We start from the raw sequence: 51,731 nt of genomic DNA, 5'->3' as shown, positions 1-51,731 counted from the left end.
CTTCTCGGTGGAAATCTATGCCTTCTCCGGGTCAGCTCTCAGTGGAAATCAACAGTCCTTGGTCACTTCGACGAAGGGGTTGTGCGTCATGGTCGACCAGTCGAGCAGGCCCGGCACCTTCCAGCGCGTGTCGCCGGTGCCGTCGCCCGCGATCTTCATCACCGCATCGACCAGCTCGTGGTCCCAGATGCGGCCGTAATCAGGTCCGGTCACGGCGCGGAGCTCGATCCGGCCGTCGTCCGCCTCCAGCGTCTTCACCAGCTCGGCGCGGTGCGAGAGCAGGCCGTGCTGCAGGTTGATGCCGGCGAGTGGTGCCGGGAGTTGGCGCATGTAGCTGGCGGGTGCCCCCACCAAGCTGCAGAGCTGTCCGTACGACCAGTGGGTCGGCGCGACGGGTATGTCCTGGCCGGGCACAATCAGGGTGAGGCGCTCGGCATCATCGCGACTCGCCTCGACACGCAACGTCTTGGTCTCGACGGTGCGGGCGGTCGCGCGCTCGGCCCGGGCTCGCACCGCGGCGTGCAGCGCGCCGAGAGACAGGTAGCGCTCGTCGTCGGGGCGGCTGAACCATTCGGACGAGACCCGGCCGATCCGCTCGCCGCGGCTGATGTCGACTTTGTAGGCGCCGGTAGCCGGCGAAGCCGGACGAGCCGAATCGGTGCGCCGGGAAGGAAGGGTCTGAAGCATGGGAGGTCTCCGCGCGGGCGGCCGGGAGCCTCTCTCTCGACCCTCAACCCGTCACGGCGACAGCCGCAGCCCTCTTCCTCTCTTCCGCCTCCCCCCACCAAAAGGGCCCAGCACGATACCGTCGCCGCTGCGCGCGCGTAGCGCGCGCTCCCCCGGACGGGCCGGCCGGCCGAGACGAGGCTCGGCCGAGGAAAGGCTTTTCCCTGCACGTTCCGGTCCGCCTGAACTACCCTGTCCCGCAGAAGCGGAACTCGGGCTTGGCGGAACAATTGATGTGCAACGACTACGAACAGCACGCGAAGTGGCGCGAGTATCAAGACATGATGCAGGCGCTCGCCCTGGGCACACCTACAGACCAGTCCGAGCGCGACCTTCCGCAAGCCGACGATATAAGAATCAACGACGTCGGACCGGTCATGCGCGCGGCCGGGAACGGGATCGAGCTGGCACCCATGCGGTTCGGTTTCCCGCCATCAAGTCCGACGGGCGGTCCGGTCTTCAACTTCCGGTCCGAAGGGCGGCGGTTCGATAAGAGCCACCGCTGCCTGATCCCGGCATCGGCCTTCTTCGAGTTCACAGGCACGAAATATCCGAAGGCGAAGCACCGATTCACGCTGAACGACGCACCGTTCATGGCCATCGCGGGCCTGTGGCGCGAAAGCAACGGGACCGAGCCTGCCGCTTTCGCGATGCTGACGACGACCCCCGGGCCGGACGTGGCACCATATGACAATCGCCAGATCGTGGTGCTCCGTCCCGAGGATTGGTCCGCATGGATTGACCTCAGCCGCACCGAGTCAGAGCTGCTGCGCCCCCTTCCCGCCGGCGCGTTGAGCGTTGAGACGGTTCGGGCGGGCACGACGTGACGGATTATCCCCGCACGCCTGATGGTCGCTACTTCGTCGTCCGGGGACGCCTCTGGAGGACCAGCAATCCCCACCTTTCGGCAAGCGAGCGGGAACGGCTCGTCCGCGAGCTGATGGCAGCACGGCGAGCCGTGCGTGACGCCGGCGGCAGGCTTGCCGAAACTGCATCGGCGCGGACAGCCGTCGATGCAGTGAAGGTCGCGCTGGGCGAGAGAGGCCCCGTGTGGTGGGACGACGGCACGCCCGACTACAACCGGCACATAGCAAGAATGACGCCTTATGCGGATTGGGCTGCGGCGCTGGACCCGACGGACTAGGGCCGCCCTTTTGCACGCTAGCGTTTCCCGCTGCACTTCTACGATCACCTTGGCCTTCCCGGGACCAACGAGCTGCCGTTTGGTGGCGATAGCTCACGACGGAGGCTGAGATGATTGATCTACATAGCTTGCCTGTTGCGGCGGTGCCGGCGACACCGGGCGCATCGGCCAGCTACATGAAGCGCACCGTACGGCGGCCAGAACTTCGCCGCATCGTTCCGCTGGCCGACACGACGATCTACGAGATGGAGCAGCGAGGCGAGTTTCCCCGCAGATTTTACCTGACGCCACGCTGCGCTGCGTGGGACCTCGATGAGGTGGAGGCCTGGCTTGAGGCGCGTCGGCGGACCTCGGAAGTGCCGACCGGGCCAGACGTGAAGCTGCGTCGTTCCAGACCTATGCGGACGTCTCAGGGTTGAGCAGCTCCAGCGACGGCGGATAGAGCTTGGGCGTGTACGTCCGCCCATCCACCCACGCGTCGACGATGTTGGCCCACTCCTGAAGCATGTGCCGTCGCTGCGGCTCATACTCGGCCTTGTTGTAGACGCCGCGGGAGGATCTGGAGTCTTCGTGCGCGAGCGCCTTCTCGATCCAATCGCGGTTGAACCCGAGCTCGTTGAGCAGCGTCGATCCCGTCCGTCGTAGATCGTGGACCGTGAACGGCGCCAACGCCTGCCCATTAGTCTTTGCCGCATCGACGACGGAGTAGGTGACCCGGTTGAAGGTCGCGCGGGACATGGGAGCGTCCGCATCGTAGCGGGACGGCAGCAGGTAGCTCGAATTGCCGGCACAGGTCTTGAGCGCGATCATGATGTCGAGCGCCTGCTGGGACAGGTAGACGTTGTGGGCCTTCGAGCGCTTCATCCGCTCCTTCGGGATCGTCCAGACCGCTCGCTCGAAGTCGATCTCGTCCCATGTGGCATTCTGAAGCTCGCTCTTGCGAACCATCGTCAGCAGGAACAGCTTCAATCCCAGACGGATGGTCGGCAGCGTCGCGACTTTCTCGATCTGGGTCAGCAGGACGCAAATCTCCGCCGGCGACAGTGCCCGGTCCTTCGGCTCGAACGTGGCGATCGAGGCAGGGCCGACCTCGTCGGCCGGATTGGGCACCTTCTCGCCATGCAGGATTGCGAAGCCGAAGATCTGTTTGACGATGTCGCGCACGTGAATCGCGGTCGCCGGTGCGCCTCGTTCCTTCACCTTGCCGCAGAGCTGACGAAGGTCGTCGGGCGAAATCTCCGATAGCCGCCGGTTCTTCCAAGCCGGCTCGATATCCCGGTCAAAGATCGCCTTGCGCATGGACCGGGTGCTGTCGGCCATCCGCGCTTCCTTGAAGTAGCGAGCACCGACCTCGCCGAAACTGTGTTCTCCCGATACGCGCCGCTTCTCCCGCTGCTTTTCCAGCGCAGGCGACTTCCCTTCGGCGACGAGCTTGCGGGCTATCATGCAGCGTTCCCGCGCCTCTGCAAGGGACAGCCCGCCGGGGCCATATCTGCCGAAGGTCAGCGTTTCGCGCCGTCCGTGCAGCCGGTAGTCATAGCGGAAGGCAATCTGGCCTGTGGGCGAAACCGCCGCGTACATACCGTCACGGTCAGCGACCTTGTACGTTTTTTCCTGTGGTTTCAGCCGCTTGAGAGCGAGGTCGGTGAGCATGGATCGAAGCTCCTGACGGTAAGACAACGCCTCCGTAGACCTGAGCTTACCGTCAGAAATTATACCGTCAATCTATCCATTTTTGCTAGGTAACAGCAGGGGGATAGAGGCGGACTGGAAATCCGATTGACAATGTATTTTCCGGCCACCGGCATTCTAGGCTGATGAGCCCTAAAAAATACCGTCAGCTATACCGTCAGGTGGAGTCGCTTACCCGCAATTGCCGGCGATAGATGGCGACGTCTAAGTCGTTGACATCGAACGGAATATCGGGCACAAAGCGACTGCTGGCGATAGCTGCCGAACGACCTTGAATCATTCCCATTCGATTGTTCCCGGCGGTTTGGAGGTATAGTCGTACACCACCCGGTTGATCCCCCGCACCTCGTTGATCAGCCGCGTCGTCACGCGCGCGAGGAAGCCGCCGGGGAACTCGAACGCCTGCGCGGTCATGCCGTCGACGCTGGTGACCGCGCGCAGGCCCAATACGCGGTCGTAGGTGCGCCCGTCGCCCATCACCCCCACGCTGCGCACCGGCAACAGCACCGCGAACGCCTGCCAGATCGCATCGTACAGCCCGGCGTTCCTGATCTCTTCCAGATAGATGGCGTCCGCTCTTCGCAGGATGTCGCAGGCCTCCTTCGTCACCTCGCCCGGGATGCGGATCGCGAGGCCGGGGCCGGGGAACGGGTGGCGGCGCACGAACGCCTCGGGCAGGCCGAGCTCGCGGCCGAGCACGCGCACCTCGTCCTTGAACAATTCGCGCAGCGGCTCGACGAGCTGCATGTCCATCCGCTCCGGCAGCCCGCCGACATTATGGTGGCTCTTGATCGTGACCGACGGCCCGCCGGTGAAGCTAACGCTCTCGATCACGTCGGGGTAGAGCGTGCCCTGGGCGAGGAAGGCGGCACCACCTGTCCCGAGCGGCGTCGAGGGGCCCAGCTTTTTCGCTTCCGCTTCAAAGACATCGATGAAGGTCTTGCCGATGAACTTGCGCTTGGCCTCCGGGTCGGTGACGCCGGCGAGCCCCGCCAGGAACGCCGCTTCCGCGTTCACATGGACGAGCGGGATGTTGTAGTGGCCGCGGAACAGCCCGACGACCTCGTCCGCCTCGCCGCTACGCAACAGGCCGTGGTCGACGAACACGCAGGTCAGCTGCTCGCCAACGGCCTCGTGGATCAGCACCGCCGCCACCGCCGAATCGACCCCGCCCGACAGCCCGCACAGGACGCGGCCGGTGCCGACCTGCGCGCGGATCTCCGCGATCTTGGCGGCGCGGAACTCGGCCATCGTCCAGTCGCCGGCGAGGCCGCAGACGTGGCGCGCGAAATTGGCGATCAGCCGCGCGCCGTCGGGCGTGTGCGCCACCTCCGGGTGGAACTGGGTGGCGTAATAGCGCCGCGCATCGTCGGCGACGACCGCGATCGGCGAGCCGGGGCTGGTCGCCACCGGGCGGAAGCCGGGCGCGAGGCTGATCACCTTGTCGCCGTGGCTCATCCACACCTGGTGCCGCTCGCCGACCGCCCACAGCCCGTCGAACAGCACGCACTCGTCCGCGACCTCGACGAACGCCTCGCCGAACTCGCCCGCATCGCCGAGCGTCACCGCGCCGCCAAGCTGCTCCATCATCACCTGCTGGCCATAGCAGATGCCCAGCACCGGCACGCCCGACGCGAAGATCGCGTCCGGCACGCGCGGGCTGCCGTCGGTCAGCACGGAGGCGGGGCTGCCGGACAGGATCACGCCGCCCGGCGCCATCCGCCCGAACGCGGCGGCGGCGGCCGTGAACGGCACGATCTCGCTATACACCCCCGCCTCGCGCACCCGCCGCGCGATGAGCTGGGTGACCTGGCTGCCGAAATCGACGATGAGGATGGACTGGGGATGCTGCATGGGCGGCGCATAGCAGATCGGGCCGCCGGGAAAACCGCCCCTCTGGTCGACCGTCAGGCCGCGTGACGCGCGGCCGACGGCAATCCATCATGTTCCAGCGTCGACAGGTCGAACCGGCTGGCGCGACCGAGGTCGATGCCGACGACCGAGCCGTCCGCGGCGATGTCAGCCATCACACCGTCCGCGACCTCGCGGCTGTCCACGCCCGCCACCGCCTGCAACTCGATGTAGAGCGAGTCCGTCTCGGGGTAGTAATGGAGCTTCATGGCCGGCCCTCGCGATAGCCCTGACTCGTACCCGCTCGTCGGCATAGCGGGTCGCCTTCATCGCGGACAGCGGAAGAGCGGACAGCGGAAGACGCACACCTCGCGTAAGCGGACCGTTACAAACGCCCGCCGCGGCAAAGCCGCGTCGTCAGACGTCGCTGAAGCGACGCTGGCCGGGCTTGGCGATCATCTCGGGATCAGCGATGCTGATCCCGAACGCCAAGCTCAGGCCGCCTCGTCATACTCGTCGTCGTTCATCAGCGGGCCCGAGTCCTGGCCCTTCGCCGACACGTCGCGGTCGACGAACTCGATCACCGCCATCGGCGAGGCGTCCGATGCGCGGATGCCGGCCTTGATGACGCGAGTATAGCCGCCCTGCCGACTCGCGTAGCGAGAGGCCAGCACGTCGAACAGCTTGGCGAGCTGCGCCTCGTCGAGCAGCCGCGCATGCGCGAGCCGGCGGTTCGACAGCCCGCCCTTCTTGGCGAGCGTGACGAGCTTCTCGACGTAGGGGCGCACTTCCTTGGCCTTGGCGACCGTGGTGGTGATCTGCTCGTGCTTGATGAGCGCGGCGCTCATGTTGCGGAACAGCGCGATGCGATGGGCAGAAGTACGCTGCAGCTTGCGGCCGCCGACACGATGACGCATTGGGTTGGAGCCTTTCGGGTTCGTCCGGACGCCGTCGCGAGGGTCGCTGGGCACGTCCGGCCAGGCGGAAGGAGCCGCCCGATCGCGCGGTCACTACGCACACGGCTGCCAAAGTCAAGATCGGGTCGCCAGGGGGACGACGCGCGGCATCCACCGCCCCTTCAGCATCAGCGCCCACAACGCCCAGACCATCGCGTCAGCGCGGTCCGGCGACGCCTCGCCTACATAGCCGCCCGCGACGAAGCCGCCCAGTTCCGCCTCCAGCGCGGGGAAGGCGCCGGCGAACCCCGCCTCGCCGCGCTCGAACAGCGCCGCCACCGGCTCGGCGCGCGTGACCTTGGCCCGGCTCGCATGGACCAGCTCGATCGGCAGCCGGGCGCCCATGCCGCCGGGAGCGTGGCGCAGCACCTCGCGCACCATGTCGCCGCCCTGGTTCGCCTCCGCCACCACCCGGTCCGCGCCCCAGTCGTGCGCCGCCTGCGCCACCGCCCGCGCCCAGCCCTCGGGCGAGGGGCGCACCGCCGAGCGATCGTCGAGCACCCACGCCCGCTCCGCCCCCGTCCCCCCGTCCCGCGCCAGCCCTGCCACCACGATCCCGCACGTCCCCGCCGCCGTCGCCGGCGGATCGACCCCGACGACGATCCGCACGAACCCGTGCTCCGCGGGAGGAGTCGCCCGCCGACACCGCTCGATCAGCCACGCCGGCCACAGGCTCCCCTCGCGATCGCCCAGCAGCTCGCCCTCGATCTCCTGCCGCCCCAGCCGCGTGCCGCCATAGGCCGCGTCGATCGCCGCCAGGAACGCCGCCGGCAGGTGGCGGTTGGCGCGGCTCGTGCCGCCGGTGCGCACCGTGTCCGCGGCCGCGAGCAGCCGCGCGAGCGCCGGCTCGGGCGAGGGCGTGGTGGTGACGATCGCGCGCGGCCGCGCGCCGCGGCGCAGCCCGAGCTGCAGCATGTCCCACGTCGCCTGCGCATACCGCCACTTGCCGAGCTCGTCGCACCAGGCGAGATCATGCTCCGGCCCGCGCAGCCGCTGCGGACTGCGCCCGGAGAAGAGCGCGGCCTCCGCGCCGTTTGTCCACTCCAGCGTCCGGTCGGCCGCCCGCCAGCGCGCGATCTCGCCGGGCTTGGCGAGCGTGAGCAGGCCGCTCGGGCCATCGATCATGACGGCGCGCGCGTCGTCGATCGTCGCACCGACGAGCGCGACGCGAAGCCGCTTCGGGTCCGGTGCTGCCCGCACCTGCGCCAACACCCACTCCGCCCCCGCCCGCGTCTTCCCGAACCCGCGCCCGCCCATGATGACCCACGTCCGCCAGTCCCCCGCCGGCGCCGACTGCCCGTCATGCGCCCACTCCCCGAAATCCCACGCCCAGCGGCGCAGCGACGCATCGGGCAGCGAACGGATGACCACCGCCTGCTTCTCTGGGGAGAGGCCGGCGAGGGCGGCGAGCAGCGGGGACATGGGGGGCACTCCTGTGACCGACGTCGGCTTGTTCGTGGGAACCCGATCTTTCCGCACCGGAACCGGGCCAAACAATGCCCCACCACCCCGTCACCCCGGCCGCAGAGCCGGGGTCCCGCTTCTGCTTCGAAGTGCTCTCGTAACGTTAAAGGTCCAGCGCCGCCTGGTTGCCCGCGTCGCCCAGCGCCGCGGCCGCCTTCACCGCATCGGCGCGCGCCATCGGCAGGTCGAGCCGCCGGTTGAACGGTGCGAAAAGCTCAGCCACCGTCACCACCTGCAATCGGTCGTCCTCGCGTTCGAGGAGCTGGTTCTTGTACTTGCCCGCCGCCGCGATCTCGTCCCGCATCGGCTTGGTCGGCATGCCGGTGCAGATCAGGAAGCCGAACTCCGCCTTCTCGCGCTGCCGATCTCTGTTGAGCGTGGCGAGATCGCCGCGATTGCCGGGACGCGACTTGACCTGGAAGATCGCCTTGCCGTTCTCGTTCCTGTCTTTCAGGAAATAGGCAATCCCGTCGACACCGCCGTCCGCGCCCTTCTTCTCGTTGATCCGCGCCTGGTTGCGCGAGTAGGTGAGCACCGCCCACTTCTCGAACTCCTTGCGCGTCTTGTCATCCTTGCGGTTGGCGAGCGCCATGGCTGAGTCATAGTCGCGTGGTACGCCGTCGAGCAGGATGTTCGCTTCCACCGCCGGCCACGTGCCGTTCTTCTCGTAGGTCTTTTCAAAGCGATCGAGGATCAGCGCGATCGATTGATAGGTGACGTCGATGCCGATCCATTTGCGGTTCAGCCGTTGCGCCACCGCGACCGTGGTGCCGCAGCCGCAATAGGCGTCGAGGACCGTGTCGCCTTCGTTGGAGGACGCGTTGATGATGCGTTCGAGGAGGGCTTCGGGTTTTTGGGTGGGGTAGCCAAGGCGTTCGCGGTCGCGAGGAGATAGCCATCTCACGTCAGCGTCAATGCCCCCTTTTCGGCCAAAAACGGTGCCTTCCGAGTACGGTTGAAACGACCAAATGTCAGATGCAGGAGTACCGTCCGCGGGAGTGATGGTGCGCTCGTACATGGGCCATGCCTGACCCTCTATAATTTGGATAAATCCCTTTTCGTAGAGTAGGTCTAGCTTCTCGTGCTGACTAAGACCGGTCGGGTCGATACCAACCTCTTCCCATATTTTACCCGGTACGGCCCAGTGCCGATTTTTTGCAGTGGGATTAAAACCACGCCACGTCTGGCCCGACTCGCCATTACGCACCTCGGACCCAGTAAGGACGTTTCCATAATACGCAGTCTTCCAACTACCATCGCTTTGCTGCGCAAAGTGCTCTTTTACGTGACCAACCATGTATGGAGTCTTTATCTGGTGCCATACATAATCGCCTGATTTAGTGTAATAGAAGATCACGTCGTGAATAGGTGCCCAGCGCCCGGCCTTGTTGTGAGAGCCGGTTCGGCGCCAAATTACTTCATTACGGAAGTCACCCCCCTGCCCGCAGAACACCGCATCCAGCACCAACTTCAGGTAATGCGAGGCGGTCGGATCACAGTGGAGGTAGAAGCTGCCCGTCGGCTTGAGCACGCGATGGATCTCCACGATCCGCAGCGTCATGTGAACGAGGTACGCCAGCAGCGCGCCGTGCCCCAGTACCTTCTCCAGCCCGCGGATCAGCTCGACAGTTTGGGGTGTCCAGTGAACACCTACCCCCCCCCCGCTAAGTCGTTCAATATCAACGATATATTCTAGTCCGTCGGCCGCGTCGTCGCCCCAGCTCCACGTGTCGACGAATGCCTGCGCCTGCGCGCGGTCCTCACCGCCCTGATTGTTGTATATCTGGAAGTAGTTACGCTTGGAGTTGAACGGCGGATCGATGTAGCAAAGGTCCACGCTGCCGCTGGCGATCTTGCGACGAAGAACGTCGAGGTTGTCGCCGTAATAAAGCCGGTTGGTCATCGATGCTCCGTCGCGGGTAGAAGCTGGCGCTTGGTCGCACGTCCGTGCAGCATCCGTAAACCCGGTTCCCGGCGTACTTCGCCAGGTACGAACACCTGCACACCGTTCGTGTCGAGCGCAGTCGAGACACCATGGGCCGGTTTGGGACCATGTCCCTCGACACGCTCGGGACGAACGGACGGTGGGTGCCGGTGCACAGCCGCAATTACCTCACCCACCCAGCGCCCGCACCCGCCGCAGCACCTCCTCGCGCACCTCGTCCATCGACGGTTCCGCGCGCCGCCGGGCCGCGCCGGCATTGCGGGCGTCGAGTTCGCCCTTCGCTTCCGCGCGGTGGGCCTTCCAGAGGATCAGCGCCTGATCGATCGTCATCGCGGCCGCGTCGCGGAACAGCGCTCGGTCGGGAGCGGCCGGGCCCGCGATCGGCGGCGCGGTGTCGGGCGGGTCGAGCGTGTCGGCGGCGGCGCGCAGCAGGCCCTCCTCCAGCCGCTCCCACCCCTCACGCAAGGCCGCGCGCCAGCGATCGGCGAAACCCGGCCACTTCGCCTTGCGGGCGTAGAGCGCGGTCGTCGACATGCCCACCGCCGCCGCCGCGCCGCGGACGTTGCCGGTGGCGGCGAGCTCCTGAAGGAACAGCTGCTCCTTGCCCGCCGACCAGCGGCCATGCCCCGCCGGCTGGATGCGGGACCGTCCGTCGCGGCGCGCGCACACCACCTCGTCTGGCTGGAGCACGGGCTCGGCCCGGCTCAGGCGCACGACGCCCCGGTCGCGCGCGCGGACCCAGGCGGCGGCGAAGGCCGGATCGCGCCTGCGGGCAGCGTGCACGCTCGACGCACTGATGCCCGCCTCGCGCGCAGCATTCGCGATGCAAAGCCCCCTGGCGAGCGCGCGCAGGAAGGCAACCCGCCAGGTGGCAGGGGCTCGTGGTCTCATGATCTGGGAACTCCCGGTCGCTGAGGCGGTTGTCGGATGTTCTTGTTTTGTACCGATAGAGCGTGACGCTGTCAAGGCCGAGCCGCACGAGGCTAAGCACAGCTTAGCCACGAGACGGCGACAGCCCGGCCAGCGGGCGGGGAGGCGGCGCAAGCCGCGGCACCGACCCGTCTGACGTGTTGGTGCGGCTTCGCCGCGCCAGCCTTCTTCGTCGCGGCGGAGCCGCGTCGTCCCACGGGTGGACTTGGGGCCACGGCAAAAGGCCAGAAGGCAGGCAAGAAGAAACCCCGCCGCTTTCGCGACGGGGTCGTCGGACGGGTCGGGGTTGCGGCTTTGCCGCTCCACCGCCCGCCGGCCGTGATAGTCGCCGAGGCGCGGATTAGCTGCGCTAATCCGCTGCGACTATCCCATAATCTCCTGCTCCAGCCTTTTCGCCATCTCCTCGATGTTCTCCGGCGGCCAGCCCGGGATCTCCATCCCCAACCTGAGCCCCATCGACGACAGCACCTCCTTGATCTCGTTCAGCGACTTGCGGCCGAAGTTCGGCGTCCGCAGCATCTCCGCCTCCGTCTTGCCGACCAGGTCGCCGATGTAGATGATGTTGTCGTTCTTCAGGCAATTGGCGCTGCGCACCGACAGTTCGAGCTCGTCCACCTTCTTGAGCAGGTACCGGTTGATCTGCTGCGTGTCGCCGGTGATCTCGCCCACCGGCTGCGCCGCCGCGGGCTGGCCCACCGGCGCGCTGCGCGGCATCGAGGCGTCGTCGAACTGCACGAACAGCGCGAGTTGGTCCTGCAGGATGCGGCCGGCATAGCCCACCGCATCGTCCGGGCTGATCGTCCCGTCCGTCTCGACCGTCAGCGTCAGCCGGTCGTAGTCGAGGTCCTGGCCCACGCGCGTCGGATCGACCTTGTAGCTCACCTGGCGCACCGGCGAATACAGCGCGTCCACCGGGATCAGCCCAATCGGCGCATCCGCCGGCCGGTTGGCGACCGCCGCGACATAGCCCTTCCCGATGTCGGCGGTCAGCTCCATGTTGAGCGTCGCGCCCTCGTCGAGGTGGCAGATCACCAGATCCTTGTTCATCACCTCGATGTCGCCCGACACCGCGATGTCGCCCGCCTTCACCGTCGTCGGACCGGTCGCCGACAGCTGCAGCCGCTTGGGGCCCTCGCCCTGCATCCGCAGCGCGATCTGCTTCACGTTCAGGACGATGTCGGTCACGTCCTCGCGAACGCCCGCCAGCGAGCTGAACTCGTGCAGCACGTTCTCGATCTTGATCGACGTGACCGCCGCGCCCTGCAGCGACGACAGCAGCACGCGCCGCAGCGCGTTGCCCAGCGTCAGGCCGAAGCCCCGCTCCAGGGGCTCGGCGACGAAGGTCGCACGCCGCCTGGGATCGCCGCCGGGCTTGCGCTCCAGGCCGCTCGGCTTCTTCAGTTCCTGCCAGTTTTTTGCGTTGACGGACAAGCTCATGTCCCCTGCGTTGGGCCTGCCCCGCGGGTGCGGAAGGAGGCCGGGATAGGAAGGCGCGCCGGCTCGTCAGCCGGCCCGGTAGGCGTGGGTGCGGGTTAAACGCGACGCCGCTTGGACGGGCGGACGCCGTTGTGCGGGATGCTCGTCACGTCGCGGATCGAGGTGATCTGGAAGCCGACCGACTGGAGCGCGCGAAGCGCCGATTCGCGGCCGGAGCCCGGGCCCTTGACCTCGACCTCCAGCGTGCGGACGCCGTGCTCCGACGCCTTCTTGCCCGCGTCCTCAGCCGCGACCTGCGCGGCGTACGGCGTCGACTTGCGCGAGCCCTTGAACCCCATCGTGCCGGCGGACGACCAGCTGATCGTGTTCCCCTGCGCGTCGGTGATGGTAATCATCGTGTTGTTGAAGCTGGCGTTGACATGAGCGACGCCCGAAGTGATGTTCTTGCGCTCGCGGCGGCGAATACGCTGTGGTGCTTGTGCCATGATAGTCCTGACCTGTACTTAGCTGAGCCGGGCGACATTGCTGCCGCGATTTGCGAGAAGTAAGCTGCCCTTGCGGAGAGCTTACTTCTTCTTGCCGGCGATCGGCTTGGCCTTGCCCTTGCGGGTGCGTGCGTTGGTGTGCGTGCGCTGGCCGCGGACCGGCAGGCCACGACGATGGCGCAGGCCGCGATAGCAGGCGAGGTCCATCAGCCGCTTGATGTTCATCGCCGTCTCGCGACGCAGATCGCCCTCGACCGTGTGGTCGGCGTCGATCGTCTCGCGGATCTGGAGGACCTCCTGATCGGTCAGATCCTGCACCCGTCGCTCGGGCGCGATGTTCAGCTTGGTGGTGATGGCCTTGGCCTTCGTCGCGCCAATGCCATGGATGTAGGTCAGCGCAATGATGACGCGCTTGTTGGTCGGGATATTAACGCCCGCGATTCGTGCCATAAATGTATCTCCCAGCTCCACAGGCGCGGCATGGCAGCCAGCCCATCTCTTCGCGTAAGACCCGACCAGACCAGCTCCTCACACATGCATCACGCACAAATGCGGCGAACGCCATGAAGCGTCACCGGAAGCCGGTTGTTAGGACGACGGCCGAGTAGATGCGGACAGGGGCCGTGTCAAGCAACCGGTGTTCGCGTTTGAGATGTGAGCCACCACCGCCGTGCGGCAACGGCCGTCCATATCGTCTCGACGACTCCAAAGGGCCAAGCTCCCTGAAGGAAGCCGTACAAGGCGCTCATCACGCATCCGACTGCAAACCCCAGAGTCCACGCAGGCGCGCGCCTCTCCAGCATGTAACACAACAGCGTGAAGCTGACCGCGAAGAGCCCAAACAACGATAAGATCGACATATGGCCTACCTGCCCAATCGCGCGTCAGCCCGCCAGCACGATCCGCGCGACCAGGCCCGGTGCATTGTCCGCCAGCTCGAACCGTCCGCCATGCAATCGCGCCACTGCTTCGATCAATGCCATGCCGAGCCCAGCCCCAGGGGTCGACCGCGCCGCGTCCAGACGTCCGAACCGACGCCGCGCCTGGGCGCGGTCGGCAGCCGCGATGCCAGGCCCGCGGTCCTCCACCTGCACCATCACCTCACCGTCGTGCTGCGCCTCGGCGAGTCTTAGCATTACTTCGCCACCGGTCGCTCCATGATAGATAGCGTTATCTAGAAGGTTGGTGATCGCCTGGCTCACGAGCTCGCGGTGCATCGATAGCGGCGCTGGTCGTGAATCGATTGCGACCCGAAAGCGCAGGCCTGCGTCCTCGACGACAGGCGCATACAGTTCGCCCAACTCTTCTACCAGTGCCGCCGTGTCGACGCGAATGAACCGATCCCGCGTTGATGCCTCCGAACGGCTGATCTCGATGAGCGTCGAGAGCATGCGCAACACCAAATCCGTCTCTCCCAACAGCCCGGCTAATGCTGCCTCGCGTTGCGCGGGATCGTTGGTGAGTAACGCCGTTTCCGTCTTTGTACGCAACCGTGCGAGCGGCGACCGCAGATCGTGTGCCAGCCCATCGGTAACAACGCGCAACTCACCCATCACCTGTTCCAGCTTAGCGAGCATCGCGTTCAGCCTTCCCGCCAGACGGTCGAACGCATCGCCACCGCCGGCTACCAGCGCGACGCGGCGCGACAAATCGCCCTGCCCGGCGTGGTCCACCACTGCCGCGATCCGGTCGAGCCGCTTGCCGACATATCGTGCCACCACCAGTCCGGCGGCGATCCCAAGCAAAGGAGCGAGCAGCATCGACAACAGCAACGCGCGTTCCAACGCGCGATCCTCCTCCACCACCAGATCAAGCGTGCGGCTGACCAGGAGCCAGCTGCCGTCGATCCTGCGCACGATATAGCCCGCATCCCTTGTCGCCCACCAACTGTCACGGGCAATATGCGCGATGTGGAACCCGGTTTGCCGGACCGGCGAGATGGTAAGCTGCGTTGGGCCGAAGCCGCCTATCCGTTTACCTGCACCATCGAACAGCAGCACGGCGAGCGAAGGATCGTTTGCCGCGTCCGCATCAGCCATCGCGGCCCGAAGGGCGACGATCCCGCCCGAGCGGTAACCAGCGATCAACGTGTCCGCTTGCTCGATCAACTCGCGCCGTACGGCGGCGACGGCTTCCTCATGCGTCTGCCGGGACACGAAGAGGAGTAGAACAACGCTGGTCACAAGCGCCAGCGCAATCGACAATAGCGCGATCCGGGTGGTGATCGACAGCCGCACCGGCGAGTTCAGGCCTCGACGGACAACCGGTAACCGGCGCCTCGCACCGTGTGCAGGATCGGCGTCGGGAACCCGTCCTCAAGTTTGCGACGAAGGCGGCCGATGTGGACGTCGACAACGTTCGATCCGGGGTCGAAATGGTAGTTCCAGATTTTCTCCAGCATCATTGTGCGCGTCACAACTTCACCTGCGTGACGAGCGAGATACTCAAGGATATTGAACTCTCGTGCGCCGAGTGCGATGCTCCGGCCTGCCCGATGGACGCTTCGCGCCAGCAGGTCGATCTCCAAATCGCCCACCGCCAATCGCGTGCGCGGTGCTTCACCGCCCAGGCGATCGGATCGACGCACCAGCGCCTCGATCCGTGCGGACAACTCGGCAAAGGAGAAAGGCTTGCACAGGTAATCATCTGCGCCGGCTTTCAAGCCATCAACGCGGTCATCGACCGTCGTCAGCGCCGAGAGCATCAGTACCGGCACCGAAATGCCGGCTCCGCGGATCGCGCTGACCATCGCGATACCGTCGAGCCCGGGCAACATCCGGTCCGCTACCACCAGATCAAAGATGCCCTCGCTGGCAAGGAACAAGCCATCGCGCCCGTCGCGGCATGCTTCCACAGCATATCCGGCTTCTCCGAGCCCCTTCTGTAGGTAGCTGGTGGTGACAGGGTCGTCCTCAACGATCAGGATCTTGCGGCTCATAGAGACAGGCCTTCCAGGTGGGGCTGAGGCCCTTCGAAAATCATGCAGCCCGCAACCGGCGGGATCCTCTGCCGACCACGAAGCTTCCGGTAACAAGAGAACTAAACAACGATCAACTGACGGTCAGGTTACTCACCGAGCCTTAGATGACCGGTAGTCCGATGGACTGCATTGCTCTGTGACGCGTCAATGACGACCGTGTCATCCCGAGTTGTACGGGACAAAATGCTAATTAGTGAGCCAAACGGTCGTCTAGGATAGCGCCAATAGCCCGCGCGACATCGTCAATGTGCGCCATACCATCCACGCGACGAACCAACTTCCGTGCTTCGTAGATCGGCAAGATCGGCGCCGTTTTCGCGCGATATTCCGCCATCCGGATTGCTACCGTGTCCGCGTTGTCGTCCGGACGTCGCCTGAAGTCGGTCGACGCGCAAACATCACATACCCCAGGAACGACGGGCTTCTTGAACGCATCGTGGTAACCCTCGCCGCAATGTCCACAAGTGAAGCGACCCACGACTCTCTCGGTCAGCGCCGCCTCGTCGACATCGAGCTCGATCACATAGTCAAGTGCCCTCCCGCGCTCCTCTAGCAACAGGTCAAGCGCAGCCGCCTGCTGGGCGGTCCGGGGGAAGCCGTCGAAGATCACGCCGGCATCCGTATCGCCCAGATCGAGCCGCTCGCCGATCAGAGCCGAGACGATCGCGTCGGATACCAACTCGCCCGCCGCCATCACTGCCTTGGCCTTCAGCCCGACCGGCGAACCCGATCGCACAGCAGCGCGCAGCATGTCGCCGGTCGACAATTGCACCATGCCGCGCTCGGTCACCAACCGCCCGGCCTGTGTTCCCTTGCCCGCGCCTGGCGGCCCCAACAGAATGATGTTCATCCCCGATCCCCTTTTCGTCCGGTCGGCTGTCTCGCCCCGATGCCAGCCTAGCGCAGTCGTGCGCCCTTCAACTTTGCCTTCTTCATCAAGTCGCCATATTGGTGCGCCAGCAAGTGCGACTGTATCTGCGTCACCGTATCCATCGTCACGTTGACGACGATCAGCAGGCTCGTACCACCCAGATAAAAGGGGATCTGAAGCGCAGACACCAAATACTCGGGCAACAGGCAGATGATGGCAAGATAGCCCGCGCCGATCACCGTGATACGCGTCAGTACATAGTCGAAATACGTCTCGGTATTCTTACCGGGCCGGATACCGGGCACGAAACCGCCGTATCGCTTCAGATTGTCGGCCGTCTCTTCAGGATTGAACACGACGGCAGTGTAGAAGAACGAGAAGAACACGATGCCCGCGCCGTAAAGCAGCATGTACACGACGCTGCCGTGCTGGAGATACTGGTTCAGCGTGATGATCAGGCTGCCCCACCACGTGTCGGGGTTGGCCGTCTGCTTGCCCGCGAACTGCGTGATGGTCAGCGGCATCAGCAACAACGACGAGGCGAAGATCGGCGGGATGACGCCCGCGGTATTGATCTTGAGCGGCAGGTGGCTGCGCTCCGCCTGCATGCCGCGCTGCGTCTGGCGCTTGGGATACTGAATCAGGATCCGTCGCTGGGCGCGCTCCATGAAACAGATGAACAGGATCAGGAATGCGACCGCCACGACGATACCGATCAGCCGGCCCGCGTCCACCGAGCCCGACCGCCCACCCTCGAGCAGATTGTACAGGGTCGTGGGCAGGTTCGCGACGATACCGGCCATGATGATCAGCGATACGCCGTTGCCGATACCGCGACTGGTGATCTGCTCGCCGATCCACATCAGGAACATCGTGCCGCCGATCAACGAGACCACCGCCGCGATGCGGAACGTCATGCCCGGGTCTACCACCGCCTGCACACCGGAATTGCGTCCCAACGCCTCGAGCCCGACGGCGATGAAATAACCCTGAACCGCCGTCAGCGCGACCGTGCCGTAGCGGGTATATTGGTTCAGCCGCTTTCGCCCGCTCTCGCCCTCCTTCTTCATCGTGGCGAGATGCGGGACCAGCGACGTCGCAAGCTGAACCACGATCGAGGCGGTGATGTAGGGCATCACGCCCAGCGCGATCAGGCTCATCCGCTTGAGCGAACCGCCCGAAAAAGTGTTGAAGAAGTCGAGCACACCGCCGGTCGTCTGCTGGCTCAGGATGCCAAGCTGCGTCGGATCGACGCCAGGCAGCGGCACATAGGAGAGCAGGCGGAAGACGATCAGCGCCCCGATGGTGAACCACAACCGCTTCTTGAGGTCGGTCGCCTGCGCGAACTTCGCCAGGCTGATGCTTTGCTGCATGCGATCGGCGGCGGTTGCCATTGGTGCTACTATCCTGAAACCAGAAGCGGCGGGATGCGTCTCGATCCGCTCCCGCCGCTCATATAGGCGCGCAAGGCACCTTGTCTAATCGTGAACCCGACGGCGCCGGTATAAGACCGTTACGCCTTGAAAGACGCCTTGTGCGCCTGGCGCTCCTTGTACTTCACGCCCTTCTTCGCCGCAGCCTTCTCGGCGGCGGGAACGACCACCAGCACCTCGAGCGATCCGCCCGCAGCCTCCACCGCAGCGCGCGCGCCGGCCGACACGCCGGAAACGACGAACGCCAGCTTCGCCGAGAACCCACCTTTGCCAAGCAGGCGAACACCGTCCTTGCCGCCACGCGCGAGACCGGCCGCCTTCAACACAGCATGATCCACGGTCGCGGTCGCGTCGATCGTCCCGGCGTCGAGCGCCTTTTGGATCGCGCCCAAGTTCACCTCGGCGAAGTCCTTGGCAAAGATATTGTTGAAGCCGCGCTTCGGCAGACGCATGTGCAGCGGCATCTGGCCGCCCTCGAAGCCGGCGATCGACACGCCCTCGCGGCTCTTCTGGCCCTTCTGGCCACGCCCGCCGGTCTTGCCCTTGCCGGAGCCGATGCCACGTCCGACCCGCATCCGGGACTTGCGGGCACCGTCATTGTCGCGGAGTTCGTTCAGTTTCATGGGATGCACTCGCTTTCGCTATGGTCGCGCTGAATGAGAATAAGGGGGCACATAGCCCCCTTGTGTTAACGTGTCACGATGATCGAAGGCTCAGCCCTCGACGGCCACCATGTGCTGCACCTTGCGGATCATCCCGCGAACCTCGGGGCTGTCCTCCAGCTCCGAGACCTTGTGCATCTTGTTGAGGCCCAGACCGACCAGCGTCGCGCGCTGATCGGAAGTGCGGCGGATCGGCGAACCGGTCTGCCTGATCTTGATCGTCGCCATGTGCTTACTCCGTGACCATCGCCGCTTCGGCCTCGGCCGTTGCAGCACCAGCGCCCACACCACGACCCAGCAGGTCGGCGATCTTCTTGCCGCGCCGCTGCGCCACCGCCTTAGGGCTCGTCTGGTCGCCCAGCGCCTCGAAGGTCGCGCGGATCATGTTGTAGGGGTTGGACGTGCCAACCGATTTGGTGACCACATCGGCGACGCCGAGCGACTCGAATATAGCGCGCATCGGACCACCAGCGATGATTCCCGTGCCCTGCGGTGCCGAGCGCAACGTGACGCGGCCAGCACCGAAATGGCCGTTCGCGTCGTGATGCAGCGTGCGCCCATCCTTGAGCGGCACGCGGACCATCGCCTTCTTGGCGGCTGCCGTGGCCTTGGAAATCGCCTCGGGCACCTCACGAGCCTTGCCATGGCCGAAGCCGACACGGCCTTTGCCGTCTCCCACCACGACCAAAGCCGCGAAGCCGAAGCGCTTGCCGCCCTTAACGGTCTTCGAGACGCGGTTGATGTGGACCAGCTTCTCGATCAGCTCCTCGCCGCCGTCATCCGATCCGGGGCCGCCACGACCACGATTGTCGCGACCGCCACGACCACCATCACGCCCGCCGCGCTGACCGCCGGGACCACTACGGCCGCGATTGCCACCACCGCCTCCGCCAGGACCGCCGCGACCACGACCGCCACCCTGGCCTTGATAACCGCCACCTGCATTGCCGCCGGTGTTAGCGCCAGCATCGCTGACGGGAGCCTCGACCGCGGCAGGATTGCCGGGCTGAGACTGGATATCATTTGCGTCCGCCATTCTAGAACTCCAAACCCGCCGCGCGCGCGGCCTCGGCCAGCGCCTTGACGCGACCGTGGAACAGGAAACCACCACGATCGAACACGACCCGCGTCACGCCGGCAGCGACCGCCGCCTCTGCGACACGCCGACCGACTTCCGTCGCTGCCGCGATGTTGGCGCCCGACTGATCGCGAGCCGTCAGCGTCGACGCCGAAGCGACCGTGTGACCGGCCTCATCGTCGATGATCTGAGCATACATGTGCTTGCCCGAGCGGTGGATAGACAGGCGCGGACGGCCACCGCCCCGGGCACGAAGCGCGGTGCGGTTGCGGCGGCGCCGCTTCTCGAACAGGGAAAGACCCTTGGTCATCACTTCTTCTTCCCTTCCTTGCGGAAGATGAACTCGCCATCGTACTTGATGCCCTTGCCCTTGTAGGGCTCCGGCTTCCTCCATTGGCGGATCTCGGCGGCCAGCTGGCCCACCTTCTGCTTGTCCGCGCCGCTGATCTCGACGGTGGTGTTGTCGGGCGTCTTCACCTCGATGCCTTCGGGCACCGCGATGTCGACGTCGTGGCTGTAGCCGAGCTGCAGCTTTAGATTGCGGCCCTGAGCGTTGGCACGATAGCCGACGCCGGTGATGAGGAGCTTCTTGGTGAAGCCGGTCGTCACGCCTACGATCAGGTTCTCGACCATGGTACGCTGCATGCCCCAAAAGGCCTGCGCGCGACGCGTGTCGTTCGCGGGAATGACGGAGATGTTGCCACCCTCGACGGTGTAACTGATCTCCTCGCGTAACGGCATGGTCAGCGTCCCCTTGGGACCTTTCACGCTGATCAGACCGCCATCGATGGTCGCAGTGACGCCGACCGGAACCGGGACCACCTTCTTGCCGATGCGGCTCATCAGAATACCTCCGCCAGCACTTCGCCACCGACGTTCTGCTCACGCGCTTCGGCATCCGAAAGCACGCCGCGGGGCGTCGAGACGATGGTGATGCCCAGGCCGTTCATGACGCGCGGCAGCTCCTGGCTGCCCGAGTAGACGCGGCGGCCCGGACGGGACACGCGCGCCACATGCTTGATCGCGGGCTGGCCCTCGAAATACTTGAGCTCGATGCGCACGCCGGCGGCAGGGCCCATCTGCTCCTCGGCATAGCCGCGGATGTAGCCCTCGCGCTGGAGCACGTCCAACACGCGGGTCTTGAGCTTGGACGAGGGCGAGAGGACAGAATCCTTCTTCGCGCGCTGGCCGTTGCGGATACGGGTGAGCAGGTCACCCAGAGGATCAGTCACTGCCATGATGGTTCCTTACCAGCTCGACTTGGTGACGCCGGGGATCAGGCCCTTGTTGGCCAGATCGCGCAGCATGACGCGGGCGAGACGGAACTTGCGGTAATAAGCACGCGGGCGGCCCGTCAACTCGCAGCGATTGCGGATGCGGGTCGGGTTCGCATTGCGGGGCAGCTCGGCCATCTTCAGCCGCGCGATCAAACGTTCGCCGTCGTCGAGCGATTTGTCGTTCGCCTGTGCCTTCAGCTTCGCATATTTCGGCGCATACTGTTTCACCAGCTTCTTGCGCCGCTCGTTCTTGTTGATCGAACTCAGTTTCGCCATGGACTTAAGCTCTCTTCTTTCTACTCGGCGCTATGCCAACTGACGTCAGCATAGCGATACTGGTTACGCTGCCTTCTTCTCGTCGGCGGCCTGCTCCTGCGGGAACGGGAAACCGAACAAACGGAGCAGCTCACGCGCCTCGTCATCCGTCTTCGCCGTCGTCGTCACGATCACATCCATCCCGCGCACCTTGTCGACCCGATCATAGCTGATCTCGGGGAACACGATCTGCTCCTTCAGGCCGCAGGCATAATTGCCCCGCCCGTCGAAACTCTTGGGGTTTAACCCACGAAAGTCGCGCACGCGCGGCAGAGCGATAGTGACGAAGCGATCGAGGAACTCGTACATCCGCTCGCGGCGCAGCGTTACCTTCACACCAATCGGCATGTGCTCGCGCAGCTTGAACTGCGCAATCGACTTCTTCGCCTTCGTGATAACAGGCTTCTGCCCGGCGATCAGCTCCAGCTCGGATGCGGCGTTGGTCACGAGCTTCTTGTCGTTCACGCCCTCACCGACGCCCATGTTCAGCACGATCTTGTCGAGCCGGGGCACTTCGAGCTTGTTCTTATAGCCGAACTTCTCCGTCATAACCGCGGCGATACGCTCGTCATAGATGCCCTTGAGACGGGGCACGTACCGGTCAGCCATCGATCTTCTCCCCGGTCTTCACGGCGACCCGAACCTTCTTGCCGTCCTGCGTCTCGAAGCGGACGCGCGTCGGCTTGCCGTCCGCGGTGACGTGCGCCACCTTGGAGACGTGCAGCGGCGCTTCGATCTTCTCGAGGCCACCCTGCGGGTTCGTCTGCGTCGGCTTCCGGTGGCGGGTCGCGACGTTGACGCCGCCGACGATTACCTTCTGGTCCTTCGGGCTAGCGAGCGTGACAGTGCCGGTCTTGCCCTTGTCCTTGCCCGACAGGACGATGACCTGATCGCCCTTCTTGATCCGCATCTTGACCTTAGCGGTGGTGGCCTGGGCCGACATCACAGCACCTCCGGCGCGAGGCTGATGATCTTCATGTGCTTCTTGCCACGCAATTCGCGCACTACCGGCCCGAAGATGCGGGTGCCGATCGGTTCCTCGTTCTTGTTGACCAGCACGGCGGCGTTGCCGTCGAAGCGGATGGTCGAGCCGTCCGCGCGATGGATGTCCTTGGCGGTGCGGACGATGACGGCGCGATGCACGTCACCCTTCTTCACCTTGCCCCGCGGCTGAGCCTCCTTGATGGACACCACGATGATGTCGCCGACGCTCGCCGTGCGGCGCTTGGAGCCACCCAGCACCTTGATGCACTGAACCCTCTTGGCGCCGCTATTGTCCGCGACGTCGAGATTGGATTGCATCTGGATCATGAACCCAGTCCTTCTCGCTTGGGGTGGATACCGACCCAGCCCCGCCTAAAATAATGACCCCCGGTGCAGGCCGATCCACTTGGGACGACCGCACCAGGGTGAAGCGGGCCGTTAGCCCCTTCCTCGCCGGAACGCAACGTTCCGGCTCACTGGTTACGCGTCCACGTCCACGCGCTCAGGCGTCGCATGGGTGTTGACCCGGTCGACGACCTTCCACGTCTTCAGCTTCGAAATCGGCGCGGTCTCTTCGATCCGCACCGTCTCGCCCTGCTTGAACTCGTTCGCCTCGTCATGAGCATGATACTTCTTCGAGCGGCGGATAATCTTGCCGTAAAGCGGATGCTTCACCTTCCGCTCGACATTAACCACCACCGTCTTGTCTCCCTTGTCGGAAACGATCAGGCCGGTCAGCACGCGCTTTGGCATGTGCTTGGTCCTCTTACTTGGCCGACGCGGCGACGGAGCGCTGCGCCTGCATGGTCTTGATGCGGGCGATGTCGCGACGGACCTCACGCACGCGGCTTGGCTTCTCGAGCTGGTTTGTCGCCGCCTGAAAGCGCAGATTGAACTGCTCGCGCTTCAGGTTGCCCAGGTTCTCGACGAGCTGGTCGTCGCTCTGGCCGGTGAAATCGATCTTCGTCTTCGCCATCTCACTCGCCTCCCAAATGCGAGGTGTCACCCAGGCGGGCCACGACCTTGACCTTGATCGGCAGCTTCATCGCCGCGCGCTCGAACGCCTCGGCGGCTAGCTTGCCGTCGATCCCGTCCACTTCGAACAGGATGCGGCCCGGCTTCACCCGCGCGACCCAGAACTCGGGCGCACCCTTGCCCGAGCCCATGCGGACTTCCGCCGGCTTGCTCGACACCGGCACGTCCGGGAAGATGCGGATCCAGAGGCGCCCCTGACGCTTCATATGCCGCGTGATCGCGCGGCGTGCCGCCTCGATCTGACGCGCCGTGATCCGCTCCGGCTCCATGGCCTTGAGGCCATAGGCGCCGAAGTTCAGGTCCGTGCCACCGGGCGCTTTGCCGTGGATACGGCCCTTGTGCGCCTTGCGGAACTTGGTTTTCTTTGGCTGCAGCATGTCTGTTCCTGCCCCTTAGCGGCGATCGTCGCGCGCGGGGCGCACGCCGGAGGTCTGGGCTTCCATCATCAGCCGGTCCTGCGCCATCGGATCATGACCCAGAATCTCGCCCTTGAAGACCCAAACCTTGACGCCACAGACGCCATAGGACGTGTGCGCCTCGGCTTCGGCGTAATCGATGTTGGCGCGAAGCGTGTGCAACGGCACCCGGCCCTCGCGATAGCTCTCGGACCGCGCGATCTCGGCGCCGCCCAAGCGGCCACCGCAATAAACGCGGATGCCGTCGGCACCGAGCCGCATCGCGGACTGCACCGCGCGCTTCATGGCGCGGCGGAACGCAATCCGGCGCTCCAGCTGATCGGCGATGCCTTGCGCCACCAGCCGTGCGTCGACCTCGGGCTTCCGGATCTCAACGATGTTGAGCGATACGTCCGACGACGTCATTGAGCCGATCTTCTTGCGAAGCTTCTCGATGTCCGCGCCCTTCTTGCCGATGATCACGCCCGGGCGCGCGGCATAGACGGAGATGCGGCAGAGCTTGGCCGGACGCTCGATCACCACCTTGGAGATCGCCGCCTGCGGCAGCGTCTTCATGATGTACTGGCGGATCCTCAGATCCTCCAGCAACAGCCGGCCATAGTCCGCGCCTTCGGCGAACCAGCGACTGTCCCAGGTACGGTTGATCTGCAACCGCATCCCGATCGGATTGCTCTTATGACCCATTACGCTTCTTCCTGCTCGCGCACGACGATGCGCAGTCGGCTGAATGGCTTGACGATGCGGGTCGATTTGCCGCGGCCGCGCGTTGCGAACCGCTTCATGCTGATCGACTTTCCCACCGACGCTTCGGCGACGACGAGCGCGTCGACATCGAGATTGTGGTTGTTCTCCGCATTGGCGATCGCCGACGCCAGGACCTTGCGCGCATCGACCGCCATGCCCTTCGTCGAGAAGGCCAGGATGTTCATCGCGTCGCCGACCTTGCGGCCACGGATCAGCGCGGCGACGAGGCCGAGCTTCTGCGCGGAACCGCGGATCTGAGTGCCGACCGACAACGCCTCGTTGTCGGCGACCTTGCGGGGGGAGACTGGCTTGCTCATCAGCGCTTGCCCTTCTTGTCGGCCGCGTGGCCCGGGAAGTAGCGCGTCGGCGCGAACTCGCCGAGCTTCATGCCGACCATCTCTTCGTTGACCGACACCGGCACGAACTTGCGGCCGTTGTACACGTTGAACGTCAAGCCGACGAACTGCGGCAGGATCGTGGAGCGGCGCGACCAAGTACGGATCGGCGATCGACTACCGGCGTCTTGCGCGGTCTCTGCCTTCTTGAGCAGGCTCAGTTCGACGAACGGGCCTTTCCAGACTGAACGAGCCATATCAGCCCTTCCTCTTAGTCGAGTGACGCGACCGGATGATCATCTTGTCGGTCGACTTGTTGTGACGGGTGCGGGCACCCTTCGTCGGCTTGCCCCACGGCGTGACCGGGTGACGGCCGCCCGAGGTACGACCTTCGCCGCCGCCATGCGGATGGTCGACCGGGTTCTTGGCGACGCCGCGCGTCAACGGGCGCTTGCCCATCCAGCGCGAACGACCCGCCTTGCCGAGGTTCTGGTTCTGGTTGTCAGGGTTGGACACGGCGCCGATCGACGCCATGCAATCGGCGTGGATGTACCGCTGCTCACCCGATCCCAGCCGCACGATCACCATGCCGCGATCACGACCGACGACCTGAACGTACGTGCCGGCGGACCGTGCGATCTGACCGCCCTTGCCCGGCTTCATCTCCACATTGTGGACGATGGTGCCGACAGGGACCTGGCCCAGCTCCATGGCGTTACCCGGCTTCACGTCCGTGCGCTTGGCCGCGACCACCTTGTCGCCGACGCCGAGGCGCTGCGGTGCGATGATATAGGCCTGCTCGCCGTCGCCATAGCTCACCAGCGCGATGAACGCGGTGCGGTTGGGATCATATTCGAGCCGCTCGACCGTACCCTCGACGTCCCACTTGCGGCGGGTGAAGTCGATGTATCGGTACTTCTGCTTGTGACCGCCCGCGATGCCGCGGCTGGTCACCTGGCCCTTATTGTTGCGGCCACCAGACTTGTTCTTGCCCTCGGTCAACGCCTTAATTGGCCGACCCTTCCAGAGCGCGGACTTGTCTACCAGCACCAGGCCACGCTGGGCCGGGCTGGTCGGGTTATATTGCTTCAGCGCCATATCAAGCGATCCCCGTCGTCACGTCGATCGACTGGCCATCCGCCAGCGTCACGATCGCCTTCTTCACGTCGGACTTCGTGTAGGGCGTACCCTTCCACTTCTTGGTCTTGCCCTTCTGGACGAGCGTGTTCACACCCGTCACCTTCACGTCGAACAAAGCCTCGACCGCCGCCTTGATCTGCGGCTTGGTCGCATCGTTCGACACGCGGAAGACCGCCGCGTTCTGCTCAGACAGCAACGTCGCCTTCTCGGTGATGTGCGGTGCGACGATCACGTCATAATGACGCACGTCCACCGACTTGCTCGGCTTAGCCATTAGTTGGCCCCTCCCGGGAGGGCGAAGCGCGCCTCCAGCTTCTCGACCGCGGCGCGGGTGAGCACCAGCGTGTCATGCTTCAGAATGTCGTACACATTGGCTCCAGCTGCCGGCAACACGTTGACCTGCTGAAGGTTGCCCGCGGCTAGCGCGAAGCTCGTCTCGACCGAATCGCCGTCGATCACCAGCGCTGTCTTGCCGAACGGCAGCTTGGCAAGATCGCCCTTAAGCGTCGTGGTCTTGCCGCCTTCGACAACCAGGCTGTCCATGATGACCAGCGTGCCCGCCTTGGCATGGCTGCTGAGCGCCATCTTCAGGCCGAGCGCGCGAACCTTCTTGTTGAGGCCCGGGTTGAAGTCACGGACGCGGGCGCCATGCGCCTTGCCGCCGCCGATGAACACCGGCGCACGCCGATCACCGTGACGGGCAGTACCGCCGCCCTTCTGGCGTCCGAACTTCTTGCCCGTGCGGGCGACGTCGGCGCGCTCGCGCGTGCCGCGCGCGGTGCCGCGACGCTTCTCGAGCTGCCAGGTGACGACGCGGTGGAGGATATCGGCGCGCGGGTCGAGGCCGAAGACCTCGTCGTTCAACTCGATATCGCCGCCAGCCTCACCGGTGAACGACGTGTATGGGATCTTCATGGATCAGCCCTCCTGGCCGGGGGTGAGGTCGGCCGGCGGAACGCTGCCCGGGTCGACTTCGCCCGCGCCATGCGCATCGGATGCCGCGACGCCGGCTGCGACTTCCTCGGCGCTCGGATCATGCGGCAACTCGTGGACGGCGGCCGGCGCGATCTCCGCGACGTGCGGCTGCTCGTTATGCTCGGGCGCCCGGATCGCGGCAGGCAACGGCGCGTCGGCATGACGCGCGACCTTCACCGCGTCCTTGACGAGGAGCCAGCCACCCTTGGAGCCGGGAACCGAACCCTTGATGAAGATGAGCCCGCGCGCCGCGTCGGTGGAGACGACCTCCAGGTTCTGCTGGGTGCGGTTCTTGTCACCCATGTGACCGGCCATCTTCTTGTTCTTGAAGACCTTGCCGGGATCTTGACGCTGACCGGTCGACCCGAGCGAACGGTGCGAGACCGAGACGCCGTGCGTCGCGCGCAGACCGCCGAAGTTCCAGCGCTTCATGCCGCCGGCGAAACCCTTGCCCTGCGTACGGCCCTGGATGTCGACCATCTGGCCGGCGACGAAATGCTCCGCCGAAATCTCCGCGCCGACATCGAGGAGGTTCTCCTCCGTCACGCGGAATTCGGCGACAATCGCCTTGGGCTCGACCTGCGCCTTACCGAAATGGCCGCGCTGGGGCTTGGCGACGTTCTTGACCTTGGCGGCGCCAGCGCCAAGCTGGACGGCCGTGTAGCCGTCGATGTTCTGTTCGCGGCGGGAAACGACCTGCAAAGCCTCGAGCTGCAACACGGTGACCGGCACATGCCGACCATCGTCCTGGAACAGGCGGGTCATCCCCATCTTCTTCGCGATCACGCCGGTACGCATGATCCATCTCCTCACAGAGGCCCCGAGCGGAATGCCGGGGGCGTGTCAGCCCGGAAGTGCGAAGCGTGGCCCCGTCCCGGGCTGGTCGCTCCCGTTGAGGGAGCGTGACGGGAGACGCTGTCCCGGCGGCAAGCCACCGGCGGTATCTCTTATTTACGGCTTCCGCGAGACTGCCCCCTGATAACTGGACCACTCGATCGCGGAAGCAGCGCCCTTAGGCGAGCTTGATCTCAACGTCAACGCCCGCGGCAAGGTCGAGCTTCATCAGCGCGTCCACGGTCTGGGGCGTCGGCTGCACGATGTCGAGCAGACGCTTGTACGTACGCGTCTCGAACTGCTCGCGGCTCTTCTTGTCGATGTGCGGCCCACGATTGACCGTGAACTTGTCGATGTGCGTGGGCAGCGGGATCGGCCCGCGGATCAGCGCGCCGGTGCGACGCGCCGTATCGGCGATGTCGCCTGCCGCCTGGTCGAGCACGCGATGATCGAACGCCTTGAGGCGAATACGGATGTTGGTGTCCATGATCCCTACCGATACCAATGACGACTCCGGCCCCCGCCCCTCCACCCGGACCGGGAGGAAGGCTCGTGCCGCAGGCGCGATACCGGCGGGATGAGGCCTGAGGCAAATGCTCAGGCGGGGAGAAAGAGCCGAGTGAACCCTATACGAAAAGTAAACGGCCGACCCCGGTTGCCCGGGGCCGGCCGCTCCCTAGAGCTGATGACCTTATTACTTCGTGATGCTGCTGACAACCCCGGCGCCCACGGTCCGGCCACCCTCGCGGATGGTGAAGCGCTGGCCGACGTCCATGGCGATCGGCGCGATTAGCTTGATGCCGAGCGCGACGTTGTCGCCGGGCATCACCATCTCGGTGCCCTCCGGCAACTCGACGGTGCCGGTCACGTCCGTCGTGCGGAAGTAGAACTGCGGACGGTAGTTGGCGAAGAACGGCGTATGACGGCCACCCTCCTCCTTCGACAGCACATACACTTCCGACGAGAAGTCGGTGTGCGGCTTGATCGAGCCGGGCTTGCACAGCACCTGGCCGCGCTCGACCTCTTCACGGCCGACGCCGCGGATCAGCGCGCCGACGTTGTCGCCGGCCTGGCCCTGGTCGAGCAGCTTGCGGAACATCTCGACGCCCGTGACCGTGGTCTTGCGCGTGTCGTTGATGCCGACGATCTCGACTTCCTCGCCGACCTTGATGATGCCGGTCTCGACGCGGCCGGTGACGACGGTGCCGCGACCCGAGATCGAGAACACGTCCTCGATCGGCATCATGAACGGCTTGTCGAGCGGACGCTCGGGCTGCGGGATGTACTCGTCGACGGCCGCCATCAACTTGAGCACGGCGTCATGGCCGATCTCAGGCGTCTTGTCGTTCAGCGCGGCGACCGCGGAACCCGGGATGATCGGGATGTCGTCGCCCGGGAACTCGTAGCTGCTCAGCAGCTCGCGGATCTCCAGCTCGACGAGCTCGAGGATCTCGGGATCGTCGACCAGATCGACCTTGTTCATGAACACGACCATCGCCGGCACTCCGACCTGGCGGGCCAGCAGGATGTGCTCGCGCGTCTGCGGCATCGGTCCATCGGTCGCCGACACGACCAGGATTGCGCCGTCCATCTGCGCCGCACCGGTGATCATGTTCTTCACATAATCGGCATGGCCCGGGCAATCGACATGCGCATAATGGCGCGCCTTCGTCTCATACTCGACATGGGCGGTCGAGATGGTGATGCCGCGCTCGCGCTCTTCGGGCGCCTTGTCGATGTTGTCGTACGACGTGTATGTGGCGCCGCCGGTCTCGGCCAGAACCTTGGTGATCGCGGCCGTCAGCGACGTCTTGCCATGATCGACGTGACCTATGGTGCCGATGTTGAGATGCGGCTTGTTCCGCTCAAACTTTGCCTTCGCCATGATTTCCTTGCCTTCTGGTTTGGTTCCGGATTCGCTTGCGGAGCCGCGCCGGACGCGGCCCCATAGCCATCCTTGTAGTGTAACGCCAGCCTTACGCGAGCTTCGCCTTGACCTCGTCGGCCACGTTCTGCGGCACCTCGTCGTAGTGCGAGAACTGCATCGAATATTGCGCGCGCCCCTGCGTGAACGAGCGGAGCGCGTTCACATAGCCGAACATGTTGGCCAGCGGGACCATCGCTTCGACTGTCTGCGCATTGCCCCGGCTGTCGGTGCCCTGAATCTGCCCGCGCCGCGAGTTCATGTCGCCGATGACATCACCCAGATAATCCTCCGGAGTAACGACCTCGACCTTCATGATCGGCTCGAGCAGCTTGATGCCGGCCTTCTGAGCGACTTCCCGCATCGCGGCGCGCCCGGTGATCTCGAACGCCAGCGCCGAAGAGTCGACGTCATGGTAGGCGCCGTCGTACAGCACGATCTCGAAGTCGATGATCGGGAAGCCGACCAGCGACCCCGTCGCGGCCGTCTCGCGCATACCCTTCTCGATCGACGGGATGAACTCCTTGGGGATATTGCCGCCCTTGACCTCGTCCTTGAAGACGATGCCGGAGCCGCGCTCGCCCGGAGCGACCTTCACCTTGACGCGACCGAACTGACCGGTGCCGCCCGACTGCTTCTTATGGGTATAATCCACATCGACCGGCTTGCCGAGATATTCGCGGTACGCGACCTGCGGCGCACCGACGTTCGCCTCGACCTTGAACTCGCGCTTCATGCGATCGACGAGGATCTCGAGGTGGAGCTCGCCCATCCCCTTGATGATCGTCTGGCCGCTCTCGGCATCCGACGACACGCGGAACGACGGGTCCTCGCGCGCGAGGCGATTGAGCGCAACGCCCATCTTCTCCTGGTCGGCCTTCGTCTTGGGTTCCACCGACAGCTCGATGACGGGCTCGGGAAACTCCATCCGCTCCAGGATGATCGGTGCCGACTGCGCACACAGCGTGTCGCCCGTCGTCGTGTCCTTCAACCCCGCCAGCGCGACGATGTCGCCCGCGAACGCCTCCTGAATATCCTCGCGGCTGTTCGCATGCATCAGCAGCATGCGACCGACCTTCTCCTTCTTGTCCTTCACCGAGTTCTGAACGACCGACGCCGCATCCAGCTTGCCCGAGTAGATGCGGGCGAAGGTGAGCGTGCCGACGAACGGATCGTTCATGATCTTGAACGCGAGCGCCGAGAACGGCGCCTCATCCGACGAGGCGCGCGAGTCGGGCGTCTCGCCGTCGAGCTTGAGACCCTGGATGGCGGGCACGTCGAGCGGCGACGGCAGGTAATCGACCACCGCGTCGAGCAGGGGCTGCACACCCTTGTTCTTGAAGGCCGACCCGCACAGCACGGGGACGAACGAGAAGTTGAGCGTGCCCTTGCGGAGCAGCGCCTTCAGCGTCGCGCTGTCGGGCTCGTTGCCCTCCAGATACGCCTCCATGATGTCGTCGTCCTGCTCGACGGCCATCTCGATCAGCTCGGAGCGCGCCTTCGCCGCCGCATCCGCCAGTTCGGCCGGGATGTCCTGATATTCGAACTTGGCGCCCAGCGACTCCTCGAGCCACACGATCGCGCGGTTCTCGACCAGGTCGACCAGGCCCTTGAAGCTACCCTCGATGCCGATCGGCAGGTACAGCACCGCCGGACGCGCGCCGAGACGGTCCTTGATCATCTCCACGCAACGTTCGAAATTGGCGCCGGTGCGGTCGAGCTTGTTGACGAAGCACATCCGCGGAACCTTGTACTTCTCCGCCTGACGCCAAACCGTCTCCGACTGCGGCTCGACGCCCGCGACGCCATCGAAGCATGCGACCGCGCCGTCGAGGACGCGAAGCGACCGCTCGACCTCGATCGTAAAGTCGACGTGGCCCGGCGTGTCGATGATGTTGATCCGATGATCGTTCCAGAAGCACGTCGTGGCCGCCGACGTGATCGTGATCCCGCGCTCCTGCTCCTGCTCCATCCAGTCCATCGTCGCGGTGCCCTCATGGACCTCGCCGATCTTGTAGGACTTGCCGGTGTAATAGAGGATCCGCTCGGTCGTCGTCGTCTTGCCGGCGTCGATATGCGCCATGATGCCGATGTTGCGGTACATGCTGAGCGGATGGCTGCGGGCCATGATCGTAGCTTCCTTAGCGATGCGGGGAGCAAGGACAGGCGTCCCGGCTCCCCGCGGTATAGATCGAATGTCGGACGGTTCCAAGCCCGCCCTTATCGTCGTCGCTCCGATCGGAACGACGACGACGGCGTCACCAGCGGTAGTGGCTGAACGCGCGGTTCGCTTCCGCCATGCGGTGCGTGTCCTCACGCTTCTTCACCGCGTTGCCGCGGTTGTTGGCGGCGTCCATCAGCTCGCCCGACAACCGTGCGGCCATCGTGTTCTCGCTGCGGTTGCGCGCCGAGGTGATGAGCCAGCGGATCGCCAGCGCCTGCGCGCGCTCGGGACGCACCTCGACCGGGACCTGATAGGTCGCACCGCCGACGCGGCGGCTGCGGACCTCGATGCCCGGCTTGATGTTGTTGAGCGCGTCATGAAACACGCCAAGCGGATCGCGCTTGGCGCGCGTCTCGACAGTGGTCATTGCACCATAGACGATCAGTTCGGCGACGGACTTCTTGCCGTCGTACATGACGGAGTTCATGAACTTGGAGAGCACGATATCCCCGTACTGGGGATCGGGCAGGATTTCCCGCTTTTCGGGACGACGACGACGGGCCATCTGGCTTTACCTTTCAATCAAGCTGGGAGGACGGGGACGCGGCCTACTTGGGCCGCTTCGCGCCGTACTTCGACCGCGACTGCTTGCGGTTCTTCACGCCCTGCGTATCGAGCACGCCACGCAGCACATGATAGCGAACGCCGGGGAGATCGCGAACGCGACCGCCGCGGATCAGCACCACCGAATGCTCCTGCAGATTGTGCCCCTCGCCGGGGATGTAGCTGATGACTTCGCGCTGGTTGGTCAGGCGGACCTTGGCAACCTTGCGCAACGCGGAGTTCGGCTTCTTCGGAGTCGTCGTGTACACGCGGGTGCAGACACCGCGCTTCTGCGGGTTCTGCTCCATCGCAGGGACCTTGCTCTTGGCCTTCTGCGGATCGCGGCCCTTGCGGACCAGCTGGTTGATCGTCGGCATTGAAGCCTTCACCTTTCAAAGGGTTACTTTGCTGGAGCCCAACAAACTCGGAATGCGAAAAGAGGCTGTGGTCCGACGTCGCCGGTCCAGGCCCCTCAATGCATCCAGCAATGTTCAAGCATGTCCACCGGCGACAAAGCACCTGCGGACGCCCGGCTCCTAGCCGATCGGCTCCGGCCGGTCAACCGCGGCCCGGGTGCGCGTCGTGCCGGCAACGGGCGCATGAAGGATGTCCAACAGCACGGCATTGAAGCGTTCGGGCGCCTCCACCTGCGGCGCGTGGCCCAGCCCTTCCATCCTGACCAGCGTCGCGTTGGGCATCTGGCGCACGGCGACGGGGGCCGCCTGCGGGATCGCGGTCAGGAAACGCCCGAGCGAGCCCGGTATCTGCGCCCGACCATAAGCGGTCGCGTCCAGCGTACCGACGACCACGGTCGTCGCGGGCCGGATGCGGTAGAGCTCATGCGCGACCGGCTGCGTCTTGATCATCTCGCTCGTCTTGGCCTGGGCGAGCGCCACCGCGTCGCGGCCCGGGCCCGCGTACATCCCCGCCTCCATCCAGACCCAGCGATCGAACGCGGGCTTCCACGTTCCGTGGTAGTAATTGGCCTGCTCATACGCCTTGATCGACGCGTAATTCGTCCGTTTCTCCGCGGACCAGAGCGCGTCGACGTCGCTATAGGGCAGCCCTTCCTCAGATCGGTCCTTCAAGCCAAGCGGGTTGACGAGAACCAGCCGGTCCACCGCATCGGGAAACATGATGGCGAACCGCATCGCGATCATGCCGCCGATTGAATGACCCACGACGCTGGCATGGGTGATGCCGCGCGACTCCATCAGTCGATGGGTCAAGGTCGCGAGCATCTCGAAACTATATTGCGCGGCATGCGGCTTCGAGGATTTGCAGAAGCCGACCTGGTCGGGCACCAGCACGCGATATCCGGCCGCCGACAAGGCCCTTGCCTGCGACTCCCATGTCGCGCCGCAGAAGGTCTTGCCATGCAGCAGAACGATCGAGCGACCGTTGGGCCGGTCGGGGGCGATGTCCATGAACGCCATCTGCGCCGACGCGCCGACGACATCGACCGACATCGTCTGCACCGGCCAGGGATAGTCGAACCGTTCGAGCTGCGGCCCGAAATCAGGGGTCGGTGTCGGCCCCGCCGCGACACCAAGCGCGAGTGCGAGTGACAGCCCGGCGATCTTTCGTGACGTAAGCGGCATTGTCCCCCCCGGAACCCGACATCCTTCCATATCAACCCAAAGCCGTGACGTCACTCCCACTGAACCAAATTAGCAGTTAAGTAGTCGCCAATATGGTGAGAGCCTCACCAGGCGAGCATGCCGATATAGCTTTCGGGCGGCGCGGGCAGCCGTATCCGGGCCATTACTCCCGCAGCGACAACCAGCGTCAGCACACTTGCCCCGACGAGCAACACGCGCCGTTCGCCCCTTCCCGTCCCATCGGCCACCAGCAGCGCAGCAAGCGCCGCGGCGATCATCGACCACAGATGATACCGCAGGTCCGACGCGATGCTGATGACCGCGAAGCTGCCTTCCATCGCCAGGGCCGAGGTGGAGAGGGCGAGCGACAGGTCCCGGGCCGGTTCGGCCGGGCGTAGCACCGCGATCACCCAGGCGGTCGCCGCGACGACGATCCATGCGACAGGCCATGCGAACGGAACGTCGATCAGCCGGCCGGCGGCCTGCTCGAACCCTGCGGCGGCACGATCCGGGTCGCCGAGCCCGAGATCGTTGGGTTGGCCCGTCATCGGTGGCGCGGCGCTCGACCAGCCGGCACACACCATCCAGCGATCCGTCGAGTTGAGGTGCGTCAGGCGATGGCCGGCATAGGCGAGCGGGTGCGCCGCAATCATGCGGGCGAGTGTCGCGTACAGCGTACCGGGCGGAATATGGCGCAATGGCTCCACGACCCCATTGCATCGATCCGGCTCGCCGAGCGGATCCCAGAAGAACCCCTTGACGCAGTGGCGCTTGATGAGAGCGGCGATCGCGGCACGGTCGATCGGCAGGCCAGGCGCGTCCGGCACCCGCACCGCGATACCGGCCAGATCGTAGATCGCTTCTGTCCGCTCCACGCCGCTGCGTTGTGCGCCAAGCAGATCGTGGTTGATCGGGCCGGATACTGCCAGCACCCCGACGATCCCGGCCAGCCCGGCGCCCGAGCGAGCAAGCGGCTTCCACCCTGGGACCAGCATCACCGCGAGCGGTACCACCGCGAACACCGCATTGGCACGCACAAGCACCGCATAGCAGAGCAGCACGGCGACGGCCGCCCATGCCGCCGCCGGCACACGCCGACCGCGCAGCCGCCACCAGCCGACCAGGCCCACCGAGGCCAGCATCGCGCCGGTCATCTGCGCATCCTTCAACACCGCCGCCTGCCAGCCCAGGAACGGCGGCCACGCCGCGATCGCCAGTACCGCCCAGCCCGCCCGCCGCCGACCGATCGCGCCCAGCCCCGCGGCGATCAGGCCAAAGCCAAGCCAATAGGATGCCATCTGCCCGACCAGCATCGGCGTCGCGCCCCCGCCGACGATCCCGTGCAGCGCCGCCCAGAGCCATGCCATCGCGGGCGGATGCCAGTCGTCATACTCGCCCGACAGCACCTGACCATATTGCGCGACCGTGTCGTAGAGCGAGATGCCGGGCCAGAAGAGAGCGAGCGAGGCGACAAGAGCGAGCGCCGACGCGACACCGAACAATCGACGATCTCTGGCTGGTGGTCCTGCGCTCGTCATGCCGACGACTATGCCCGACCTCGCCAGAAACGGAATGCCCGTCGTTGGACCGTGGCCACGAGAGTGCGCGCGGCGGGGCCGGTCCAGTCGCCGACATGACCCTCCTTGGCCGCATGGCTGATCCACCAGCCCTGCCCCGGCAGGCCGTCGCTTTCGCGTACCACCAGGACGGCGAGTCCCGGCTCGCCGGCTGCCGCGCCGGCGCGATCGATCGCGTCCATCGTCCCGCAGAGCGCGCGCATCTTGGGTCGGCTGAAGCGCAGGCCGAGCCGAAGCAGCACGGCGGAATAACTCACCGCCTCGCCCGCCCGCGCCGTCTCGACCAGCAGCGCGCGGATCGTCGCCACGTCGGCAAGAACGCTCGCGTCCTCGGCCGCCGGATCACCATGCGGGTGGACGTCAGATATGGATGGCTCGTCCATACGCACCGAGCACCGATTCGTGCATCATCTCCGACAGCGTCGGATGCGCGAACACCGTCTCCATCAGCTCGGCCTCGGTCGTCTCGAGCTGGCGCGCGATGACATAACCCTGGATCAGTTCGGTCACTTCAGCCCCCACCATGTGCGCGCCCAGCAGCTCGCCCGTGGCGGCGTCGAACACCGTCTTCACGAACCCGTCCGCCTCGCCGAGCGCGATCGCCTTGCCGTTGCCGATGAAGGGGAACTTGAACGCCTTAACCTCGTGCCCGGCTTCCTTCGCCTTGGCCTCCGTCAAGCCGACTGACGCAACCTGCGGGCGACTGTAGGTGCAGCCGGGGATGTTCCAGGTCTCGAACGGGTGCGGATCCTCGCCCGCGATCTTCTCGATGCAGACGATGCCCTCATGGCTAGCCTTGTGCGCCAGCCAGGGCGCACCCGTCACGTCGCCGATCGCGTAGATGCCCTCGACGTTGGTGCGCCCGAACCCGTCGACCTTGATGTGCCCGCGCTCGGTTTCGACGCCCAGCGCCTCCAGCCCGATATCCTCGGTATTTGGGATGATTCCGATCGCCACGATCGCGTGGCTGAACTGCTCGATGGTGACGGTGTCGCCCCCTTCAGAGGCTTTCGGGCCCTTGATCGACGCAGTGACCCCACTCGCGGACGTGTCCAGCTTCTCCAGCCCGGTCGCGGTGCGGATCGCGATCCCGTCCTTGGCCAGCCGCTTCTCCATGAAGGCACTGATCTCCTCGTCCTCCACCGGCAGGATGCGCGGCAACATCTCGAGGATCGTTACCTCCGCCCCCATGTCGTGGTAGAAGCTCGCGAACTCGACGCCGATCGCACCCGATCCGATCACCAGCAGCTTGGTCGGCATCTCGGCGGGCACCATTGCATGGCGATAGGTCCAGATGCGCTTCCCGTCCGCCTTGGCGAACGGCAGATCGCGCGCCCGCGCGCCGGTGGCGATCAGGATGCGCCTGGCTTCGACATCGACCGTCTGGTCGCCCTGTTTCACGCTCAGCCTGCCCTTGCCGGTGAGCGCGCCGACGCCCTCGTACACCTGGACCTTGTGCTTCTTCATCAGGCCTTTGACACCGGCGTTGAGCTGCCCCGCCACCTTGCGGCTGCGATCGACGACGCGGCCGAGGTCGAAGCCGACGTTGTCCGCCTTCAGGCCGTAGTCGGCGGCATGGGTCATATAGTGGTACACCTCCGATGTGCGCAGCAGCGCCTTGGTCGGGATGCACCCCCAGTTGAGGCAGATGCCCCCCAACCGCTCGCGCTCGACGATCGCGACCTTCAGCCCGAGCTGCGACGCGCGGATCGCCGCGACATAGCCGCCGGGCCCCGAGCCAAGAATGATGAGGTCGAAGGTGTCAGCCACGTCGTGTGTTCCTCGTACGGCCACGATCGACGCGGCCTCGTTCCATCACAGATAGGCGGTCACTTCGCCCCTGACACCGCTCTAGGCCGCCGCTCCTCGTCGATCGCGACGAACACGAAACGCGCTTGCGTCACCAAGCATTGCTCCTCGACGTGCCGGCCGCGACGCCAGGCTTCGACCTCGATCGTCATCGACGTGCGGCCGACCGCGACCAGATCGGCGTAGACCGATACCTCGTCCCCCACCGCGACCGGCGCGTGGAACTTCATGCCGTCGACCGCGATCGTCACCGCCCGGCCGCGCGAGTGTCGCGAGGCGACGAGGCCGGCGGCCATGTCCATCTGGCTCATCAGCCAGCCGCCGAAGATGTCGCCATACGGGTTCGCGTCGGCGGGCATGGTGGTGACGCGGATCGCGGGCGAGCGGTCGACGGATGGAGCCTCGGTCACGACCGCCCCCGATCAGCCAGCCACGCGCGGCGCAATGGCCCCACGCCCATGCCGAGCACCACCAGCATCGTCGCCCATCCGATCAGCCGCACGGTCGCCGCCCCGACCGGATAGGACCAGGCGCCGGCCGCGAACACCGCCGCGGTAACGCCGAGTCCGGCGGCGAGGTGAAGCAGCTCGGCGAGCGTCCGGCGGCCCATCGCCATCGGCTTAGGCCAGCATCGCCAGCGGCGCCTCGACCAGCGTCTTGAACGCACGCATCAGCGCCGCGCCATCCGCCCCATCGATCGCGCGGTGATCGAAGCTGCCGGTCGCGGACATCACGGTCGCGACGCCCAGGCTGTCGTCCGCCATCACCCACGGCCGCTTCTCGCCGGCGCCCACCGCCAGGATCATGGCTTGAGGAGGATTGATGACCGCGTCGAACTGCGTGATCCCGTACATGCCCATGTTGCTGATCGACGCAGTGCCGCCCTGATACTGCTCAGGCTTCAGCTTGCCGTCGCGTGCGAGCGCGGCCAGATCCTTCACCTCCGCCGAGATCGCGGACAGGGACTTCGCGTTCGCGCCCGTCACCACCGGCGTGATTAGCCCGGTCGGCGTCGACACCGCGACCGAGATGTCGGCGCGGGAAAAGCTGACTAGCTGGTCGGGCGTGAACATCACGTTGCACGCGGGCACCTCGATCAACGCCGCCGCCAGCGCCTTCACCAGCAGATCGTTCACCGACAGCTTCACGCCGCGGCTCGCTAGGCCGGCGTTCAGGTCCGCGCGCAGCTTCAGCAGCGCATCCAGCCGGACGTCCACCGTCAGATAGATGTGCGGGACGGTCTGCTTCGACTCGGTCAGCCGCCGCGCGATCGTCTTGCGGACGTTGGACAGCTTGGCGGCGGTATGCGGGATGTCCGGGATCGCCGCCGCCTCGGCAGCAGGGGCTGGGGTCGAGACGGCCGGAGCATCGGCCTTCGCGGGTTCCGGCGCAGCCTGAGGCGCCGCGGCCGTCGCCGGCGGCGCTGCCGTGAGCTTCGCCCCGGCCAAGTCCGCCTTCACGACGCGCCCGTTCGGGCCCGATCCGGTCAGCGTGGCGAGGTCAATGCCCTGTTGCGACGCCAGCCGGCGCGCGAGAGGGCTGGCCTTCACCCTGGCTTCATCGCCAGCGGAAGGCTCGGCAGGAGCGGGAGCAGGAGCAGGCGGGGCGCCAGGTGCGCTGCCCTCCGTCGGCGGCAGGCCATGGTCCTCCGCAGCGCTCGCATCGCGCGAGACAGGCACGCCCTCGTCGCCCTTCACATTGGGATCGGTCGGATCGGGGCGGCCGCGGAACAGGGGGTCGGCGGGCTGCGGCGTCTCGCTCTTGGCCGTCGGGGCCGATGTGCCCTCGCCGTCCGCATCCAGCGTCGCGATCACGGTGCCGACCTTCACGCCGTCCGTGCCTTCGGCCACCGCGATGCTGGCGATCGTGCCCTCGTCGACCGCCTCGAACTCCATCGTCGCCTTGTCCGTCTCAATCTCGGCCAGCAGGTCGCCGGATTTTACCTGATCGCCCGCCTTCACCAGCCATTTGGCGAGCGTCCCCTCCTCCATCGTCGGCGACAAGGCCGGCATCCTGATTTCGATCGGCATTGGACTACTCCGGCGTACGCGCTCCCGTCTCTTGCTCCGCCACCCGCGCGGGTCAAGCGGGGCCTTGCGGCCCCGCATTGTCGGCGTCAGGAAGTTGCGTGAGGAGACACCGGCAATGCGCATCTACCTGGTGGTGGTCGACGACAGCGCCGAGTCGCAGATCGCGTTGCGCTTCGCCGCGCGGCGCGCGCTGAAAACCGGCGGCCGTGTGGAGATACTGGCGCTGATCGAACCGACCGAGCTCGTGCCCTGGGGCGGCGTGCAGGCGGCGATCGAGGACGAGGCGTACGAGCAGGCCGAGGCGCTGGTCGCGACGGCGGCCGGCGCGTTGCTCGTCGAATCGGGCCTGACCCCGAGCATCACCGTGCGTCAGGGCGAGGGTCCCCGCGTGATCCGCGAGATGATCGCCGCCAATCCCGACATTGCCGCGCTGGTGCTGGGCGCGGCGGCGAGTGGCGCGCCGGGGCCGCTAGTCGCGCATTTCGCGGGCGCGGACGCGGGCGCATTGTCGGTGCCGATCATGATCGTGCCCGGCAGCCTCAACCAGGCCGCGATCGATCGGTTGAGTTGACCAGTCGTTTCGGCTTGAGCGCGCCGCCGAGCCGGGTAACATTGGCGTTATGCGCACCCTTCCGCTTCTTCCGCTCGTCCTCCTCGCCAACCCTGCGGTCGCGGCTCCGCCTGCGGAGGCGCCCAGCCCCGATCGGCTGAAGGCGACGATCACGCGATTGGTGGCGTTCGGCACCCGCCACACCGCCTCGTCACGGACCGATCCGGTGCGCGGCATCGGCGCGGCGCGCAACTGGGCGGCGGCGCGGTTCGCCGAGGTCGGCCGCGCGTGCGGCGGCTGCCTGACCGTCGAGCGGATCGACCGCAAGTTCACCGGGCCCCGTGCGCCAAGCGGCGTGATCGTCGAGGACGTGCTGGGCATCCAGCGCGGTTCTGATCCGGACCGTTACGTCATCGTCGGCGGCCACATCGACTCCATCGTCGGCGACGTGATGGACGCCACCGCCGATGCGCCCGGCGCCAACGACGATGCGTCGGGCGTGGCACTGGTGCTGGAAGCCGCGCGTATCCTGTCGAAACAGAAGTTCAAGGCGACGATCGTCTACGCGATCTTCTCCGGCGAGGAGCAGGGGCTGTGGGGCGGCACGCTCCTCGCCGACACGGCAAAGGCGCGCGGCTGGCATGTCGACGCGATGCTGAACAACGACATCGTCGGCAGTACGGTGGGTCAGGGCGGCGTGCGGGTCGCGGACCGGGTGCGTGTCTTTTCGGAAGGCACGCGCGCCGACGAGAGCCTGGCCGACGCGATGGTGCGGCGCGCCGAGGGAGGCGAGGACGACGGCCCGTCGCGCGCGCTCGCTAAGGCGATCGACGGCATCGCGGAAGGGATTCCCGGCGGGCTCGACGTGCGGGTGGAACGCCGCCCGGATCGGTTCGGGCGCGGCGGCGATCACGAGCCGTTCCTGGCGCTCGGCTATCCCGCAGTGCGCTTCACCGTCGGCGCGGAGAACTGGGACCGCCAACATCAGTATGTCCGTACCGAGAACGGCCGCAGCTATGGCGACACGATGGACGGCGTGGACGTTGACTATCTTGCCAAGGTGACGGCGATCAATGTCGCGACGCTGGCCCGACTGGCCGAGGCCCCCGCGGCGCCGGCACGCGTCGCCCTATCGGGCGCGCTGTCGCGCGACACCAGCGTCTCGTGGCCGGCGACGGCCGACGCGGTGGCGTATAAGGTCTACTGGCGCCCGAACGACACCACTGCCTGGACGACGAGCCGGCCCGTGGCGGGGGCGACCAGCATCGTCCTGGCGGATACGCCCGTCGACGACAATTTCATCGGCGTCTCGTCGATCGCGGCGGACGGCGCCGAGAGCCTCGTCACCTTCGGTAGTCGCGCCCCGACGCCGCCCCGCCCTACACCTGCGGCGCCCCCGCCACGCTGACGGATCGCGACTGCTGCGTCAGCGGCAGGAGCAGACCGGCCGGTGCCAGACGTGCTTGCGGTAATGGTGAACCGCAGGCTGGATATATGTCACGCTGTCCTCGAACACCTCGGTAGTGGTCGTCACCACCGGCGCGCTCGCGATCGTCACGGTCGTGACCGTGGCAGGCGCATAGTAATAGCCGTTGACGTAGGTTCCGGTCGAAACGCCGCCGACGGCGCTCGTCGTGACCAATGTGCCGGGGCCGCTCTCGATGATCGTCGGCGGCGCCAGTCGAGGGCCGCCTGGCGGCGGATAGCCCGGGCCGGGAGCATAGCCGCCGCCGGCGTAACCGGGGCCCGGCGCGGGATAGCTCGCGCCGCGGTCGTCGGCATAGTCCCGGTCGCGGCGGTGCGCGCTGCGATCGATCGCATAACCCGCCAACGCCCCGGCGCCCGCGCCGATCAGCGCGCCGCCGACCTTGTCGTTTCGTCCGGCGATCAGTCCGCCCGCGATCCCGCCGGCGGCACCGCCGATCACCGCGCCACCGACGCCGTTGCTGCCGCGGCCCTGCCGATCATCCTGCCGGTAGCCGTCCTGCCTGTAGCCGTCCTGCTGATAGCCACCCTGCGGATAACCCTGCCCATAGCCGGGCTGCCCACCATAACCGCCCTGCCCGGGGGCCCCCTGCCCCTGGCCTATCTGCGGCGGGTAGGCATAGCCCGCGCCCGCGCTCTGCCGATATGAGTCGGTGTTGGCCAGATAGGCGTCGAGCCGGCCGCCCTGTGCCTCGTCGAGATCATAGGTGTTCCAGGCGATCCCGCCGACGGTGTCGTACACCGAGCCGCGCCCATCGATCAGCACGGCATCGTCATAGTAGCGAGACCAGCTATATCCCACCGGCGGCTGGTAGAGGCCGTAGTCGCCGAAGTCGGTGATCACGAAGGTTGGCGAAATCCAGTAGGTCGGCAGGCCAAACCCGCGATACGGCCGACGATAACCGCTCCAGCCCCCCGGCGCGCGCATTCCGCCCACCCAGTGGCCCTGATACTGGCCGCCCCAGTGCCGACTGCCCTTGGGATGGGCGCCGCGCGTGGCTGGTCCGGCCTGTCGCATGCCGTTCGGTGCGGGGGGAGCGCCGCCGCCCGTCATCGGCGCGCCCATGTCCGGGCCACGCTCGACCATGCGCTGCTGGTCGGCCTGCGCGGCGCCCCCGAACAGGCCGGCGCTCGCCAGCATCGTCGTCGCGATCATCACGGTCCGCATGTCGAGCTTCACTCCCTGTCGCCGCCCCGCACCAACGTGCGCTTCGTTACCGGGTTCATTACCATTCCGGTCCGATTGCCGCCAGCGGCCCGCCTGTCCCGTTTCGGATCAGCGCCGCTCGCCGATCCGTGAGGCCAGCAACGCCGCGATCGCCTCGCATCCGGCGGCGTCCACGGCCTCGAACCGGCCCGGCACCGGGCTGTCGAGATCGAGCACCGCGATCACGACGCCGCCCCGCACGACGGGCACTACCAGCTCCGCGCGACTCGCCACGTCGCACGCGATGTGCCCGGGAAAGGCGTGGACGTCGGGCACCAGCTGCGTCCGGGCAGTGGCGGCCGCCGTTCCGCAGACGCCACGGCCGAGCGGGATGCGGATGCAGGCCGCTTTGCCCTGGAACGGCCCCAGCACCAGCTCGCCGTCGACCATGCGATAGAAGCCCACCCAGTTGAGATCGGGCAGATATTGCCACAACACCGCCGCCGCATTGGCCATGTTGGCGACGCCGTCCGGCTCTCCCGCGGTCAGCGCATCGATCGTGCCGAGCAGGTCCCGGTACAGCTCCTCGGGGTCGGCGGCGGCGATGCGGATGTCGTGCATCGCCGTCGGATAGGACAGGCGAAGACGGGACGCGAGCGCGATCAGTCGTCGCGCACCCGCCCGCGCCCCGCCTTCACGCCCGATCGCTTCACCTTGCCGTCGACGCGGCGGGTCTGCGACGCGCGCGTCGGTTTGGTCGGCCGGCGCTTCTTGGGGACGATCGTCGCCTCGCGGATCAGCTCGATCAGCCGCCCGCGCGCGTCCTGCCGGTTGAGCAGTTGCGAGCGAGATCCCTCGCTCCGCAGCACCAGCACGCCGTCGCGGGTGAGGCGCGAGCCCGCCAGCATCGCGAGACGGTGCCGCACCGCTTCGGGCAGGCTCGGCGAGTTCGCCACGTCGAACCGCAGGATGACGGCGCTGTCGGTCGTGTTGACATGCTGGCCGCCCGGCCCGCCCGCCCGGGTCGCCGTCTCGACGATCTCGCCGTCGTCGATCGACAAGGACCGGGTGATCGGGATCGCGACCATGACGGCGTCGCCTACCGGACGAGCGCCGCGCCCGCGCCGGGGCCGTCGGACGCCGGCAGGAACTCGGCGAAGGCGCCGAACCGCTCGGGCAACGGCGCCTGCGCGCGGACCGGCTCCTTGCCCGGCCTCGGCACCGTCAGCGACGCGGCGTGCAGCAGCATCGGGCCACCGCGCCGGCCATAGATCGGGTCGCCCGCGATCGGCACGCCGATCCCGCTCGCGGCATGCACGCGCAGTTGATGCGTCCGTCCGGTCGCCGGCCGCATCGCGATCAGCGCCCGCCCGTCCACGCGCGCCAGCACCTCCCAGCGCGTCGACGCCGCCTTGCCCCCGCCATCGGCCACGATGCGCCACCCCTCCTCCCGCGAGCTGACCTTTCCGAGCGGCATGTCGACCACGCCCTCCTCGCTCGCAGGCTCGCCATCCAGCACCGCGAGGTAGAGCTTCTCGACCTCCCCGCGCTCGAACGCCTGTTGCAGCCGGGCGTGCGCCTTGGGGTTGCGCGACAGCAGCAGGCAGCCGCTCGTGTCGCGATCGAGCCTGTGCACCGCCTTGGGCCAACGCTGGAAGCCGAAGGTCAGCGTCGACAGGTGGTTCTCGAGGCTGAGCCCGCCGTCGCGCGGCGGATCGACGGGCAGGCCGGCAGGCTTGTCGATCACGAGCGCCTCGCCGTCGAGGAAGAGAACGTGGTTGGCGAGCATGGACCGCCCTTGCCACCCCCGAACCGAGCGTGCCAGAGCCTCATGCGATGGCTCGGGCTCGCAGATGGATCTTTCCAGCCGTGGCTATGGCGTTGGCTGCGCCCGGTGCCGCGCAGATCGCAGGGGAGTCGGCAGAGGACGGGCGGTTGCTCGGGCACCTTGCCTATGCCCAAGCCGAGGCGGCCGACCTCGCAGACGCGCCGCGCGGTTTTGGGGTGGGCCAGCCCTGCCGGGTGCGCGCCGTCGTGCTGCCCGATCTTGCGCGCCTGCTCGACGCAGCGGGGGCGGCCGGGCTGGGCGAGACGCTGCACGGCATCTCGTGCTTCCGCTCGGTCGCGCGCCAGCAGGCGGTGTTCTGCCGGACCGCCGCGACCTGCGCGAATGCCGCCCGGCGTGCAGGCTCGGTCGGTCCGCCCGGGCACAGCGAGCATGCGACCGGCTATGCGATCGACTTCGCCGTCCGACCCTCGCGCGGCTGCCGCGACGTCACCGACTGCATTGCCGAAACGGCCGCCGGCCGCTGGCTGCTCGCGCACGGGCCGCGATACGGGTTCGAGCTGTCGTTCCCGGCCGGCAACGCGCAGGGCGTGACGTACGAGCCGTGGCACTGGCGCTGGGCGGGAACGAGCCAGGACGAACCCGGCGCCGCGGAGGCGCGCGCCACCTTCGCGGAAGCCCGAACGCACTTTCCAGCGAACCCGGATGAAGCAGGGTTTGCCCTGCGACCGGCAAGCGCATCGGATGGGCCGACGGCGAGGCCGCAAGCCTTACCTCTCAACTGACGATGAGCGCGATGGTCGGGGAGACAGGATTCGAACCTGGAATACCGTCTGCCCAGACCCTCGGATTTCCGCGGGTTTCGCAGGATTGCGGCACCCTTGTGAGTCGTTTGTGTGGTACTGTCCAGTGCTATCCTGAAGCCGGCCGGCTTAAGCGGCTTTGCTGATGAACCGGATCATTGTGGACGGTGAACGGAGCGACATTCGGCGAGATCGACGATCTCCCCCGCGTCGGCGGTCAACTGGGCGAAGCTGGCGTGTTCGGTCAGGATGACGACGTTGCTCGTCGGCCAGCGCGCGTTGGGAACGACGATCGCCTCATACTCGTAGAAGAACGCGACTTCGCCGATCTGCTGGGTGGTCGGATACTCGCCGCCGCGCTGCACATAGGACAGCTGCCCGTACCGCTGCATCTCGACACCCAGCGCCGCCAATCGCCCCTCGCCGGACAGATCGAGCACGCGGGTGAACTCGGCCTCCAGCCGATGAACCCGCTTCACCGGCTTCGACGGTGGGATCGGCTGACCGCGGGCCGCGTGAAACCAGGCCTCGGCCAGCGCGCCGTCGCGCTCGCTCGATGTATAGAGCACGTCGAAACTGCCATCGTCCCACCGCCCGCCGGACCGCCCGGCGCTGAGCGGATCACGACCCTCGGTGACCACGCGCCACAACTGCGTCGCCAATCTGATAGGCGTTTCGGTCTCGATCGCATCCAGCAGCGCCTGCGGTCGAGGCAGGCGATGGTCCTGGCTCAAAGATATGCTTCTGCATCTAGCCGATCGAGGATCGCGATGACGTCGGCCGTGCGATCGCTGACGATCAGGTCGATCGCCCGCCGCCCCTCCAACTGCGGATGATCCGAATAGAGCCAGATGCGCACTTCGTCGGGCGTATAATATTCGTCAAGCCGGCTCACGACATAGTGCAGCCGCGCCAGCAGGAGCTGGACATCAGGCTTGGGGGAATGTGATCCGGCCTTCCAGCGATGCACCGTCGCCGACGATACATCGGTGAAATTGGCGATGTCGGTGCCCTTGAGGCCGCCATCGTCCTGTAACCTGTCAATGAAGCGGGTAACGGCGTTCATGGTCTTATGACCCTCGCAGTCTGAAGGGAGATCACGTTTGCCACGACAGTCACATATCACCTCGTTTCCACCGCTACCAGCTTGTGAAAACGATTCGATACCCGCTGGAGTGGGTAGTGCTATCGGCCGTCAAAGGGAATCAGGCTGGCAGGATGGTGAAGCTGGAAAGAACCAATCCGCTTGTCTGTTGCCGAGCACGACCAGATTGGGCCGCGAGAGCTGGGCAGAGCCCGCCAAGGGCCCAGCTTAGCCCGCGATAATGCCACCTCGTGTCAGCCTCTGCCCTGGCCTTGATCGACTTGACCGCGGTGAGGTTTCCGAAGATGCTAGCCATATGACCGTCGCCGGCACCATCAGCTCGATCGAGCGCACTGCCTGCTACGCACGGGCACATGCTGGCGCGCGCCCGTTCAATCCACATCATCCTCACCTGTGGGCTGCGCCTTAGCCGGGATCTTTACTTTCCTGACCATCGCCACAGCCCTTCCGAGCCCCTCGGGAGGGCTTTTTCATACCGGACGCACGCCGCCATGCTCCTGACCCTCACCACCACCCACACGCCCGCAACCGATCTCGGCTTCCTGCTGATGAAGCACCCGGACAACGTCCACACCGCCGACCTCGCGTTCGGGACTGCGACGCTGTTCTATCCCGAGGCGGACGAGGCGCGCTGCAAGGCCGCGCTGATGGTCGAGGTCGATCCGATCGAGCTGGTGCGTGGCCGTGGTGGCGCGCCCGGTATCGAGGACCAGTATGTCAACGACCGGCCGTACGCCGCCTCGTCGCTGCTGGCAGTCGCGATCGGACGGTCGCTTGGCACGGCGATGAGCGGCCGCTCCAAGCACCGCCAGGAACTCGCCGATCTGCCGCTCCCGTTCGAGGTGACCGTGACGCCGGTGCGCGGCAGCCCCGATCTCGTCGAGCGGCTGTTCGCCCCGCTGGGCTACACGGTCGAGGCTGACCAAGTCACCCTGGACCCTCTGCACCCCGAATGGGGCGCAAGCCCCTATGTGTCATTGCGCCTTGCTGGCGAGGTGCGGCTGGCCCAGCTGCTCACCCACCTAACGGTGCTCATCCCGGTGCTCGACGGCGCCAAACACTATTACATCGGCGATGACGAAGTGCAGAAGCTGCTCCGCCGCGGCGATGGCTGGCTGGAGGCGCATCCCGAGCGCGAACTGATCGTCCGGCGTTACCTGCGCTTCGGCTCGCTCGTCCACGCAGCGCGCGCCAGCTTCGACGAGCAGGTCGTGGCCGAGCCGGCGGAGGACGTCGCCTCGCGCGACGCCGCCGAGGAGGCGCTGGAAAAGCCGGTCCGTCTCAACGACCAGCGCATGACCCGCGTCGTGGAGACGCTTCAGGGCCTTGGTGCCGCGACCGTGCTCGATCTGGGGTGCGGCGAGGGACGGCTGGTGCGCGAGCTCCTCCGGCATGGGCAGTTCCGCCGCATCGTCGGCGTCGAGGTCGCCCCGCGCGTCCTGGCGGGCGCCGCCGACCGGCTGCGGCTGGAAGAGATGCCTGACCTCAAGCGCAAGCGGGTCGAGCTGCTCCAGGGCTCGCTCGTCTACCGGGACGACCGGCTGCAGGGCTTCGATGCCGCCGCGGTCGTGGAGGTGATCGAGCACATGGACCCGGACCGTCTGCCCGCCTTCGAGGCCGCGGTGTTCGGCCACGCGCGGCCTGGCGCGGTGATCGTGACGACGCCCAACCGTGACTATAACGCCATGTTCGAGACGCTGCCGGCAGGCACGATGCGGCACCCCGACCATCGCTTCGAGTGGAGCCGGGCCGAGTTCCGCCACTGGGCCGAGAGCGTGGCGGCCGCCCACGGCTATGAGCTGCGGATGGAGGGCATCGGCGCGGAGGACGCCGCGTATGGCTGCCCGACCCAGATGGGAGTGTTCACGCGATGAACATTGAGATACCCGAGTTCGCGCTCGTGTTGCTGGTCGGTGCATCGGGCACCGGCAAGTCGAGCTTCGCCGCCAGGCACTTCCTGCCCACCGAGATCGTCTCGTCCGACCGGATGCGCGGCTGGGTGGCAGATGACGAGACCGACCAGGCGACGACCGGCGATGCGTTCGATCTGCTCCACTTCGTGGTCGAGAAGCGCCTGAAGGGGCGCCGGCTGACGGTGGTCGACGCAACCAACGTGCAGCCCGAGTCGCGCAAGTCGCTGATCGCGCTGGCACGCAAATGGCACGCGCTCGCCGTCGCGGTCGTGTTCGACCTGCCCGAGGCAGTCGCGGTCGCCCGCAACGCTGCCCGCCCTGACCGGCAGTTCGGCGCCGGCCCGGTCCGGCGGCAGATGCAGACGCTCAAGCGCTCGCTGCGTGGGCTGGAGCGTGAAGGGCTGCGCTATGTCCACAAGCTGACCTCGGTCGAAGCGGTCGATGCCGTGACGATCACGCGCGCCAGGCTGTGGGTCGACAAGCGCGGGGAGACGGGGCCGTTCGACATCATCGGCGACGTGCATGGCTGCGCAGACGAGCTGGAGACGCTGCTAGCCGACCTTGGATATCAGGTCGCCTGGTCTGGTAAGGATGTCGCGGTCACGCCCCCGCCGGGCCGCCGCGCGATCTTCCTCGGCGACTTCGTCGATCGGGGGCCGCGCACACCCGATGTTCTACGGATCGCCAAGTCGATGGTCGAGGCGGGCACCGCGCTCGCCGTCGTCGGCAACCACGATGACAAGCTCAAGCGCCACTTGTCGGGCAAGCAGGTGAAGGTCGCGCACGGCCTCGCCGAGACGATCGCGCAGCTGGCCGAGGAACCGACCGAGTTTCCGGGGCAGATGCGCGCATGGCTCGACACGCTCGTCAGCCATTACGTCCTGGACGGCGGTAAGCTGGTCGTCGCACACGCCGGACTCAAGGAAGAGATGCAGGGCCGTGCCTCGGGGGCGGTGCGCTCCTTCGCCATGTACGGTGAGACCAGCGGCGAGATCGACGAGTTCGGCCTGCCGGTGCGCTACGACTGGGCGGCGGACTACAAGGGCATCGCCAAGGTCGTCTACGGCCACACACCGGTGGTGGACGCGAACTGGGTCAACGGCACGCTCTGCATCGACACCGGCTGCGTGTTCGGCGGGAAGCTGACCGCGCTCCGCTATCCTGAGATGGACCTGGTCGAGGTCGCTGCGCAGGCGACCTATTACGAGCCGATCCGCCCGCTTGCGGCGCCATCGGCTGCGACCGGCGAGGCGCACCCCGGTCAACTCAACATTGCAGATGTGCTCGGCCGCCAGGCGATCGAGACGCGTGACCTTGGCATCGTCGTGGTGCCCGAGGCGAACGCGGCGGCGGCGCTCGAGGTAGTGAGCCGACACGCTGTGGACCCCCGCTGGCTGATCCATCTGCCGCCTACGATGTCGCCGGCGGAGACCAGTCCGATGGATGGCTGGCTTGAGCGGCCGGAGGAGGCGTTCGCCTATTACGCGACCAAGGGCGTCTCCTCGGTCGTGGTCGAGGAGAAGCACATGGGCTCGCGCGCGCTGGTGGTGCTCGCGCGCACGCAAGCCGTCGCCGAACGCCGGTTCGGTATCGCCGACGGCAGTCGCGGCGTCGTGACGACGCGCACGGGGCGTCGCTTCTTCACCGACTCGAAGATGGAGGCGGTGGTGCTCCACCGGCTCGACCCCGCGATGGCGTCGAGTGGACTGTGGGACGAGCTCGCGAGCGACTGGGTGCTGTGGGACAGCGAGATCCTTCCGTGGAATCTCAAGGCCGGGGCGCTGGTCAGCCGCCAGTATGCGCCGGTCGGTGCTGCTGCTGTAGCGGCGACTAATGCAGCCACCGAAGCGCTCGCGTTGGCGCAAGCGCGTGGGATTGCCGTTGGTGAGTTACTGGCAACGACCCGCGCACGGGCCGACGATGCGACCCGCTACCGGGCGGCGTATAACCGGTATGTCGGCCCGGCGGCGGATATCGACGACGTGCGTATCGCGCCGTTTCACCTGCTCGCTTCCGAAGGTGCGGTCCACTCCGACAGGGATCACCTGTGGCACATGGCGCAGGCTCACCGACTAGCCGCGGCGGCTCCGGCACTGGTGCTCGCCACAGCGCATCGCCGCATAGATTTGGCTAACGCGGTACAAGTCGCGGACGCGATCGCCTGGTGGGAGGCGCTGACAGGCGCCGGCGGCGAAGGCATGGTGGTCAAGCCGCTCGCCTATCTGGCGCGCGGCAAGCGCGGCCTGCTCCAGCCAGCGATCAAGTGCCGCGGACGTGAATACCTGCGCATCATTTACGGGCCGGACTATGACCGACCGGAAAACCTGGAGCGGTTGAAGAAGCGTGGGCTTGGGCTGAAGCGGCAGATGGCGATCCGTGAAACCGCACTTGGGCTTGAGGCGCTGCACCGCTTCATCGATCATGCGCCGCTGACGCGCGTTCACCAGTGTGTTGTCGGTGTGCTGGCGATGGAGAGTGAGCCTGTTGATCCTCGCCTGTGATCGGTCGGGCGCGCGCCAGCCAGTGGCCTGCCACCAGTTCCGAATATCGCCGCTTCTGCTCGGCCGTAATCCCCAGACACACGAGCATAAGCGAGAACGGCGTGTGCTGGGGTATTCCCTGAGCACTTAGAAACTTTACGCGCCCCTGCAGCAGGAAGATGTCCGCGACCACGCTCAACGTGCCGTGGAAGAAGGCCGAGTCGGTTCGGACCGGGACGAGGCAGACCACTGTCGCAACGTTTCCGACGCGCCATTGCTCATGGGCACGCCTTAGCCACGAAAGCATTTTCGAATAGGGTGGATTGACGAAAGCAAGTTGACCAGACCAGCTATCGACGAGCCCATCACCACCCTCGTTCGGCAAAATCCGACGACATGCTACGACAGGGCTACGTCGATCGGCGCAGGGGTCTAGGTCGATGATCCCGAAAGCTGCGTAGATGCTCTCCATGAAGTCAGTCGGCGTAAAGCGGCTATCTCGATCGGCCTTGTCGCCCTGCCCCCAAAAAGCTCGCTCGGGCGCTTGGCGGCGAACGCCTGGTGCCAGCACGGCGAGCACCTTCAATAAGCTGGCAACCGATCCACCGCCGCGCTCCATGCTAGCGACGGTCGTGCGAGATAGTCCCGCCCTCGCCGCCACCTTGTCCAGCGACAACGATAGCTTGTGGCGACGCGCACGCAGCTGGTCGGGCAGAGTCGTCCCTGATCCCAGACCTGTGAGGCGGAAGTTCAACGCGGCCATCACCGCGATTAGCGTCGCGACCGACCCGACGCCGCTTTCCAACCTCTTTATGGTTTGAGCGTCACCAGCGATCCGGTCGGCGACGGCCTGTTGCGAGCAGCCAGATGCCCGACGGGCCCGACGAATTTCTTCGATTAGTATTTGATCCCTCCCGGGATTGCATTCTGATCCAATACGAGCACGCTGCCACGAAGAGGCCTAACTGCACAAGCCGCTGGCGGCCCGAATGGTGGATGCACGAACCCGCTGCGCGGGAGGGTGGACGCGGCACGGTTGAGTTGA

General features: G+C 66.2%; 61 protein-coding genes and 1 pseudogene. 8 read left to right on the top strand and 54 right to left on the bottom strand.

The window, feature by feature from the left end; translation table 11 throughout:
• Nucleotides 1-54 precede the first annotated feature (54 nt).
• Nucleotides 55-687: pseudogene (locus tag ACFE65_RS12210) on the bottom strand (DUF932 domain-containing protein); the annotation flags it as partial.
• A gap of 272 nt (nt 688-959) precedes the next feature.
• Here ACFE65_RS12210 and ACFE65_RS12205 point away from each other — a divergent pair.
• The 3 genes from ACFE65_RS12205 to ACFE65_RS12195 all read left to right on the top strand — a co-directional run bounded on the left by ACFE65_RS12205 (nt 960) and on the right by ACFE65_RS12195 (nt 2,289).
• On the top strand, nt 960-1,553 hold the full coding sequence (locus tag ACFE65_RS12205; protein ID WP_375382629.1) for an SOS response-associated peptidase: 594 nt from the start codon (nt 960-962) through the stop codon (nt 1,551-1,553).
• A gap of 113 nt (nt 1,554-1,666) precedes the next feature.
• The gene (locus ACFE65_RS12200) at nt 1,667-1,870 is read left to right on the top strand and encodes a hypothetical protein (RefSeq protein WP_375382628.1); all 204 of its coding nucleotides are present in this window, start codon (nt 1,667-1,669) and stop codon (nt 1,868-1,870) included.
• A gap of 176 nt (nt 1,871-2,046) precedes the next feature.
• Nucleotides 2,047-2,289, top strand: coding sequence for a helix-turn-helix transcriptional regulator (locus tag ACFE65_RS12195; RefSeq protein ID WP_375382635.1), 243 nt, complete (start codon nt 2,047-2,049; stop codon nt 2,287-2,289).
• On the opposite strand, the gene ACFE65_RS12190 is transcribed toward ACFE65_RS12195, so the two are convergent.
• The 46 genes from ACFE65_RS12190 to ACFE65_RS11965 form a co-directional block, all read right to left on the bottom strand.
• Nucleotides 2,267-3,523, bottom strand: coding sequence for a tyrosine-type recombinase/integrase (locus tag ACFE65_RS12190; protein WP_375382627.1), 1,257 nt, complete (start codon nt 3,521-3,523; stop codon nt 2,267-2,269). The two genes, ACFE65_RS12195 and ACFE65_RS12190, sit on opposite strands and share 23 nt — an antisense overlap.
• A 315-nt stretch (nt 3,524-3,838) precedes the next feature.
• Complete coding sequence (gene guaA / locus ACFE65_RS12185; RefSeq protein WP_375382626.1) at nt 3,839-5,416, bottom strand: glutamine-hydrolyzing GMP synthase; 1,578 nt, start codon at nt 5,414-5,416, stop codon at nt 3,839-3,841.
• 53 nt (nt 5,417-5,469) lie between these two features.
• Complete coding sequence (locus ACFE65_RS12180) at nt 5,470-5,682, bottom strand: DUF2283 domain-containing protein (protein ID WP_375382625.1); 213 nt, start codon at nt 5,680-5,682, stop codon at nt 5,470-5,472.
• A gap of 225 nt (nt 5,683-5,907) precedes the next feature.
• The gene (gene rplQ, locus ACFE65_RS12175) at nt 5,908-6,330 is read right to left on the bottom strand and encodes a 50S ribosomal protein L17 (RefSeq protein ID WP_375382624.1); all 423 of its coding nucleotides are present in this window, start codon (nt 6,328-6,330) and stop codon (nt 5,908-5,910) included.
• 114 nt (nt 6,331-6,444) lie between these two features.
• On the bottom strand, nt 6,445-7,791 hold the full coding sequence (locus ACFE65_RS12170; protein ID WP_375382623.1) for a DNA-packaging protein: 1,347 nt from the start codon (nt 7,789-7,791) through the stop codon (nt 6,445-6,447).
• A gap of 145 nt (nt 7,792-7,936) precedes the next feature.
• Complete coding sequence (locus tag ACFE65_RS12165) at nt 7,937-9,736, bottom strand: DNA methyltransferase (protein WP_375382622.1); 1,800 nt, start codon at nt 9,734-9,736, stop codon at nt 7,937-7,939.
• Nucleotides 9,737-9,946: 210 nt separating this feature from the next.
• A complete protein-coding gene (locus ACFE65_RS12160; protein ID WP_375382621.1) occupies nt 9,947-10,669 on the bottom strand; it encodes a hypothetical protein in 723 nt (240 codons plus the stop codon).
• 402 nt (nt 10,670-11,071) lie between these two features.
• Nucleotides 11,072-12,139 carry a DNA-directed RNA polymerase subunit alpha gene (locus ACFE65_RS12155; protein ID WP_375382634.1) on the bottom strand — a complete coding sequence of 356 codons (1,068 nt, stop codon included), beginning with the start codon at nt 12,137-12,139 and terminating at the stop codon, nt 11,072-11,074.
• A 101-nt stretch (nt 12,140-12,240) separates the two neighbouring features.
• Nucleotides 12,241-12,630: a 30S ribosomal protein S11 gene (gene rpsK / locus ACFE65_RS12150; protein WP_375382620.1), complete on the bottom strand. Its 390-nt coding sequence runs from the start codon at nt 12,628-12,630 to the stop codon at nt 12,241-12,243.
• Nucleotides 12,631-12,711: 81 nt separating this feature from the next.
• Nucleotides 12,712-13,080, bottom strand: a complete 369-nt coding sequence (rpsM, locus tag ACFE65_RS12145; protein ID WP_375382619.1) for a 30S ribosomal protein S13 — start codon at nt 13,078-13,080, stop codon at nt 12,712-12,714.
• A 434-nt stretch (nt 13,081-13,514) separates the two neighbouring features.
• Entirely contained in the window at nt 13,515-14,867 is a 1,353-nt protein-coding gene (locus ACFE65_RS12140) for a sensor histidine kinase (RefSeq protein WP_375382618.1), read from the bottom strand.
• An 8-nt stretch (nt 14,868-14,875) separates the two neighbouring features.
• Nucleotides 14,876-15,568 carry a winged helix-turn-helix domain-containing protein gene (locus ACFE65_RS12135; RefSeq protein ID WP_375382617.1) on the bottom strand — a complete coding sequence of 231 codons (693 nt, stop codon included), beginning with the start codon at nt 15,566-15,568 and terminating at the stop codon, nt 14,876-14,878.
• A gap of 232 nt (nt 15,569-15,800) precedes the next feature.
• Complete coding sequence (locus tag ACFE65_RS12130) at nt 15,801-16,460, bottom strand: adenylate kinase (protein ID WP_375382616.1); 660 nt, start codon at nt 16,458-16,460, stop codon at nt 15,801-15,803.
• 47 nt (nt 16,461-16,507) lie between these two features.
• Entirely contained in the window at nt 16,508-17,875 is a 1,368-nt protein-coding gene (secY, locus tag ACFE65_RS12125) for a preprotein translocase subunit SecY (RefSeq protein ID WP_375382615.1), read from the bottom strand.
• Nucleotides 17,876-17,994: 119 nt separating this feature from the next.
• Nucleotides 17,995-18,537, bottom strand: a complete 543-nt coding sequence (gene rplO, locus ACFE65_RS12120) for a 50S ribosomal protein L15 (protein WP_375382614.1) — start codon at nt 18,535-18,537, stop codon at nt 17,995-17,997.
• A 90-nt stretch (nt 18,538-18,627) separates the two neighbouring features.
• Nucleotides 18,628-18,804, bottom strand: coding sequence for a 50S ribosomal protein L30 (gene rpmD / locus ACFE65_RS12115; RefSeq protein ID WP_375382613.1), 177 nt, complete (start codon nt 18,802-18,804; stop codon nt 18,628-18,630).
• 4 nt (nt 18,805-18,808) lie between these two features.
• Nucleotides 18,809-19,612, bottom strand: coding sequence for a 30S ribosomal protein S5 (rpsE, locus tag ACFE65_RS12110; RefSeq protein ID WP_375382612.1), 804 nt, complete (start codon nt 19,610-19,612; stop codon nt 18,809-18,811).
• A gap of 1 nt (nt 19,613) precedes the next feature.
• Complete coding sequence (gene rplR, locus ACFE65_RS12105) at nt 19,614-19,964, bottom strand: 50S ribosomal protein L18 (protein ID WP_375382611.1); 351 nt, start codon at nt 19,962-19,964, stop codon at nt 19,614-19,616.
• Nucleotides 19,964-20,497, bottom strand: a complete 534-nt coding sequence (gene rplF, locus ACFE65_RS12100) for a 50S ribosomal protein L6 (protein ID WP_375382610.1) — start codon at nt 20,495-20,497, stop codon at nt 19,964-19,966. Before rplF ends, rplR begins: the two co-directional genes overlap by 1 nt.
• A complete protein-coding gene (gene rpsH, locus ACFE65_RS12095; protein ID WP_375382609.1) occupies nt 20,497-20,892 on the bottom strand; it encodes a 30S ribosomal protein S8 in 396 nt (131 codons plus the stop codon). The genes rplF and rpsH overlap by 1 nt, the downstream gene beginning before the upstream one ends.
• Nucleotides 20,893-20,901: 9 nt before the next feature.
• Nucleotides 20,902-21,207 (bottom strand): 30S ribosomal protein S14, encoded by a 306-nt coding sequence (gene rpsN / locus ACFE65_RS12090; protein ID WP_375382608.1) that lies wholly within the window; start codon nt 21,205-21,207, stop codon nt 20,902-20,904.
• Nucleotides 21,208-21,270: 63 nt separating this feature from the next.
• Entirely contained in the window at nt 21,271-21,855 is a 585-nt protein-coding gene (rplE, locus tag ACFE65_RS12085) for a 50S ribosomal protein L5 (RefSeq protein ID WP_375382607.1), read from the bottom strand.
• Nucleotides 21,848-22,156 carry a 50S ribosomal protein L24 gene (gene rplX, locus ACFE65_RS12080; RefSeq protein WP_375382633.1) on the bottom strand — a complete coding sequence of 103 codons (309 nt, stop codon included), beginning with the start codon at nt 22,154-22,156 and terminating at the stop codon, nt 21,848-21,850. The genes rplE and rplX overlap by 8 nt, the downstream gene beginning before the upstream one ends.
• A gap of 32 nt (nt 22,157-22,188) precedes the next feature.
• Nucleotides 22,189-22,557, bottom strand: a complete 369-nt coding sequence (gene rplN, locus ACFE65_RS12075) for a 50S ribosomal protein L14 (RefSeq protein ID WP_017979484.1) — start codon at nt 22,555-22,557, stop codon at nt 22,189-22,191.
• 153 nt (nt 22,558-22,710) lie between these two features.
• Nucleotides 22,711-22,983 carry a 30S ribosomal protein S17 gene (gene rpsQ, locus ACFE65_RS12070; protein ID WP_375382606.1) on the bottom strand — a complete coding sequence of 91 codons (273 nt, stop codon included), beginning with the start codon at nt 22,981-22,983 and terminating at the stop codon, nt 22,711-22,713.
• A gap of 13 nt (nt 22,984-22,996) precedes the next feature.
• Nucleotides 22,997-23,206 carry a 50S ribosomal protein L29 gene (gene rpmC / locus ACFE65_RS12065; protein ID WP_375382605.1) on the bottom strand — a complete coding sequence of 70 codons (210 nt, stop codon included), beginning with the start codon at nt 23,204-23,206 and terminating at the stop codon, nt 22,997-22,999.
• A gap of 1 nt (nt 23,207) precedes the next feature.
• The gene (rplP, locus tag ACFE65_RS12060) at nt 23,208-23,642 is read right to left on the bottom strand and encodes a 50S ribosomal protein L16 (RefSeq protein ID WP_375382604.1); all 435 of its coding nucleotides are present in this window, start codon (nt 23,640-23,642) and stop codon (nt 23,208-23,210) included.
• A gap of 15 nt (nt 23,643-23,657) precedes the next feature.
• Nucleotides 23,658-24,365: a 30S ribosomal protein S3 gene (gene rpsC / locus ACFE65_RS12055; protein WP_375382603.1), complete on the bottom strand. Its 708-nt coding sequence runs from the start codon at nt 24,363-24,365 to the stop codon at nt 23,658-23,660.
• A complete protein-coding gene (rplV, locus tag ACFE65_RS12050) occupies nt 24,365-24,742 on the bottom strand; it encodes a 50S ribosomal protein L22 (protein ID WP_375382602.1) in 378 nt (125 codons plus the stop codon). The genes rpsC and rplV overlap by 1 nt, the downstream gene beginning before the upstream one ends.
• Nucleotides 24,742-25,017 (bottom strand): 30S ribosomal protein S19, encoded by a 276-nt coding sequence (gene rpsS, locus ACFE65_RS12045; protein WP_375382601.1) that lies wholly within the window; start codon nt 25,015-25,017, stop codon nt 24,742-24,744. The genes rplV and rpsS overlap by 1 nt, the downstream gene beginning before the upstream one ends.
• A 1-nt stretch (nt 25,018) precedes the next feature.
• Nucleotides 25,019-25,858, bottom strand: a complete 840-nt coding sequence (rplB, locus tag ACFE65_RS12040; protein ID WP_375382600.1) for a 50S ribosomal protein L2 — start codon at nt 25,856-25,858, stop codon at nt 25,019-25,021.
• A gap of 1 nt (nt 25,859) precedes the next feature.
• On the bottom strand, nt 25,860-26,174 hold the full coding sequence (locus ACFE65_RS12035; protein WP_375382599.1) for a 50S ribosomal protein L23: 315 nt from the start codon (nt 26,172-26,174) through the stop codon (nt 25,860-25,862).
• Nucleotides 26,174-26,815 (bottom strand): 50S ribosomal protein L4, encoded by a 642-nt coding sequence (gene rplD, locus ACFE65_RS12030; protein ID WP_375382598.1) that lies wholly within the window; start codon nt 26,813-26,815, stop codon nt 26,174-26,176. The genes ACFE65_RS12035 and rplD overlap by 1 nt, the downstream gene beginning before the upstream one ends.
• A 3-nt stretch (nt 26,816-26,818) precedes the next feature.
• A complete protein-coding gene (gene rplC / locus ACFE65_RS12025) occupies nt 26,819-27,673 on the bottom strand; it encodes a 50S ribosomal protein L3 (RefSeq protein ID WP_375382597.1) in 855 nt (284 codons plus the stop codon).
• A 214-nt stretch (nt 27,674-27,887) separates the two neighbouring features.
• On the bottom strand, nt 27,888-28,196 hold the full coding sequence (gene rpsJ / locus ACFE65_RS12020; RefSeq protein ID WP_174296414.1) for a 30S ribosomal protein S10: 309 nt from the start codon (nt 28,194-28,196) through the stop codon (nt 27,888-27,890).
• Nucleotides 28,197-28,403: 207 nt separating this feature from the next.
• Nucleotides 28,404-29,594, bottom strand: a complete 1,191-nt coding sequence (tuf, locus tag ACFE65_RS12015) for an elongation factor Tu (RefSeq protein WP_375382596.1) — start codon at nt 29,592-29,594, stop codon at nt 28,404-28,406.
• 91 nt (nt 29,595-29,685) lie between these two features.
• Complete coding sequence (gene fusA, locus ACFE65_RS12010; RefSeq protein ID WP_375382595.1) at nt 29,686-31,761, bottom strand: elongation factor G; 2,076 nt, start codon at nt 31,759-31,761, stop codon at nt 29,686-29,688.
• 130 nt (nt 31,762-31,891) lie between these two features.
• Nucleotides 31,892-32,362, bottom strand: a complete 471-nt coding sequence (rpsG, locus tag ACFE65_RS12005; protein WP_375382594.1) for a 30S ribosomal protein S7 — start codon at nt 32,360-32,362, stop codon at nt 31,892-31,894.
• A gap of 43 nt (nt 32,363-32,405) precedes the next feature.
• Nucleotides 32,406-32,777: a 30S ribosomal protein S12 gene (rpsL, locus tag ACFE65_RS12000; RefSeq protein WP_174296410.1), complete on the bottom strand. Its 372-nt coding sequence runs from the start codon at nt 32,775-32,777 to the stop codon at nt 32,406-32,408.
• 159 nt (nt 32,778-32,936) lie between these two features.
• On the bottom strand, nt 32,937-34,001 hold the full coding sequence (locus ACFE65_RS11995; protein ID WP_375382593.1) for an alpha/beta fold hydrolase: 1,065 nt from the start codon (nt 33,999-34,001) through the stop codon (nt 32,937-32,939).
• A 104-nt stretch (nt 34,002-34,105) separates the two neighbouring features.
• Complete coding sequence (locus ACFE65_RS11990; protein ID WP_375382592.1) at nt 34,106-35,503, bottom strand: hypothetical protein; 1,398 nt, start codon at nt 35,501-35,503, stop codon at nt 34,106-34,108.
• 44 nt (nt 35,504-35,547) lie between these two features.
• Nucleotides 35,548-35,961, bottom strand: coding sequence for a ribose-phosphate pyrophosphokinase (locus ACFE65_RS11985; RefSeq protein ID WP_375382591.1), 414 nt, complete (start codon nt 35,959-35,961; stop codon nt 35,548-35,550).
• The gene (gene lpdA / locus ACFE65_RS11980; RefSeq protein WP_375382590.1) at nt 35,939-37,348 is read right to left on the bottom strand and encodes a dihydrolipoyl dehydrogenase; all 1,410 of its coding nucleotides are present in this window, start codon (nt 37,346-37,348) and stop codon (nt 35,939-35,941) included. The genes ACFE65_RS11985 and lpdA overlap by 23 nt, the downstream gene beginning before the upstream one ends.
• 59 nt (nt 37,349-37,407) lie before the next feature.
• A complete protein-coding gene (locus ACFE65_RS11975; protein WP_375382632.1) occupies nt 37,408-37,746 on the bottom strand; it encodes an acyl-CoA thioesterase in 339 nt (112 codons plus the stop codon).
• A 47-nt stretch (nt 37,747-37,793) separates the two neighbouring features.
• Nucleotides 37,794-38,003: a hypothetical protein gene (locus ACFE65_RS11970; protein WP_375382589.1), complete on the bottom strand. Its 210-nt coding sequence runs from the start codon at nt 38,001-38,003 to the stop codon at nt 37,794-37,796.
• Between the two features lie 4 nt (nt 38,004-38,007).
• Nucleotides 38,008-39,417, bottom strand: coding sequence for a pyruvate dehydrogenase complex dihydrolipoamide acetyltransferase (locus ACFE65_RS11965; protein ID WP_375382588.1), 1,410 nt, complete (start codon nt 39,415-39,417; stop codon nt 38,008-38,010).
• Between the two features lie 115 nt (nt 39,418-39,532).
• Between ACFE65_RS11965 and ACFE65_RS11960 the strand changes: the two genes are divergently transcribed.
• Both ACFE65_RS11960 and ACFE65_RS11955 read left to right on the top strand, forming a co-directional pair.
• On the top strand, nt 39,533-39,988 hold the full coding sequence (locus ACFE65_RS11960) for a universal stress protein (protein WP_375382587.1): 456 nt from the start codon (nt 39,533-39,535) through the stop codon (nt 39,986-39,988).
• A 49-nt stretch (nt 39,989-40,037) separates the two neighbouring features.
• Nucleotides 40,038-41,375 carry a M20/M25/M40 family metallo-hydrolase gene (locus tag ACFE65_RS11955; protein ID WP_375382586.1) on the top strand — a complete coding sequence of 446 codons (1,338 nt, stop codon included), beginning with the start codon at nt 40,038-40,040 and terminating at the stop codon, nt 41,373-41,375.
• 18 nt (nt 41,376-41,393) lie between these two features.
• Here ACFE65_RS11955 and ACFE65_RS11950 read toward each other — a convergent pair whose 3' ends face one another.
• The 4 genes from ACFE65_RS11950 to ACFE65_RS11935 all read right to left on the bottom strand — a co-directional run bounded on the left by ACFE65_RS11950 (nt 41,394) and on the right by ACFE65_RS11935 (nt 44,388).
• On the bottom strand, nt 41,394-42,620 hold the full coding sequence (locus ACFE65_RS11950; protein WP_375382585.1) for an RcnB family protein: 1,227 nt from the start codon (nt 42,618-42,620) through the stop codon (nt 41,394-41,396).
• A gap of 108 nt (nt 42,621-42,728) precedes the next feature.
• Nucleotides 42,729-43,220 carry a GAF domain-containing protein gene (locus tag ACFE65_RS11945; protein WP_375382584.1) on the bottom strand — a complete coding sequence of 164 codons (492 nt, stop codon included), beginning with the start codon at nt 43,218-43,220 and terminating at the stop codon, nt 42,729-42,731.
• 41 nt (nt 43,221-43,261) lie between these two features.
• Nucleotides 43,262-43,687, bottom strand: a complete 426-nt coding sequence (arfB, locus tag ACFE65_RS11940; RefSeq protein WP_375382583.1) for an alternative ribosome rescue aminoacyl-tRNA hydrolase ArfB — start codon at nt 43,685-43,687, stop codon at nt 43,262-43,264.
• An 11-nt stretch (nt 43,688-43,698) separates the two neighbouring features.
• On the bottom strand, nt 43,699-44,388 hold the full coding sequence (locus ACFE65_RS11935) for an RluA family pseudouridine synthase (RefSeq protein WP_375382582.1): 690 nt from the start codon (nt 44,386-44,388) through the stop codon (nt 43,699-43,701).
• Between the two features lie 86 nt (nt 44,389-44,474).
• Here ACFE65_RS11935 and ACFE65_RS11930 point away from each other — a divergent pair, with 86 nt between their 5' ends.
• Complete coding sequence (locus ACFE65_RS11930; protein WP_375382631.1) at nt 44,475-45,170, top strand: M15 family metallopeptidase; 696 nt, start codon at nt 44,475-44,477, stop codon at nt 45,168-45,170.
• Between the two features lie 173 nt (nt 45,171-45,343).
• On the opposite strand, the gene ACFE65_RS11925 is transcribed toward ACFE65_RS11930, so the two are convergent.
• A complete protein-coding gene (locus tag ACFE65_RS11925) occupies nt 45,344-45,922 on the bottom strand; it encodes an RES family NAD+ phosphorylase (protein WP_375382581.1) in 579 nt (192 codons plus the stop codon).
• Nucleotides 45,919-46,254, bottom strand: a complete 336-nt coding sequence (locus ACFE65_RS11920; RefSeq protein WP_375382580.1) for a hypothetical protein — start codon at nt 46,252-46,254, stop codon at nt 45,919-45,921. The genes ACFE65_RS11925 and ACFE65_RS11920 overlap by 4 nt, the downstream gene beginning before the upstream one ends.
• Before the next feature lie 530 nt (nt 46,255-46,784).
• On the opposite strand from ACFE65_RS11920, the gene ACFE65_RS11915 reads away from it, so the two are divergent.
• On the top strand, nt 46,785-48,167 hold the full coding sequence (locus tag ACFE65_RS11915; RefSeq protein ID WP_375382579.1) for a 3' terminal RNA ribose 2'-O-methyltransferase Hen1: 1,383 nt from the start codon (nt 46,785-46,787) through the stop codon (nt 48,165-48,167).
• The gene (locus tag ACFE65_RS11910; protein ID WP_375382578.1) at nt 48,164-50,707 is read left to right on the top strand and encodes a polynucleotide kinase-phosphatase; all 2,544 of its coding nucleotides are present in this window, start codon (nt 48,164-48,166) and stop codon (nt 50,705-50,707) included. The genes ACFE65_RS11915 and ACFE65_RS11910 overlap by 4 nt, the downstream gene beginning before the upstream one ends.
• Here ACFE65_RS11910 and ACFE65_RS11905 read toward each other — a convergent pair.
• On the bottom strand, nt 50,619-51,305 hold the full coding sequence (locus tag ACFE65_RS11905; protein ID WP_375382630.1) for a DNA N-6-adenine-methyltransferase: 687 nt from the start codon (nt 51,303-51,305) through the stop codon (nt 50,619-50,621). The genes ACFE65_RS11910 and ACFE65_RS11905 overlap by 89 nt on opposite strands.
• Nucleotides 51,306-51,731: the final 426 nt, after the last annotated feature.

This window comes from uncultured Sphingomonas sp. (genome assembly GCF_964237335.1).
Taxonomy (GTDB): Bacteria; Pseudomonadota; Alphaproteobacteria; order Sphingomonadales; family Sphingomonadaceae; genus Sphingomonas.
The sequence above is the reverse complement of the archived record's forward strand: the minus strand, read 5'-3'. Positions and strand labels throughout refer to the sequence as shown.

Bases quoted from the DNA above. Each gene is read 5' to 3' on its own strand.
- ACFE65_RS12205 (WP_375382629.1), top strand. From the start codon at position 960: ATGTGCAACGACTACGAACAGCACGCGAAGTGGCGCGAGTATCAAGAC.
- ACFE65_RS12200 (WP_375382628.1), top strand. From the start codon at position 1,667: ATGGCAGCACGGCGAGCCGTGCGTGACGCCGGCGGCAGGCTTGCCGAA.
- ACFE65_RS12195 (WP_375382635.1), top strand. From the start codon at position 2,047: ATGAAGCGCACCGTACGGCGGCCAGAACTTCGCCGCATCGTTCCGCTG.
- ACFE65_RS12190 (WP_375382627.1), bottom strand. From the start codon at position 3,523: ATGCTCACCGACCTCGCTCTCAAGCGGCTGAAACCACAGGAAAAAACG.
- guaA (WP_375382626.1), bottom strand. From the start codon at position 5,416: ATGCAGCATCCCCAGTCCATCCTCATCGTCGATTTCGGCAGCCAGGTC.
- ACFE65_RS12180 (WP_375382625.1), bottom strand. From the start codon at position 5,682: ATGAAGCTCCATTACTACCCCGAGACGGACTCGCTCTACATCGAGTTG.
- rplQ (WP_375382624.1), bottom strand. From the start codon at position 6,330: ATGCGTCATCGTGTCGGCGGCCGCAAGCTGCAGCGTACTTCTGCCCAT.
- ACFE65_RS12170 (WP_375382623.1), bottom strand. From the start codon at position 7,791: ATGTCCCCGCTGCTCGCCGCCCTCGCCGGCCTCTCCCCAGAGAAGCAG.
- ACFE65_RS12165 (WP_375382622.1), bottom strand. From the start codon at position 9,736: ATGACCAACCGGCTTTATTACGGCGACAACCTCGACGTTCTTCGTCGC.
- ACFE65_RS12160 (WP_375382621.1), bottom strand. From the start codon at position 10,669: ATGAGACCACGAGCCCCTGCCACCTGGCGGGTTGCCTTCCTGCGCGCG.
- rpsK (WP_375382620.1), bottom strand. From the start codon at position 12,630: ATGGCACAAGCACCACAGCGTATTCGCCGCCGCGAGCGCAAGAACATC.
- rpsM (WP_375382619.1), bottom strand. From the start codon at position 13,080: ATGGCACGAATCGCGGGCGTTAATATCCCGACCAACAAGCGCGTCATC.
- ACFE65_RS12135 (WP_375382617.1), bottom strand. From the start codon at position 15,568: ATGAGCCGCAAGATCCTGATCGTTGAGGACGACCCTGTCACCACCAGC.
- ACFE65_RS12130 (WP_375382616.1), bottom strand. From the start codon at position 16,460: ATGAACATCATTCTGTTGGGGCCGCCAGGCGCGGGCAAGGGAACACAG.
- secY (WP_375382615.1), bottom strand. From the start codon at position 17,875: ATGGCAACCGCCGCCGATCGCATGCAGCAAAGCATCAGCCTGGCGAAG.
- rplO (WP_375382614.1), bottom strand. From the start codon at position 18,537: ATGAAACTGAACGAACTCCGCGACAATGACGGTGCCCGCAAGTCCCGG.
- rpmD (WP_375382613.1), bottom strand. From the start codon at position 18,804: ATGGCGACGATCAAGATCAGGCAGACCGGTTCGCCGATCCGCCGCACT.
- rpsE (WP_375382612.1), bottom strand. From the start codon at position 19,612: ATGGCGGACGCAAATGATATCCAGTCTCAGCCCGGCAATCCTGCCGCG.
- rplR (WP_375382611.1), bottom strand. From the start codon at position 19,964: ATGACCAAGGGTCTTTCCCTGTTCGAGAAGCGGCGCCGCCGCAACCGC.
- rplF (WP_375382610.1), bottom strand. From the start codon at position 20,497: ATGAGCCGCATCGGCAAGAAGGTGGTCCCGGTTCCGGTCGGCGTCACT.
- rpsH (WP_375382609.1), bottom strand. From the start codon at position 20,892: ATGGCAGTGACTGATCCTCTGGGTGACCTGCTCACCCGTATCCGCAAC.
- rpsN (WP_375382608.1), bottom strand. From the start codon at position 21,207: ATGGCGAAACTGAGTTCGATCAACAAGAACGAGCGGCGCAAGAAGCTG.
- rplE (WP_375382607.1), bottom strand. From the start codon at position 21,855: ATGGCTGACCGGTACGTGCCCCGTCTCAAGGGCATCTATGACGAGCGT.
- rplX (WP_375382633.1), bottom strand. From the start codon at position 22,156: ATGCGGATCAAGAAGGGCGATCAGGTCATCGTCCTGTCGGGCAAGGAC.
- rplN (WP_017979484.1), bottom strand. From the start codon at position 22,557: ATGATCCAGATGCAATCCAATCTCGACGTCGCGGACAATAGCGGCGCC.
- rpsQ (WP_375382606.1), bottom strand. From the start codon at position 22,983: ATGCCAAAGCGCGTGCTGACCGGCCTGATCGTTTCCGACAAGGGAGAC.
- rpmC (WP_375382605.1), bottom strand. From the start codon at position 23,206: ATGGCGAAGACGAAGATCGATTTCACCGGCCAGAGCGACGACCAGCTC.
- rplP (WP_375382604.1), bottom strand. From the start codon at position 23,642: ATGCTGCAGCCAAAGAAAACCAAGTTCCGCAAGGCGCACAAGGGCCGT.
- rpsC (WP_375382603.1), bottom strand. From the start codon at position 24,365: ATGGGTCATAAGAGCAATCCGATCGGGATGCGGTTGCAGATCAACCGT.
- rplV (WP_375382602.1), bottom strand. From the start codon at position 24,742: ATGAGCAAGCCAGTCTCCCCCCGCAAGGTCGCCGACAACGAGGCGTTG.
- rpsS (WP_375382601.1), bottom strand. From the start codon at position 25,017: ATGGCTCGTTCAGTCTGGAAAGGCCCGTTCGTCGAACTGAGCCTGCTC.
- rplB (WP_375382600.1), bottom strand. From the start codon at position 25,858: ATGGCGCTGAAGCAATATAACCCGACCAGCCCGGCCCAGCGTGGCCTG.
- ACFE65_RS12035 (WP_375382599.1), bottom strand. From the start codon at position 26,174: ATGGCTAAGCCGAGCAAGTCGGTGGACGTGCGTCATTATGACGTGATC.
- rplD (WP_375382598.1), bottom strand. From the start codon at position 26,815: ATGAAGATCCCATACACGTCGTTCACCGGTGAGGCTGGCGGCGATATC.
- rplC (WP_375382597.1), bottom strand. From the start codon at position 27,673: ATGCGTACCGGCGTGATCGCGAAGAAGATGGGGATGACCCGCCTGTTC.
- rpsJ (WP_174296414.1), bottom strand. From the start codon at position 28,196: ATGGACACCAACATCCGTATTCGCCTCAAGGCGTTCGATCATCGCGTG.
- tuf (WP_375382596.1), bottom strand. From the start codon at position 29,594: ATGGCGAAGGCAAAGTTTGAGCGGAACAAGCCGCATCTCAACATCGGC.
- fusA (WP_375382595.1), bottom strand. From the start codon at position 31,761: ATGGCCCGCAGCCATCCGCTCAGCATGTACCGCAACATCGGCATCATG.
- rpsG (WP_375382594.1), bottom strand. From the start codon at position 32,362: ATGGCCCGTCGTCGTCGTCCCGAAAAGCGGGAAATCCTGCCCGATCCC.
- rpsL (WP_174296410.1), bottom strand. From the start codon at position 32,777: ATGCCGACGATCAACCAGCTGGTCCGCAAGGGCCGCGATCCGCAGAAG.
- ACFE65_RS11995 (WP_375382593.1), bottom strand. From the start codon at position 34,001: ATGCCGCTTACGTCACGAAAGATCGCCGGGCTGTCACTCGCACTCGCG.
- ACFE65_RS11985 (WP_375382591.1), bottom strand. From the start codon at position 35,961: ATGGACGAGCCATCCATATCTGACGTCCACCCGCATGGTGATCCGGCG.
- ACFE65_RS11975 (WP_375382632.1), bottom strand. From the start codon at position 37,746: ATGCCCGCCGACGCGAACCCGTATGGCGACATCTTCGGCGGCTGGCTG.
- ACFE65_RS11970 (WP_375382589.1), bottom strand. From the start codon at position 38,003: ATGGCGATGGGCCGCCGGACGCTCGCCGAGCTGCTTCACCTCGCCGCC.
- ACFE65_RS11965 (WP_375382588.1), bottom strand. From the start codon at position 39,417: ATGCCGATCGAAATCAGGATGCCGGCCTTGTCGCCGACGATGGAGGAG.
- ACFE65_RS11960 (WP_375382587.1), top strand. From the start codon at position 39,533: ATGCGCATCTACCTGGTGGTGGTCGACGACAGCGCCGAGTCGCAGATC.
- ACFE65_RS11955 (WP_375382586.1), top strand. From the start codon at position 40,038: ATGCGCACCCTTCCGCTTCTTCCGCTCGTCCTCCTCGCCAACCCTGCG.
- ACFE65_RS11950 (WP_375382585.1), bottom strand. From the start codon at position 42,620: ATGCGGACCGTGATGATCGCGACGACGATGCTGGCGAGCGCCGGCCTG.
- ACFE65_RS11945 (WP_375382584.1), bottom strand. From the start codon at position 43,220: ATGCACGACATCCGCATCGCCGCCGCCGACCCCGAGGAGCTGTACCGG.
- arfB (WP_375382583.1), bottom strand. From the start codon at position 43,687: ATGGTCGCGATCCCGATCACCCGGTCCTTGTCGATCGACGACGGCGAG.
- ACFE65_RS11935 (WP_375382582.1), bottom strand. From the start codon at position 44,388: ATGCTCGCCAACCACGTTCTCTTCCTCGACGGCGAGGCGCTCGTGATC.
- ACFE65_RS11930 (WP_375382631.1), top strand. From the start codon at position 44,475: ATGGCGTTGGCTGCGCCCGGTGCCGCGCAGATCGCAGGGGAGTCGGCA.
- ACFE65_RS11920 (WP_375382580.1), bottom strand. From the start codon at position 46,254: ATGAACGCCGTTACCCGCTTCATTGACAGGTTACAGGACGATGGCGGC.
- ACFE65_RS11915 (WP_375382579.1), top strand. From the start codon at position 46,785: ATGCTCCTGACCCTCACCACCACCCACACGCCCGCAACCGATCTCGGC.
- ACFE65_RS11910 (WP_375382578.1), top strand. From the start codon at position 48,164: ATGAACATTGAGATACCCGAGTTCGCGCTCGTGTTGCTGGTCGGTGCA.
- ACFE65_RS11905 (WP_375382630.1), bottom strand. From the start codon at position 51,305: ATGGAGCGCGGCGGTGGATCGGTTGCCAGCTTATTGAAGGTGCTCGCC.